The sequence below is a fragment of the Rhodanobacter sp. IGA1.0 genome (assembly GCF_040208325.1).
Classification (GTDB): domain Bacteria; phylum Pseudomonadota; class Gammaproteobacteria; order Xanthomonadales; family Rhodanobacteraceae; genus Rhodanobacter; species Rhodanobacter spathiphylli.
Genome location: NZ_CP157948.1, coordinates 3,627,432 through 3,685,102 on the forward strand (window position 1 = coordinate 3,627,432; position 57,671 = coordinate 3,685,102).

A 57,671-nucleotide genomic window follows, 5' to 3' on the forward strand; every position below is an offset into this window, starting at 1 on the left:
TCCTCACCGGCACCGACGATTCGGCCGCCGTGACGGTTCAGAAGGTGACAGAGCGCAAGGCCGCCAAGGCCGCGAAGATAGAGCTGGTCGATGAACTGCTTGCGCAACTCGATGCTGAGCTCGGCGAGGAGCCTCCGGACAAAAAGGAGACTGACGAACAGCTAAAGCGTCTCGATCAGAATGCAGATGGCTTGCTCGCTCGATTGCAGAACGCGCAAAACGAGCTAGACGGGCTCGTGATTAAGCGACGCGCCATGATTGATCACTGCCGAGAGCTGAGGGAACGCGCCGGCGAGCTGGAACTGACATTGCAACGCTTCGCCAAGCTACATGCGGTCTATAGTTCTGACTTGGATCGTCTGCACTCCATCGAGGAGAGCGGGTACGTGCTGGTGGCCATGGCCGGACGGGACTGTTCGGTATGTGGCGCTCCGCCTGGCGCCCAGAAACACAATCACGCGGCGGACGAAATCTCGATGGCGCACACGGCCGCTGCCGCCGAAGCCCGAAAAATCGAGCGCGAGCAGCGAGAGCTGGCGCACGTGGTCGTCTCGCTTGAGGCCGAGTTCGTCGGCCTGAGCAGGACCATCGACAAGCTCACGGCCGATACTGAGAAGCTTGACGGTGCCATCCAACGACTGCGTCCCCAAGAGGCGTCGCTTCGAGAGAGCTACGAGTTCTATAACTCGAAGCGCATCGAAATCCTGAAGGTGCTGGACCTCTATCAGCGACGCGAGAAGTTAGCCGCGCGACGGACGGAGATCGGTGCTGTTTCCACGAAGCGCGAGGGCGAGCCAGCACCTGTGGGCCCGGACTCAACGACCATATTCAACTTCGGCGAGACGGTGAAGGCGGTGTTGAAGGCCTGGAAGTTTCCCGACGCCGACAAGGTTCAGTTCGATGGGATGGCCAACGACATCACCGTTGCCGGAAAATCCCGAGCGGCCAACGGCAAGGGGGTTCGCGCGGTGCTCCACGCGGCCTTTAATGTCGCGGTAGTAGTCCACTGCATCGAGAGCAACCTACCGCATCCAGGGTTCCTCGTGCTCGACACGCCGCTCCTCACATATCGCGAGCCGCTGACCTCAAGACATGGCGACTTGTCGGAGGACGAGGCCGTGCTCAAAGCGACCACACTCGCAGAGCACTTCTATAAGCACCTCGCGAGCCTCAAGAGCTACGTGCAGGTCATCGTCATCGAGAACTCGGATCCACCTTCAACCATCGAAGGGGTGGCCCGGATCGAGACGTTCACTGGCAGTCAGGGCAATGGGCGGGCTGGGTTGCTCGCAAGGCCCGCCTGACCCTCGCGCCAGACGGCACCGCCGAGCGCCACATTCCATGCAGGCGGCCTGATCATTGGCTTTCGGTTCGGGTGGTCGACCTCATTCGCGTCCGCATCGAAATTCTTGAGTCGATGCGAGTCTTCATAGAAAACCACGCTCCGCCATGCTGACGCACTCACTGCCCACCACAATGTGATCCAGGATACGAACGCCAATGAGTCTCAGCGCTTCACGAAGCTCATTGGTAAGCGCGCGGTCAGCAGCACTGGGCTCCGCCAAGCCGCTCGGATGGTTGTGTGCAAGGATCGCCGCACTGGCATTGATAGCCAGCGCTGCTCGGACCACCTCCCGGGGATGGACGCTCGCGCCATCGACAGTACCTGTGAAGAGCTTTTGGCAGTCGAGGATGCGGTGCCTGTTGTCCAGCCAGAGGACGTGGAACTCCTCGTGTAGAAGCGCACCCAGACGCATACGAAGGAAGTCGTTGGCATCGGTCGGACTGCCAATGCTGCCTTGGCGCTCAAGCTTGCCTCTCAGGATGCCTTCGGCCGCGGCGAGTACGTCCTGCTCCGTCGTTTCGCCAGTGAGTTTGTAGCGTGTGTAGGTCAAAGATTGCGCGATATGCATGACGAACTCCTTTTGGGCGACACAAACGCATAGAGCCCGGCTTCATAGCCGGGCTCTATGCGTGATGGCGAGGAAAGATTAGGAAACGAACGGAGCCAAATAGGGACAGTAACGACGTGGATGTCGGCAGCCGCGGCTTGACTGCGACTTCGCGGGACGACGAAGGCGGCGTTGCAACAGGCGCATGATGCGAGTCACTTAGGGGTCGCCCTCATTTTCGAGGGCCTCCCCGCCGCAGTCGCTACCAGCAAACAAAAGGCTGGCACGCAATCGATAGCGAAGCTTGCGGCACCAGCTCATGCGCGAGAGCTCTACCGCTCTCCGTGGGGTGATATAGATCTGAAGGTATTTCCGATCGACAATTTGGATGCATACGTCGACCAGGATGGTGACAACGCGGAACTTCACCGATTCCTAGACCGTCCAGCGTCAACACGCTCGCCAAGGACCCGCCCGGAAGCACTTACAATCTCTCACTTGACGGTCTCTTGCCCGTTTCGTCCGCGCCCACCAGCTATGGACGGGAATCCACAAGTTGCAGGATTCTAATTTGATCGAACCCACATCTTGTCGGTTACCCTTGTTAAGACAACCGGATTAACCGCCAAGCTGATATGAGCCCCGAAGGGCCTGATTGATGCGACTGACTTCGCAGGGGAAGTGATGCATAAGTATCCTGAAGGATTGTTGGATTGGTCTGGAGACAGGGCTGGCGGCGTAAAGAAGCTCTTCTATAAGGGGAGTGGCCGCCCTTCCGGCGACGTGATCACGACAAGGTTGCTCAAGCGACTGTCCGACTGGGCCCAGAACATAGCGAGTGGCAAGGAAGGCACGCCCAGAGCGGTGCTGCTGATCGGTGGGCCCGGCAATGGCAAGACCGAGGCTATCGAGTACACGATTCAAGAGCTTGATGCCGCGATGCAACTAGGCGGGGCACTGCGCGAGGAATTCGCAGCGCAGTATTCCGGGGGAGGCGACCTTACCCGGCGGCTCGTCCAAACTAACAGGACCCAGTTCCCGAAATGTAGCCGAATCTCGGCGATCGCCCTCGTCCAAGATGGCTCCGAGGGTGAACAAGGAGATAGCGCCACTCCTGCGGAGCACGTGTGTAACGACATGCGCATGCTTTTGGAGGGGCACGAGGGATATGTCTACATGGCCTGCGTCAATCGTGGGGTTCTGGATGATGCTTTGATCTTGTCCACTGAGCGGGGCGACTCCAAGGTGGTGGGATTGATCAAGCAGGTAGTCCAATCCGCTTCATTGGTAGCCAAGGGGATAGCTTGTTGGCCTCTTGATGGTTACCCGACCTTCGGGGTCTGGCCAATGGATGTGGAGTCGCTGGTCGAGGAGACAAACAGCGTTGCATCGGCCGCGCGACAAGTGCTCAATGTGGCTACGAGGGAGGAAATGTGGCCTGAATTCGCGAGCTGCGAGGCCGGCGACCATTGCCCGTTCTGCATTAACAGGAAATTACTCGCCGGTGAGCCCCATCGATCGTCGTACATCCAGATACTGCGCTGGTTCGAGATTGCCAGCGGTAAGCGGTGGAACTTCCGCGACCTCTTTTCGCTGACGGCCTTCTTACTAGCCGGCACGACTGAATCGGCTGGCGTTGGCACTTACCATCCCTGCCGGTGGTCAGCATCGTTGCTGTCCCCCAAAGAGCGGGACCCAGTGAAAGCTGAGGCGAAGAGAGTGCGAGGCCTATTCAAGCTAGTTGCGGCCCAATACCAGCATGCATTGTTTGGAGCCTGGCCAGTGGAGAAAGCCTCAGCGCTCAAGCGCGACATCAAAGAGTTGAAGGTGGATACGCAACCGGCGCTGGTTGCGCTGCAGCAGTTCCTCGCGTTGGACAAAAGAAAGGAATCAACATCTACATTGCGCACGCAGTTGGCAGGCATGGGTAGCTATCTTGACCCTGCCTTTGCGAGCCCCGCACTGGAAGTAGCCGTTAGCGCCAACACCACCATCAGGTTCGAGGATCTAGACCGACGCTTCAGCCTTTCAATTCAGGAAGCGCGGAGGTTCCTCCAGAAGTACCAATGCCTGTCGTCGATCGAGATTGATCTCCTTAAAGCGCTAGAAGTTGCCGACGTGATGCTCTCAGACGAGTCCACCCGACGCCGCAAGCCTGCGGTGGCCGAAAGGATTCAGGCGTTCGTTAGGCTTATTGCATGTCGCATCGCCCGTCGATCCATCGGAGTCAGGTGTGGAATTACCAAGGACTCGGATGTTCTGGCTGAATTCAACCAAGTCCTCAATGGCAACGCGTCCGCCTTGCAAGTGGCAACCCAGCAAGTTGAAGGGTTGCTCAACAGCAAGGATCGTCGTTTTGTCGTTAGCCTGAACACGACGTTTGGCGAGCCGCTACCTCCCCCAGAACGCAGAGTGATACTGACAACTGACATACAAAGGGTTCGCCCCATGCCTCAATTACTGGATGACAGCAGGCCAAGGTTCCCTGTTCGTTTTCTAAGCGTAGGGTCTGGTGCCGCCGCACAACCAGTCGCCCTGACCTACGAATTATTCAAGGCCACAACGTCATTGCGGAAAGGAATGGTTCCTGCGTCGTTACCTCGATCCGTCGTCGCACTCCTAGATACCACCCGCGCAAAACTGGCTGGATCGGTAGTGCGCGATGAGGAGACACTCGAAGGAAGCAAGATCCACCTCGGTATACGGGATGACGTGATTGTGCGTAATTTCGGGACTTTCCTGATTCGCAAGGAGCAGGTCTGATGTCAGAACAAGATTTCCTCAAGGAGCCATGGGGGCAGGGTAAATCGCATCAAGCGTTCGAAAAGTCCATGTTCAATATCCGGCCGGCCCCGGAGTTCTCGACCGGTGAAGTAGTGTTGTCCTCGCTCTATCGAGCATCGGGCTTCAGGGATGTTTCTGAGAAACAAGTAAAGGGACTTGGTGACGAACTTAGCAAGGCTGCGGACAAAGCAAAAAGGAAGGACGCAAAAGCCGGCGCGATCCAACCGGATACCTGGCGGACGGTTCTGGATCGCCTCGTCCAAAGCCCCAAGGTTTCGCAGCAATCCTCGAAGCGGTTTATGTCGCTGTCCCCGGTAGTGCCGGATACAGCGCTTTATTCGGGCGCGGCTAGATTGAGCGGCAACCCTTGGAATCCAGGCCAGCTCGTGAAGCGGATCGTGCAGATGGGGGCGTCTTCCGATGAGGCTGCCACGAATGCGTGGCAACACCTGCATGAGGCACTGAATGTCGGCACCACCGATGATGTATGGGCGCGCTGGCTTCAAGAAGAATTTGAGCTACGCCGGAAGGCTGGAGTGGAATGGCAGCCCACAATGTTGCCTGCGCTTGGCGGATTCCCAGCAGTCGACCGATCGCGATTTCAATACCCTGCAAAGCAGTTCGTCGCCGATCTGGACGGAATCATCCAAGCCAAGCCGGCAATGACCCGACGCCAATGGATCAGCTTGCTGGAAGCGGTGCTACGGCTCGGCACCGTGAGCCATGTGCTTTGGCTGTGCGATGTAAACGACAGGATATGGAAGATTGCCCGTGCAGTGCTGGAAAGCGATGACGCCAAGGTGCCAGGTTCCGAGGACCAGGTTGTATTCCAAGTGCTTTCGGTGAAGAAAAGGATGCTTTCCTTTGGCCACCCAGCGATTCCCATGCTTCGGGATTACACATCCAAATATCTTTCCGCGCGACTCGGCTTGAATCGGGTGCTTTGGGCTTTGGACGAGATGAAGGTCCCGGTAGTCAATTTGGATTCCATAGCGGGAATTCGTGCTTTTCTAACGACCGTTAAGGCTCGGCGGAAGGGACTGGTGGATGCAGGGGTTGTCGAGTCACTCAACGAACTGTCTGACCGTGAGACCCGCACCATAACCTGCAAGAAGGGGATTGGTGCCAATTTGATGGAGTTCGCCCAATACACACTCGGGCAGCGCCAGACGATGGACGAAACCCTGCGGGGATACGATCAGGGATATTTCCTCAGGAAGCGCGGCGCGGCGCGAAATGCTGCATGGGTGCTTGCGCTCGGACCTGCATCAGTTCTCGCCATGACCCATTGTTGTCTACATGAGGTCAAGGGTCCTCGCTCGGTACAGCGGCTTGCCAAGCATCTAGGGTCGTATGGGATCGAATTCGACCTTCATGGCTTAAACGATAGCGACCTTGGCCGCCAATTGCGCATGCTTGGCTTAGTGCTAGATAGCCCGGACGCCGAGAGTGGGATGCTGCTTGTCCCTCCTTTTGCAAACTGAAAGTGGTGGTCTCTTGAGCAAACTCGCACATGCAATGGCAACTTGGGTCAAGGATCGGATGGCAACGGAGATTTTGTCGCTCTCCGATGGAAGTCGCGAATGCCGGGCCGTGTTCTGCGCCCCGCCGGCAGTCATGCTCAAGGAAGTGTTCGAGTTACTTGCCGGCGATGGTCACCTGCTTGAGGCCATGACGGCCGATGACACGAGAATTTCCTACCCCGTGGTGCTTCAAGTCGACGATGTCCCGGACGGCGCCCTCTTAGCTGGGGCTGGTCAGTCGGGCCTTTGTTCATTCCACGGCTTGGCGAGTATACGAAATGCCCCTGGCTGCGGAACCTTCCTCACGCTGATTGCACCCGATGGGCAAGTAAGCGACACGCATGAGTCCACCCGCAAGGCATTTGGTGTCGCTGCTATAGCCCATAAGGGCGGCACCCCTATTTCCACTTGGTGGAATGACCCATTTGTGCAGGAGATGGTGGAAAAGGGCCTGGGGGATGGGGATTCCATGCAATTGGAGCAGGCGACGCGATTGGTCCACGAGGCCGTCGTCGCAGCGGATGCCGCCAGCCAGCATGAAGTAAGCAGGAGCGGGGCATGGAAGGTGATCGAGGGACTGTGGGAGTTGCGTGATTCAGGCATGGCCTTGGATGCGCGCATCAGTCTTGCCGCAGGGTTTCCTCTTTCCGAGGATGGGCAGGTGGACGCAGATCGCAAGTCATCCGTGCTTGACGCGCTGGTCGACAAGTTCGAAAGCGTGAATCTGGGAACTGGCATTGAGCAGTTGAAGGCTCGCGCAAGGGATGAAGCGGAGTCGGAAAGTCTGGATGCATTCCTAGCGCACATTCGCCGCAGGTGCGAAGTGGTCACGGCCCTGAAGCGCTCAATGCCTTACTTCTACGCGCCGGATGACATCGAGCCCCCACCTGCATGGTGGATGGCGCTAACGTTGCAGCGATGGGAGTCGCTACTGGAGGAGGATGCGCCCAACGCCGAAATTGAGGTTTCGTGCGCGAACCCGCTAGCCATCCCAATGAAGGGCTTTGCACCTGTGGTAAGGGATGTAGCCCGCATTCGGATACACGTACGGTTGCCCGAGGGTGCAGAAGTGCCTCAGGTCCGTGTGACACGCGAAGGTCCGGGGGGCGTAGGCAACAGGAGGGAATGGATCCTATCCGGCAAAGGCGAATTGGAACTAGAGGATGACTCGATCCCCCAGCACAAATCGCCGGTGAAATATGCCGTAGAGGCCATCGGTCTCGACACAAGGAAGGCCACGCTCAAACTGATCTCACTCGCTACGTGGGAACCTGGCCTGATCGTTTTCTCAAGGACGGCCACGAAAGGAAAAGTTCCGAAGCTCGCCGCCGGAAAGCCCATTGAGACAACCTTGGAAATGTCTGGGACAGGGCGCCACTATCTGGACATCTATGCCCGGCCGGACGTGGAAATAACTTCCGCAGAGGCTCTAGGTAGTAGTCAGGATGAAGACATTGAGTCGGTCCGGATCGGCCGCGTGTCCGAACATGAGTACGGCCTGGAGGTAGAAGCGGGCGGGGAAAGGTTCTACGAATTCGATGTAGTCAACACAAGTACTTCCAAGAAGGAGAAATTCCGGATTTACCTGTTGGCGAACGAATCGGCGGCCGAGGAATGCACCAGTTACTTCGAGTTCCACTTGGCACGAAATTCCCGGCGTGAGAGCGGGCGATTGCCCAGGGCAGTGCATGCAAACAGCCAAGCGCGAAGCGCTCAGCTACAGGGGTGGATGCTCGACGAGTCATGCGTAGCGCGCTCGTACTATCCCTTCGTGCTGGCCGCAGACTATGCATCTGAATGGCGGCGACGCGAGTGGTCCTCGCCAGAAGACACCATCTTCTCTGCGGCTAGGTTCTTGAACGATCCCCGGCCTGCCCCCGCTGATATGCAGCCGCCGGCGGCGTTTGCTAGGGCAAGGCAGGCAATTGCAGCCAAAGTTCGTGGCGTGGAAGGGAGTGACTTGGTCGAATCCGCCAATCTCGGCGAATTGTTGGTGACGGACAAGGAGTTCGAGTCGGCGGTTGACGCCTATATTCGGTCGTACCTGGATTGGCTGTCTTCATCCCCGGCGGAAGCATGCTGGTGCGATATCGGCTTGGTCATTGAGCTGGAGAGCGACGGCGAGACCCTCGCGCAGGTGCCGAACGCGATCATAGTTTCACCGCTCCACCCCATCCGATTTGCCTGGCAGTGCCTCGCGCAACGCGCAATGTATCTTGCATCCAGAAAGTTACCATGCCCGGCGGCGAGCATCATGGACCCTGATTGCGTGCCGGATACCATTGTTCTGCCATTACGAGATGCCACCGGTGGCACGAACGATGTCACGTATTTTTCCGTGGAATGCAGTTCTGATTATTGGGGCATCCTTTGGAATACCAGCCGTCTGGATAAATTGGCGAAGCTCGGGGCATCGGCCCCGCTTGACCGCGAAATGGGTCTTCTGGTGGGCGGCATTTCCAGTGGCTTCAGCGTCTCCCAGGTCCATCGCGCAATGGACGATGTCTGCGAGATGCTAGTGGCGAAACCTGTCATTGGGGTGCTAGTTTCCAGTGCGGCTGGGCAGAATAACGCCTGCAACGAAGGCATCCTGTCCTGGGGACGAAAGCATTTCTCCGGAGATGGGAGTGACCTTCAAAATGCACTACGCATTGGTGCCAGCGAGGTCCATATATTCGACGAGCGTGGCGAGGATGTGCGCCCGGATGATGCGGAAATCTCGAACCTTGCTGAAGATACCTCCAATGCCGTCCAGTGGTACTCGGCTCCCGAGTCCACCGATTCACACGACCTCGCCATCATTGCCCAGTTGGAGACGTCTAATGCAGCAGCGCTGCCAACGAAGTTGACCTCCCCCCTCGGGGTGGGGGGATTGGTACGGGCCAGAATTCGAGAACAGCAAAGGACTGGAGGTGGCCAGTTCCTGTGCGAGTCGCGGATTGCTGGCCCCGCGCGCGTTTCCGGTGATGGCATTGCCGACAATACTGCCAAGGCAATAGCTAGGCTTGAAGGCTGGGCATCCAGTCCGATGGGGTATGTCTTCGCCCCAAGCATCAATGCGGTCAAGAAGGCGCTGGACAAGGCTGAATTTGCGGCCGTTTCATCGTCTGCGGTGGATCCGGCCTGTTTTCTCGGCAACTGGCTTGAAGGCACTTATTTGTGGGACTACGAGCTGCCCTCGTATTCGGGTAGGTCCGGCGATAGCAATGGGTACTACCTTCTCTCTCGCATCAAACCGCTTGACCTTGAAACGATGAAGATCGTCCTTCAACGACTGCCAGACTGCAGCGCCCTCCCGCAGGAAGAATTGTCCGCCATCGTCCAGGAAGTGGCGCGACGCGGCATACCAACCGTGCGCGGCTTGTCCGCTGGAAATTCGGGCGCCGCGGGTGACCTTGGGTTGTTCGTTGCCACGCGCCTACTTCAAGATAGCTTCAGGGGATCCGGCGCGAATGATGGCCTGCTGCAACCTTGGGTGGAGAATGCAGGTGAACATCTAATTACCTTAGTCATTCCCGTTGACCCGTTCCAACGATACCTAGAGGATCTGGGCAAGGCTATCAAGAAGCCCACCATGCATCGCCCGGACCTAGTCGTGGTTGGATTGTTGATCACTGATTCATCGGTCAGGTGCAAATTGACCCCGATCGAGGTGAAGAATCGCAGCGGCAATACACAAATGACATCTGCGTTGCGCTTAGATGCCTTGTCACAGGCAAAATCCCTCTCCGCACTGTTGCAGACGCTACGCCAGACATATACCGACGATCAAGAGATGTTGCTCTGGCGGTTGGCATACCAGAACCTGCTTAATTCGATGATTGGCTATGGCTTTCGCGTCTACAGCCAGCATCTGGCCGAAGGTGGCCGTGCCGCCGTATGGTCAGGCCTGCAATCAAAGGTCATGGAGGCAGTCCTTTCCTCCGAAATGGTTCTAGAAGTGGATGAGGCCGGGCGGCTTATCGTGATCGATGGGTCCGCCGTTAGCGGCCCTCGTGACACGGACAGTGATGGTTTCCGGGAGACCATTGAGCTTTCGCAGGCCGATGCGAGCTTGATCGTCCAAGGGAAGACCGGTGCTCTTTACAAATCGATGAAGGAAAGTTTGGCTGACTGGGCTCTACTCCCCTCGACAAAAGCCGTGGAAGTCGTAGCACCGATAGACGTAGCACCGATAGAAACCATATTCACCGATGCAACGAAAGCTTCAGCTGCTACGACTACGGCTACGACGGCTACGGGGCAAGAGGGACCCATGGGAGAACCACGGGCAGCAGTCGTTTCCGCGGTGGGAACCGTGAAGCTGGTACAGGACGATAAGGATGTTGTCCCAGTAATGCCATCGGAAGCTCCGGCCACTGAAGATGGCTCCGCACAGACAGGATTGGATCTAAGGGTCGGGGAAGCACTGGATGGTTTTCAGGCTCACATCCGTCACCTGAACCTTGGTCATACCGCCCTCAACCAGATGAACATGGGCGTGGTTGGCGACCTTGGCACCGGCAAGACGCAACTTCTTAAGTCTCTTGTGTTCCAGATCGCAAGTGGCGAAGCAGGGAACAGGGGCATCAAACCCAATGTCCTCATCTTCGACTACAAAAAAGACTACAGCACCGAGGATTTCGTTCAGGCCACTGGCGCGCGCGTCATCAGGCCACAACAACTGCCGTTGAACTTGTTCGACCTCTCTGCCTCCTCGCAAGCCATCACCCCTTGGCTGGAACGCTACCGCTTCTTTGCCGACGTATTGGACAAGATCTACCCCGGCATCGGGCCAGTGCAGCGTGATAGGTTGAAGAACGCCATCAAGGATGCTTACAAGGGATACGCCGACGGAGCCTATCCGACTATCCATGATGTCCACCGGAATTACGTGGCCGCATTGAAAGGCGGGGCCGACTCCCTTTCCGGCATCCTTGGCGACATCGTCGACATGGACCTGTTCGCCGAGGATCAGGCTTCGATCGTGGGGCCTGACGAGTTCCTGAAGGGCGTGGTTGTCATTGCCTTGAATGACCTTGGCCAGGATGACCGGACGAAGAGCATGCTCGTAGCGATCATGCTCAACGTGTTCTACGAGCGCATGCTCAGGATCCCAAAGCGCCCATTCCTGGGAAAGAACGGTGATATGCGCGTCGTGGATTCAATGTTGCTCGTGGACGAGGCAGACAACATCATGCAATACGAGTTTGATGTACTGCGCAAGGTATTGCTGCAAGGCCGTGAATTCGGCGTGGGTGTAATCCTTGCCTCCCAATACTTGAGTCACTTCAAGGCCGGAGCCACGGATTACCGCGAGATGCTTCTGACGTGGTCCCTGCACAAGGTGCCGAACATTTCCGCAAAGGACCTAGGTCCTTTGGGCTTGAACGACCCCTCTGCCTTGCAACAGGTTGCGGAGCGCATAAAGACCCTAGGCTTGCACGAGTGCTTCTACAAGACGCATGACGTGGCTGGGGAGTTCATCAAGGGATCACCGTTCTACCGACGGGGCGAGTGGACTTGAACCTCAAGCGCAGACGGATGACGCTTGAGTTCTAGCCACGTCAAAAAACGACGGTTAGTTGCCAAATAAACCGAGAAGCCAGGTGATATGGGATGAGTCGCTCGTTTGGATTGGTGGACTACAAAGTTCAGGAGGCCGAGTATTTTCTCCTGATGATGGATCGCGAAGGCCGCAAGAACTTTTTCGGCGTTCAATTCTGTGCATCAGCCTTCGTATCAGCTGCGCGCAGCGTCACCTTCGCTATGCAGTCGTCACTGGCCGGAACCCCCGCATTTGATGTTTGGTATAAGCCAAGGCAAGCGATGCTGCGAGCAGATCCTCTTGCGAGGTTCTTTCACGACTTCCGCACCCTCACTCAGCACATTGGCGAAAACATGGTGGGCGGTGGATCACATGGGAAGGAAGGAACACGTTATTGGTTCACTCCGCATCCGGAGTTGTTGTCCGTTCCGGAGCAGGATGTACTTACAGCTAGCAAGGCATATTTTGTTCAAATTCTGCAACTCGTATATGACTGCTATATGGAGCTAGGGCCACTCATTGACGGGCAGCAGCACTTCACGGACAGACATTACGCTTCGCTCGGAAAGACCATAGAGGATGCTGAGCAAGCTATGGGCTGGCCAAAGGGCTTCACAGATATTGGCGATCCGGACGCGCTTCCATATCGTTGGGAGCTGATACGAAAGCACGCGGATGGATGCAACATTGAGGCGCAGTTTGAAGAGTGGCTAGGAAGGTATTTACCGCGACCTGAGCCTCTTCCTCCATATCAGTCGCGAGCTAGCTAGCTACGCTCCGGCCTGTGCTTAGACTTATGCTTGTACATGTCGAAAGCCGGCCATCCATATGGCCGTAGCTCTCCCACCAGCAAGAACCAATCGGCTTAGGCAGTTAATTTCCGCCTGATAACTTGCCACGAAGTATGCCTGCCAGATGTTCCCCAATAGCCTTGGCCATCGGCACGGCGACCGCATTTCCGATTTGCGTGTACTTCGGGAGCTCACGAAGATGGATTCCTTCTAGCGGATTGCCTGCACGGCGGACACCACCAGTAGTACGTTTCCCCTTGAACTGGTACCAATCCGGGAAGCCTTGCAGGCGCGCCCATTCGCGGACACTGAGCGTACGGGGTTGCTCGAAGTGCACGTAGTCGTCCGGCAGGGACGTGGCGGTAATCGATGGCCCGGACGGTCCCCACTCCCTAGGAAGTACGCGCTGCGCGAATTTCTTCGTCGCCTCGACCTCACCCCCATTGATCATGGCGCCGAACTTCTTGATGATGTCAGGATGATGCTTGCTGTATTCGTGCTCGGTGATGGGATCACCTTTGCTGGCGACCTTGGCACCATCGGCAGATGTCCTGAAGTGCCGTTGCACCTCGCACGTGGCCCTGGAGGGATACCCCAACGTCACGCCACCGTTCTGATATAGCGGATCGACGAGGTCACCAAGGAGATCAATGATGCTCGGGGCCGAATCTAGCTGGCCCTTGGGCAAGAAGTCACTGGAGATGCCAGTCCCGTCGATGGCCTCGACTTCATCCTTGTGGGTTATGGATCCGGCGATGTCCCGCCGAATTCCGACCAGCACGATGCGCGGCCTGTTCTGCGCCACCCCATAATTCTTGGCGTAGACCAATTCGGCGGCCAGCTTGTATTCGCCAATGCCTGCGAATGACTCCTTGACAGCCTTCCATATCTCTCCACTCCTGCCATCCTCTGTCCAACGGCCTGTCAGCAATCCTCGGACGTTCTCGAACACAAAGGCCCGGGGACGAAGTTGCCCGATGATCCGTGCCATGTCCTTGTATAGGTGGTTTGAAGGCAGGAGCTTCTTGTCCACGGCATAGGAGCGCCGATGTCCAATTCCGGAAAAGCCCTGGCAGGGTGGCCCACCGACGATGAGGTCGATCTCGCCATGGTGGATGCCGAACTCAGATTTGAAACTTCCCTCAAGTTTCTGAACGTGGTCCTTCTTGGCGATTCGCCGCGCGTCGGATGAGCTGAATGGATTCAACCAGGTCTCCTTGTTCAGGTCACGCGCAAACCACTCATGTCGGTCCATGCGGTTGGAGATGTATGTCCCCCGCGCGTCCTTATTGAGCTCGTTGACGTAGATCGGTGTGAAGCCTGCCTGCTCGAGGCCCAGCCCAAAACCACCACATCCCGCGAACAAATCGACTACGCTTAAAAAGTTCTTCTGCAAGCGAAGGATCCCAAAACTTTTTATTTTGCCACACTTGTCGGCATGGCTCGGATCTTCGATGCCAGCCGCGTGAGGGCCTTGTCCCGCTTCACCTTCGTCGACAGCTGACACTCCCAGATATGGATGACCCGCCAACCACCCCTTCTAAGCGCGCGCCGGTTACGCCGGTCACGATCCTGGTTGGTGGAGATCTTGTCCTTCCAAAACGAGGTGTTAGTGGCCGGCACCCTTCCCCCCTGACAGGAATGGCCATGCCAGAAACAGCCATCCACGAAGACAGTTGTGCCGTATTTTGGCAGGACTAGGTCCGGCCGACCAGGCAGCTCCTTCACATGCAATCGATAACGAAAGCCCTGCTGGTGGAGGAACTTGCGTACCAGCAATTCGGGCTTGGTGTTCTGGCCACGGATCCGCGACATTCGTTCGCTTCGTTCCGCAGCAGTCAGGAAGTCGGCCATCAAGCTGTTTCTCCGCTAATCCACCATCATTTGCTGGGACGTCATTTGTGCGGCGGAGTTACTGCATTCATCAAGCCATGTTGCCGATCGGCAACATGATCCCAGTAGCTCTCAGTCCATCCAGATAGTCTGCCCATTCCTGCATGATTTTGCGGCGCTCTGGTAGGTGTTGCGCCTTGTTGTACACCCCCGACACGCCCGGCTCTTTATGGGATAGCTGACGCTCCAATGCCTCCGGGTTCCATCCGAGCTCACCCAACAGCGTGCGTGCCATATGGCGAAAGCCATGGCCGGTAATGATGCCCTTGTAGCCGATGCGGGCTAGGGCGGCGTTCACTGCGCCGTCGGACATATGGCGGCTGACACTGCGCGCTCCTGGGAACAGGTAGCGCCCGCGCCCGGTGAGCTGATGCAGCTCGCGCAGGATCGCCACCGCCTGCCGCGATAACGGCACGATGTGTGGCTGCGTGTTGGGGTTTTCCTTTTCGGCCTTACGAAGCTTGCGAATGCTCGGTGGCACGGTATAGGCGGGGTTTTCGCCATCCAGATCGAATTGCACCCACTCCGCCTGACGGATCTCGCCCGGTCGGCAGAACCACAGCGGGGCCAGCTTCAACGCGCAGTCCACGACAAAGGTTCCGGTGAACCCGTCCATAGCGCGCAGCAGCTCACCCACCTGCGCCGGATCGATGATGGTCGGGTAATTCTTAGGCTGGCGCGCCGGCAACGTATCGCGCAAATCGGCAGCCGGATCGCGGGATGCACGTTCGGTCGCGACGGCATATCGGAACACGCGGCTCAGCTGATGCCGCAGTCGATGCGCCTGTTCGATATGACCACGCTTGACGACATGAGCTAGCAGCGGACGAATCTCCGCGACGCCGATGTCTGCTACGGGCTGATGGCCAATCCAGGGAAAGGCGTGGTTCTCCAGCCGGTCGTGCTCCTTGGCGTACTGGCCCGGTGTCCACTCGCGCTGCTTCAACGCCAACCATTCCCGTGCCACCACTTCAAAACTGTTCGCCGCGCGATTCAGCCCGGCGGCTTTAACGGCCTTGCGCTGCGCACCGGGATCTACCCCTGCAGCTATCAGCTTGCGGGCCTCCTCGCGCTTTTCACGGGCATCCTTCAGGCCAGTGTCTGGGTAGGTGCCCATGCTCAAGGTCTTGCGCCGGCCATCAAACCGGTAGTCAAACCGCCACCAGCGCGAACCGTTCGGATTCAAGAGCAGGTACATGCCGCCTCCATCGGTCATCTTGACCGGCTTGGCGCCAGGCTTGGCGTTGCGTATGGCGGTGTCGGAAAGCGGCATGTTGGCGGCCCTTTGGCGGTAGTTTTTTTGACGGTAGCAAACTCCCGTCAAATCTACCGCCTCGCGACGGTAGATCGCATAGGACGGGATGCTACACCGCTGGACACTAAAAAGGCCGGAACCGTTGCCGCAGCTAGGTTTACCGGCCTTTCTTGGATGTCTCTGGACTACTTCTTGGTGGCTATGGGTGGACTCGAACCACCGACCCCAGCATTATGAGTGCTGTGCTCTAACCAGCTGAGCTACATAGCCTTGAGGAATTCCGCCGGGCTGGATCTGAACGATCACGGGCGGGGCGCGGAAGTGTAGTGGGCCGGCGGCGAAGGTTCAAGCCTGCGGCTTGCCGCTGCTTTGCGGGCTGTGGTTGAATCGGCTTCAGGAACTCGGCGTGGCGTGCAGGAAGACTGCGTCGTTCGGCTCCAGGAGGCGACATGATTGATGTAGATGGCTACCGTCCGAATGTCGGCATCGTACTGTTGAATGCAGACGGGCAGTTGTTCTGGGCGCGCCGGGTCAATCGTGACGGCTGGCAGTTTCCCCAAGGCGGCATGCGCTCGGACGAGACGCCGCTGGAGGCGATGTACCGCGAACTCGAAGAGGAAACCGGGCTGGCGGCGCATCACGTGGAGGTGATCACCGCCACCCACGGCTGGCTGAAGTATCGCCTGCCGAGTCGCTACGTGCGGCACCACCAGCGGCCGACCTGCATCGGCCAGAAGCAGGTGTGGTTCCTTCTGAAGCTGGTCGGCGGCGAAGAAGCGTTGAAGCTGGATGCCTGCGAAAAGCCGGAGTTCGACATCTGGCGCTGGGTGGATTTCTGGTATCCCGCGGCGCACGTGGTGAACTTCAAGCGCGATGTGTACGCGCGAGCATTGCGGCATTTCGCGCCGCTGGTGGAGGACTTGTTCAGCGTGCAACTGGGCACCCTGCCCCCACGCGACGAGCCCGACGCGCCCTCCAGGCCGCAGGGCGGCCGCGCCGTGGCCTGAACCGCGTGACTGAACGCCCGGCTTGCTGCCAGGCAACCGGTGACCGCCACTTGTTGACAATCGTTCGCATTCGCGTTCTCATACGCGTCATGTATATCTGCATGTGCAACGCCGTCACCGATCACGATATCCGCCGCGAGGCGGCTGCCGGCGTACAAACGTTCGCCGAGTTGCAGGCGCGTACCGGCTGCTCGGACTGCTGCGGCTGCTGCGATGCCGAGGCACGTGCCACGTTCGACCAGGCGCGCTCGCAGGTGATCTGCCAGTTGCCGCTCGTCACGGCCTGATTCCCCTCCGTTTCATGCGCAACCCGGCCGGAGTTTGCTCCGCATGCCGGGCAAAGGCGTTCCATTCTCATTCCGTCGCCGCCGGCACGGAGTTTGTATAGTGGGGATTGATTTTCACGAGGAGGGGAAGCCATGAAAGGTGATGCAAAGGTCATCGAATTCCTCAACAAGGTGCTCTACAACGAGCTGACCGCGATCAACCAGTACTTCCTGCATTACCGCATGCTCAAGGACTGGGGTTACAGCGAGCTCGCTGCGCATGAATACAAGGAGTCGATCGAGGAGATGAAGCACGCCGATCACCTGATCGAGCGCATCCTGTTCCTCGATGGTCTGCCTAACCTGCAACACCTGGGCAAGCTGCGCATCGGCGAGAACGCGATCGAGTCGATGCAGGGCGACCTGGACCTGGAACTGGCGGCAGTGAAGGACTTGCGCGAGGCCATCGCCTACAGCGAAGGCATCGCCGACTACATCAGCCGCGACTTGTTCAAGGACATCCTGCACGACGAGGAAGAACACATCGACTGGCTGGAGACCCAATTCAGCCTGATCAGGGACATCGGCGCGGAACGCTATCTGCAGAACAAGATGGGCAGCTGAGGTTCGTCACGGCGAACGAGCCGCCGCCCGATTCGTGCAGCCGTTCCTTGACGCTTTCATCACGCCGGGGCTATACCTTCGGTTTTCCCCGGAACAGCCGCATGGGTTCACGACCGCCACCACGTTTCGTCGTGCGCCGCCACGACGATACCGGCCATCGCCGACGCTGGTGGTGGCTGGGTCTGGGCTGGTTGGCCAGCCTGTTGGTGGTCGGCCTTGTCGTTGCCGCATTCGGCCGGCACGCCAACGCACCGACTGTGGTGGACAACCGGCAACAACGTGCCCTGCTCGGCCAGATCGACGATCTGAAGCAGCAGTTGGCCAACCTGCAACGCTCGGCCCAGGTCAACGAAGTGGCCACGCGTTCGCTGCGGGGCACGCTGGCCCAGCGCGAAGAAGAACTCAACGGCCTGCGCGCCGACCTCGGCTTCTACTCGCGACTGGTCGGCGGCGATGCCCAGCGGCAGGGACTGAAGCTGCAGGAAGTGAAGCTGCAGCCGATCGTCGGTTCACGCGGCTGGAACCTCAGCCTCAGCCTGACCCAGAATGCCAAGCGCGGCGACGAGGTTTCCGGCAACGCCCTGGTCAGCGTGGAAGGCCTGCGTGGTGACAAGGTGACACGGCTGGACTGGAGCGCTCTGGGCGACGCCGCACAAAAGGACGGCATGCCGTTCCGCTTCACCTATTTTCAGCAATTGCACGGCACGATCGTGTTGCCGGCGGATTTCCGCCCGACACGACTGCGCATCAGCGTGAAGCCTGCCGACGGAGAGACGGTGAACCGCGCCGTTGCCTGGGGCGACGCGCTGAGTGGCAACATCACGACCGCACAAGGGGATCACGATGCTCAACCGTAGACGCAGCGACCGCAACGATCGCAACAGCAGCAACAACGAGACCAGCCTGATTGCGCGTGGCACGTCGATCCGCGGCGACGTGCGCTTCAGTGGCGCACTGCACCTGGACGGGCGCATCGAAGGCAGCGTGGTCGGCGATGGCGAGGACGCCATGTTCACCCTCAGCGAGCACGGCCAGGTGCATGGCGAAATCCACGTGCCGCAGGCGGTGATCAACGGCCACGTGACCGGGGACGTGAACGTCAGCGTGCGGCTGGAACTGGCGCCGCAGGCGCGTATCGATGGCGACCTGCGTTACCACACCCTGGAGATGGCCGCCGGCGCCCAGGTCAACGGACGCATCACGCGCCAGGCCGAGGAAGCCCAGCGCAACCTGCCCGCGCCGGCCCAAGATGCCGGCGTGGACGAGGCAGTGCCCGCCTGACGCGCTATGCTTGCGCAGACCCCGCCACGCCCCCACTTCGAAAGCCATGGAAACCATCGTCTCGATCCCCGACTACCAGAGCAGCGGCACGCCACTGATCTTCACCGCAGCGGCCGCACACAAGGTGCATGAACTGATTGCCGAAGAGGGCAATCCTGCGCTGAAGCTGCGCGTCTACATCTCCGGTGGCGGCTGCTCGGGTTTTCAGTACGGTTTCACCTTCGACGAAGCCCAGGCCGAAGACGATCTGGCGGTAGAGCGCGACGGTGTCACCCTGCTGTGCGATCCGCTGTCGCTGCAGTATCTGGGTGGCGCGCAGATCGACTACGCCGAGAACCTCAGCGGCGCGCAGTTCGTGATCAGCAATCCGAACGCGAAGACCACCTGCGGCTGCGGCTCCTCCTTCTCCGCCTGAGGAGTCACCCATGGATCGGGCCTGGCTTGCCCCCACCAACACCTTCGCCGGGCTCAGCCTGGTGCTCGACCGGGTCGCCGAGTCGCGCGACGAATCGGCGTGGATCGTCGAAAACGCCCGCTCGCCTTCGGCGCGTTACCTGCTGCTGGACGCCGCGGGCGAAGCCTTCCTGCGCCGCGATGGCGACCGCTTGCGCTGGCTCGATGCGGACGAACGCGAGCGGTGGCTGGCAGACACGCGGGCCAGCCTGCTCGGCATGGCGTATGAGCGCCCGCATTTCCTGCTGGTGGCGGACGATCCCGGGCGCATCGAAGAACTGGAGCACGCCCTGGACGCGCGTCGCGCAAGCCTGCGCAGCGCCGGCTTGCGGCTTGATGCCGACGAAGCGGGCCTGTTTGCCTACGCCAAGGGCCTGTCGCACTGGCAGCGCGAGACGCGATTCTGTACCTACTGCGGCGCGGCACTGCTGCTGGTGGCCGCCGGGCACCGTGCGCAATGCACCAATACCGAGTGTGCGCGCCTGCATTTTCCGCGCACCGATGCGGCCGTGATCATGCTGGTCGAGCACGAGGGTGCCTGCCTGCTCGGACGCCAGGCTGGCTGGCCGCCCGGTCGTTACTCCACGCTGGCTGGCTTCGTCGAACCGGGTGAGGCGCTGGAGGATGCGGTTCGCCGCGAAGTCGCCGAGGAAGCCGGCGTGATCGTCGACGAGGTGCGCTACCACTCCTCGCAACCGTGGCCGATGCCTGCCTCGTTGATGGTCGGCTTCATCGCCACGGCGCGTTCACGACACATTGCCCGGCGCGATCACGAACTGGAAGACGCCCGCTGGTTCACGCCGCAACAGATCGTCGACGGCATTTCCGACGGCAGCTTTGTCCCGTCCACGCGGCTGTCGGTGTCCTATCAGTTGCTGACGTACTGGCTGCAATCTCGATCCGGACTCGATCTGGCCGCGCTGGTGGAGGCGGCCGCGGCACCTTGAGCCCCCGCCGAGAACTTGGTGACGCGCAGGCGGTCTGATTCGTCGCAGCTCATCACGGAATCGGACATGGCGCATGGAAGCACCCCTCTGCAGGCGCGGAAGACGTCCGTTCTTCGACCTGGCTGGCGGGCGGCGTTCCGGCGCGGAGGCATTCTCGGCCTGGTGATCTCGCTGCATCTTGGCCTGCTGGCGTTGTTGTTCGGGCCGGTCGCGCCGCGCCCGCCCCGCTCACACGCGCAACCCGCAAGCCATGATGCGCTGCGAATCCGGCTGGTGACACGGATGCGCCAACCATCCTCCGCACGTCCGATGCCGGGACGCTCGCGCCAGGCGCGACCGGTCTCGCGACCGCTCGCGGTGGCCCCGACCAGCCCGGTTCGGGCGGCGGACCCGGCTCCAGCGGTTGTGCTGACCGAGCCGTCGCCGGTTGCGGAGGACTACCACTCGCCGATCCTGGAGGGCCATGCAGGCATGGGGTCAGCGCCAACCAGGGTGCGCCTTCCCGGAACGGACATCGCACGCATTCGCGGCCTTTCCCTCGACGACAAGCCAAGCCTGCAGCAGGTGGTGCACAGGATGGCCGGAGCCAGCCGCTGCAAGTACGTCCGCATGAAGATGGAGCACAGCGCCAATCAGTTCATCACCGGCCAGTTGATGGACCGCGCGCTGGAGGCTGATGGTTGTGGCCCGCAGGTTCCGCATGCGGCCGGCGACCACACCGTCGAAGCGATCTCGCACCAGGCCATTTTCGGCGATTGAACGCACGACGAGGCACCGAGGCGCCCGGGCGGTCGCATACAATGGCCCCAGTCCCTGCGAAGTTGCTTCCCCATGGCCATTCGTCTGCTTGTCGTCCTGCTCGCCCTTGGCCTGCTGCACCTCGCGCCGCAACTGGCGCGCTGGCGTGGTGACGGCTGGTTTCGCCGCTGGGTAGCCCAGCTGGGTGATACCAGCGGCGCGGCCCGGGTGGCGGTGATCCTGCTGCTGCCCACGGCGCTGTGCGTGCTGGTCGTATGGATGCTGGGATGGTCGCCGCTGGGCGAACTGTTGCGCCTGCTGTTCGCGCTGGCAGCGCTGCTGTATTGCTTCGGTCCGCGCGAATTCGAGGCGGATCTGGAGGCGATCCTGCGCGCCCCGGACGACGCCAGCCGCGAGGCAGCGGCGCAGGCCCTGGCCGACGATGGCAACCCGGTCGCCTGGAACGCTCCCGCGCTCGGCGAGGCCGTGGCCTACGCCGCATTGCGTCGGCGTTTCGCGGTGCTGCTCTGGTTCTTCCTGCTCGGGCCCGTGGGCGCCCTGCTCTACCGGCTGGGGCAGACGCTGGGCCGCGACGACTCGCTGCACCTCGACCCGCCCACCCGGCACATCGCCGGCCATGTCGCCAATGTGCTGGACTGGCTGCCAGCCCAGCTGCTGACTTTCACCCTGGCCGTGGTCGGCCATTGGGATGCCGTGATCGACGCATGGCGTCGCTGGCACAGCCGCTCGGCGCCAACCAGCTGGTACAGCAGCGGCCCCGGCTTTCTGGGCGCTGCTGCCAAGGCCGACGTGGTCATCGACATCGAGGCGGGTGACGGTTACGCCGAGGAACACAGCGATCCGCTTGGCGAGCTGCGGCGATTGCGCGGAGCGCTGTTGCGGGCGTTGCTGGCGTGGTTGAGCGTGGTGGCGCTGGTGGTGATCGGCAGCTGGCTGGGCTGACCGACTCGATCAGGCCAGGTCGCCGCGCAACTCGCGAACCCGCGCCTCCAGTGCCGCGGCGCCGGCGTTCTCCGGCTGCCGTGGCGCATCAACCACCAGTTCCACCCGTGCGCGGAAACGGCGAGGCAGGCGGGAACGGCCCAGCATCGAGTCACGCCGGCTCCATACGCTGCCCCACAGGCCGCGCAGGGCCATCGGCACCACCGGCACGGGCCGCCTGGCGAGAATCTTCTCCACGCCCGCCCGGAACGGCGCGATGGCGCCATCGCCGGTGAGTCCACCCTCGGGGAAGATGCAGACCACCTCGCCATTGGCCAGCGCGACGTCGATCGCATCGTAGGCCTCTTGCAGCACGGCGGGGTCTTCCCGGTGACCGGCGATCGGGATCGCCTTCGCCGTACGGAACACGAAGCTGAGCACGGGGATCCGGAAGATCTTGTAATACATCACGAAACGCATGGGACGGCGCAGGTTGGCCATCAGCAGCAGCGGATCCATGAAGCTGACGTGGTTGCACACCAGCAGGACGGGACCCTCTTCGGGAATCCTTTCGCTGCCGTCCACGCGCACGCGGTACAAGGTGTTCACCAGCACCCAGGTGATGAAGCGCATCACGAACTCGGGCACCAGGGTGAAGATGTACCAGGCCACCAGCACGTTGAGCAGCGAGGCCGCCAGGAAGATCTGCGACGCGCCAAAGCCCAGCATGCCCAGGCCGAGTCCGAAGCCCGACGCCAGCACGATCAGCAGGGCGTTGAGGATGTTGGTGCCGGCGATGATCCGCGACAGCTTCTCGCGCGGCGCGCGCGCCTGCACGTAGGCAAACAGCGGCACCACGTAGAACCCCGCGAACGCGCCGATCAGGGTGAGGTCCAGCGCGATCCGCCAGCTTCCGGCCGAATGCAGGAAGCCCAGCCAGTCCAGTCCGCGCACCGCGGCCATGCCATGACGCGCGAGGTACAGGTCCACGCCAAACGCGGTCAGCCCGAACGCGCCCAGCGGAACCAGGCCGATTTCCACACGGCGACCCGACATGCGCTCGCACAGCAGCGCCCCCGCACCGGTGCCGATTGAGAACAGGGTCAGTACCAGCGTATTGACCGAGCCATCGCCACCCAGCGTCTCGCGCGTATAGATCGGCAACTGCGCGATCAGGACCGTGCCGAAAAACCAGAACCAGGAAATGCCAAGTATTGCGTTGAACACCGGGCGGTCGGCCCGGGTTATCGCCAGTACGCGGGCTGTTTCGCTGAACATGTTCCAGTTGAACTTCAGCTCCGGCGCGGTCGCCGGTGCCGGCGGAATCCTGCGGCAGACAAGGTAGCCGGCCACGGCCACCGCGATGGTGGCGCCCGAGGCCAGCAAGGGACCGACACCGGCCACCAGCATCAGCGAGTTTCCGGCGATCATGCCCACCAGCATCGCCATCTGCGTGCCCATCTCGACCAGGCCGTTGCCACCGACCAGCTCGTCACGCTTCAGCGCCTGGGGAAGGATCGCGTACTTGATCGGCCCGAACATGGTCGAGTGCATGCCCATCATGAACAGCACCACCAGCAGCAACGAAGTGTGGTGCGTGTAGAAGCCATAGGCGGCCAGCCCCATCGCGCCGATCTCGAACAGCTTCACGTAGCGGATGATCCGCGTCTTCTCGTACTTCTCGGCCAGCTGCCCGGCGGTGGCGGAGAACAGGAAGAACGGAATGATGAACAGCGCCGGCGCAAGATTCGTATAGATTGAGGCGACGTGTTCGCTCAGGCCCATCTGGTAGGCCACCAGCATCACCAGCGCATTGCGAAACGCATTGTCGTTGAAGGCACCCAGCGCCTGGGTCCAGAAGAACGGCGCGAAACGGCGCTTGCCCAGCAATGCGAATTGGCTCATGCGGTTGTCCTTGGATGCATCGTTTCGTCGCAACTGTCGAGCAGCGACGCCCTCTCCTGCGCATTATTGCCGCTGACTCCAGCCATTGCGACGGCAGCCACCCATCGCTCGGCATAGCTGCCAGACATGAAAAGGCCGCCGGGGTAACCCGGCGGCCTTTTGTGCAACTACCACAAGTGTATTACTTCAGATCATCAGAAGTCGTACGACGCACCGAAGCGGAAGTAACGACCCGTCTGCATGCTGTACGGGCGACCGAAGCTCGCACTGGTCGAGATCGGATAGGTCTGGGTGATCTTCTGGCTGTCGAACACGTTGTTGACCATCGCGTTGAACGCCAGCTTCTTGCCCGCCCACTCCGGCCGGTATTCCGCGCTCAGGCTGAGCGTGTAGGTCCACGGGTTGCGCGTATCACCCGGCGACGACGGCACGCCGTTGCAGAAGTGATAGTACGGACCATAACCCAGACCCGGATTGGTCTGGGCGGCACCATAGCGGCCCAGGCAGGTCTTCGGCGAGCCGGACAGGATTGCCAGGTTGCCCGACAGCATCCACTCCGGTGCAATCTGGTACGAGCCGTATGCCTTGATCTGGTGACGGCGGTCGTTGGCCAGTGCGCCGTTCGCGTAGTCCATCGTCGCCGCGTAGTCCCAGTCCACCGTTGCCGAAACGTCGCTCTGACCAATGTCCGTGCGCACCTGGCCTTCGCTGTTGCCGTAGCTGCGCGAGAACAGGTAGTCGACCTTGCCGTACCACTTGCCGTCGAACGGATGTTCCAGATACAGATCCAGGCCGTAGTACTTGCGCTTCATCGTGGTGTTGAAGTGGAAGTCGTTCTTCCAGTCCATCTGCACGGTGTAGTAGCCGCCACCCAGCTTCGGGATGTTGAAGTAGGAGGTGCTGCCCGGGTTGATCAGGATGCTCGCCGGCACGCGGGTGGCGTCGTAGCTGTTCGGGTCGATGCCCATCGCGTTCATCTTGGCGATGATCGAGATGTTGTCGCCGATGTCGTCAATCGCGTTGCGCAGGTTGCGGTAGGTCGCCTTGGCGCCATAGACCCAGGAGTCGCCCAGCTTCTTGTCGAAGCCGAAGATGTACTCGTCCTGATATTCCGACTTCAGGTTGGTCGACGCCGAGGTCTTCGGATCGCGGGCCTGGCCGTACTCGCCGTTGGCCGATACCGGGGCACCAGCGCCCAGATAGGTATCGATCGGGGTCAGGCCGGTCGGAATGCCGTTGGCGTCGATGCCGGTGTAGGTGTAGTACTGGCGGGTGTACAGCGAGGTACCGGCCGAGCGCAGCGCCACGCTGGTGGGCAACGCGAGGTAGTAGCGGCCGGCGTTGCCGTAGACCTTGAAGCTGGAATCACCGTTCACGTCCCAGCTAAAGCCCACGCGCGGCGCCCACTGCGGGCTGGTCAGGCGCAGATACGGTTCGCCCACGGCGTTGTAGTTGGTGAACTGGTCATTGCGCAGACCGAGCTTGACCAACCAGCGATCGTTCACCTGCCAGCTGTCCTCGACGTACTGCGCGCGCTGTGCCACGCGAACCGAAGCGTTGTCGTGGTACAGGTACTTGGCGACGTAATAGCCGTCTTCGCCACCTGCGTAGCCGCCTGCACCCGCCACCCACGGCGAGTTATGCCAGTCGGCACCCGGCTGAGCGGTGCCCGGACCGCCCACGATATAGGCATTCGGATCGGTGTCGTCCACCGGCGGGTTGTACTCCCAGGCGTAGCCGAGGCCGCCGTCGGGGAACTTGGTGCCGCCATCGACGTTCTTCTGATCCTGGTTGTCGATACCGGCGGTCAGCGTGTGGTCACCAAGCTTGTAGCTCAGGTCGATGCGCAGGTTCGTGTTGGTCGAGCGATGGCCAGGCAGGGCGATCGTCGATACCGTCTGGCTGTTGGTGATCGTATTGCCGCCGTTGTACAGTGGGTTCTGATCCTGAGCGCCGAACAGGTACGGATAGGTCGGATCGTAGTCGGCGACACTGCTGTACCAGGTGCCCTTCATCTTGCCGTACAGGGCTGTCACGGTCAGGTCATCGGTGATGTAGCTGGTGAACTTGGCCGAATAGACATCCGCACCGTTCTTGGTGTGGGTGTCGTTGCTGTTGAAACCGCCTTCCTTCAGGGTGTCGTAGTCGAAGTCGTTGAAGACGCCCTGGTAGGACGACTTGTTCGACGCACCGGTCAGCTCGAGGATGTTGCTGTCGGTGATGTTCCAGTCCAGCTTGCCGTACCACTTCGGGTTGTCATAGCGGTAGTGGTCGACGAACGGCGCCACGTTCGAACCGGTCGACTCGCCCTGCTGGCGCTCGGCTTCGACAGCCGCGAAGATGAACAACTTGTCCTTGATCAGCGGGCCGCCGACATAGGCGTCCACCGTGGTGGTCCAGGACTTGTTGTTCTTGCGGTACTGGCGCATGGCGCCCCGCGAGCCGTCCTTGTTGACGTAGTACCAGTTGTCCGGATCGGAACGCAGATCCTTCGGGGTCCACTGGATCTGGCCACCGAAGTGCCACTCGTTGGTGCCGCGCTTGCCGACCTGGCTGATCACGCCGCCGTCGGAACGACCGTAAGCGGCGCCGTAGCCGCCGCTCATGATTTCCTGCTGGTCAATGGCGCCATACGGCAGGGTGATGCCGCCGAAGCCGCTGAGCGGATCGGTGGTGTTGAAGCCGTTGATGTAATACGCGTTCTCGGTCACCGAGGAGCCACCGAACGAGACCACCGAGCCACCGGTCAGATTGGTGAACAGGCCGCTACCCTGGACCACGCCAGGAGCCAGCAAGGCGATGGCCTCGGCGCTGCGCGCCAACGGCAGACGGGCCAGCTGATCGGCGGTGATGACCGTGCGGGAGTCGACGCCGCTGACGTCGATGCTGGGCAGGGCGTTGGCCTGCACCGTCACCGCCGACAGGGTCTGGGCATTCTGCCCACCGAACGACACTTCGGTACCCGAGCCCACACGCAAGGTGACGTTGGAGCGCGAGTCGACGGTCTGGCCGTCATGCTGCAGCGTGACCGTGTAGTTGCCCAGCGGCAGGGAATCCACCGCATAACGACCCGTCGAGTCGACAGTGGCCTGGCGGGTGACGCCAGACGAGCTCTTGACCAGTACCGTTTCGCCGCTTCCCGCCTGAACCTGACCGAAGATGCTGCCGGTGGTCGACTGCGCCACCGCTCCGGTACCGATCAAGCACAGACCGAGACCGATCGCCAGTGAAGTATGACGCAACTGGCGCGCCGTGAAATTTTTACGCGAATTCATAAGTGGCAACTCCCCAAGTTCAGCCCGAAGCTTTCGGGCACATGAAACTTTAATTGTGTTCAAATATCCAACGGCCACAGCCCAAGCAAGGTGCTTAGCCCGGTCCATCCGCATGATTTAACGCACGTTCCTGCGCAACCTCTAGCGCAAGTTACTGCGACGTTAATTCAAGAAATCACGGAGGTCAACACTTCCGTAACTTTTTCTGGAGGCTTCATTACTTGACTTCTGTCATAAACTTACGCTAGTGCCAATTTCCCCTCGATATAGAACGGTATTCTTGATGGACACGCAACTCAGTACCCAGCGGCAAGCCACGGAAACATTCGCTGAACGCATCAAATTGCTGATCCAGCGCGTGGGAAGTGCTACGGAAATCGCCCGCATGTGTGGCTTCTCCGAGGGCGTGGTTCGCAGTTGGCGAGATGGCAACACCGACCCGTCGCGCGCGCGTTGCGTAACGCTGGCCAAGACGCTGGGAATCTCGCTGGTCTGGCTTGTGGCCGGCGAAGGTACGTTGCAGGTCGACCCCACCTATATGGGCAGCGACGAACAGTACAGCTCGGAAGACGCCGCACCCAACCGCTCTCACGCCAAGGTGAACCCTGCTCAAGGCCAGGCAGCCACGCCGGCGACCGTTGATGCGCGGCGGCTGGATACTGCCGTTCGCATCCTGCAGTCAGAGCTGAGTTTGGCAGGCAACCAACTTTCGCTGTCCGAGAACACAGATTTGTTGAGCCAGCTCTATGAGATGCTCGGACCCGGCGGTTCCCACGTGGATCCCCTCGCCATGGTGACGTTCAACGAGCAGCTCGCCGAACGGATCCGTAAAGACCGCAGTCCGGCCTGATCCCGCTTCAATCATGGCCAGGGCAGGAGTTCTCCTGCCCTAGAGCAGCGCGATGTCGGCGATCGCGCCGAACTGCGTCTTCAGCTGGTTGAGCAGCGCGAGGCGGTTGGCGCGCACGGCCGGGTCGTCGGCATTCACCAGCACGCTCTCGAAGAATGCATCGACGGGCGCCTGCAGTTGGGACAGGCGCGCCAGAACAGCCGCATAGTCTCCGGCGTCCAGCGCGGCAGCGCTGTCGTGCTGTGCCGAGGCCAGGGCATCGGCCAGCTCGCGTTCCGCGTCGGTTTCGAAGCGGGCTGGATCCACGACCCGCCCGATCGGCGGTGCCCCCGTCTCTTCGGCCTGCTTGCGCAGGATATTGCCGACGCGCTTGTTGGCGGCAGCCAGACTCATTGCCTCGGCGCGGCGACCGAACTCGGCAACGGCACGCAGGCGTCGATCGAAATCGGCCAGGCTGGCGGGCTGCACCGCCAGCACCGCTTCGAACTGGTTGTGGTCGAAGCCCTGCTCGGCGTAATAGCCACGCAGCCGGTCGAGCACGAAGTCGTACAGTTCATCGAGCAGGATGGCGCGCCGCTGGGCGGCGTTGAGCGCCGGTGGCTTGCCATCCTTGCCGGGCTTGAGTCCTGCGGCGAGAGCTGCATCCGGTATCAGTTCCAGAGCCTCGATGAAGCTTCCGCGCAAATCCAGTTCCAGGCCACCTTCGATCAGGGTGCGCGCGAGCCCCAGCGCGGCGCGGCGCAGGGCGAAGGGATCCTTGTTGCCGCCGGGCTTCATGCCGACGGCAAAGATGCCCGCCAGGGTATCGAACCGTTCGGCCACCGCCAGCACCTGGCCCAGCTTGTCCGCGGCAATGCGATCACCGCCGAAGCGTGGCTGGTAATAGCTGTCCAGCGCCTCGGCCACGACCGCCGGTTCGCCGTCGTGGCTGGCGTAGTAACGCCCCATCACACCCTGCAATTCGGGGAACTCGCCGACCATGCGGGTCAGCAGGTCGCACTTGGCCAGGCTGGCCGCCCGCGTGGCCGCGCCGGCGTCGACACCGGTCCGGTTGGCGATGATCCGCGCCAGCTCCGCCACGCGCACGCTCTTGTCCCACAGGCTGCCCAGCGCCTGCTGGTAAGTGACTCCCTTGAGCTGCTCCTGGTATCCGGCCAGCGGGGTCTTGAGATCCTCGTCCCAGAAGAACTTGGCATCGGCGAAGCGGGGCCGGATCACGCGCTCGTAACCCTTGCGGATCTCGGAAGGGTTCGTGCTTTCGACGTTGGCGATGCCGATGAAGTGCTCGGTGAGGCTGCCGCCGGCGTCGAACACCGGAACGAACTTCTGGTTCGCCACCATGGTGGTGGCCAACGCCTCGGGCGGTACGGCAAGGAAGTCGCGTTCGAAGGTGCAGGCGATCGCCACCGGCCATTCGGTGAGGTTGGCCAGTTCGTCCAGCAGGGCGTCATCCAGTCGAGGCACGCCGCCGGTGGCACCCGCCACCTTTTCGATCTGGTCCTGGATGCGCTGGCGCCGTTCGCGAGGATCGGCCAGCACGTTGCAGGCACGCATGGCATCGAGCCAGCCGTCGGCATCGGCCACGTGCACCGGCTGCGGATGCATGAAGCGATGGCCGCGTGACTTGCGTCCGCTGCGCAGCCCTAGAACTTCGCCATCGACGATCTCGGCGCCGTGCAGGATCACCAGCCAATGGGCCGGCCGCACGAAACTGTAGTCGTGGTCGGCCCAGCGCATCGGGCGCGGGATCGGCAACGCCTTCAGCGCTTCGTCGACGATTTCCGGAAGCAATGCCGCCACCGGCTGCCCCGGCTTCACGCTGCGCCAGACGAACCAGCTGCCCTTGTCGGTTTCAAGTTTTTCCAGAGCGCCCACATCGACGCCGCATGACTGCGCAAACCCCAGCAGGGCCTTCGAGGGCTGGCCTTCGGCATCCAGCGCGGCGCTCAGCGCGGGACCCCGGCGCTCGATCGTCTGCTCCGGCTGGGCCACTACCACGGCGGGAACATGGACGGCCAAACGACGTGGCGAGGCATAGCCTTGCGCCTGGTCGAGCGCGGCGCCGATGTTGCGCCTGGCCAGCCCGTCGCAAATTCCGCGCAGGAACGCGGCAGACAATTCGTCGAGCGCCTTCGGTGGCAATTCTTCCGTACCCAGCTCGATCAGCAGTGACTTGGCGGCGCTCATGCAGCCTGCTCCTTGTGGCCCGCAGTGGGAGCCTGTTTCAGGCCCGGGAAACCGAGTTTTTCGCGCTGTGCCACATAGGTTTCGGCGACGCTGCGCGACAACGTGCGTACACGCAGGATGTACCGCTGGCGCTCGGTGACGCTGATCGCACGGCGCGCATCGAGAAGATTGAAGGTATGGCTGGCCTTCATCACCTGCTCGTAGGCCGGCAAGGGCAGGTTGGCGCCGATCAGCTGGTTGGCGGTGGCCTCGCAGACATCGAACCAGCGCAACAACTCGGGCACGTTGGCGTGTTCGAAGTTGTAGGTGCTCTGCTCGACCTCGTTCTGGTGAAACACGTCGCCGTAGGTCACCGTGCCGCGCGGCCCATCGGTCCAGATCAGGTCGTAGACGTTGTCCACGTTCTGCAGATACATGGCCAGCCGTTCCAGGCCGTAGGTGATCTCGCCGGTCACCGGGCGGCATTCCAGGCCGCCAGCCTGCTGGAAGTAGGTGAACTGGGTCACTTCCATGCCGTTCAACCAGACTTCCCAGCCGAGTCCCCAGGCGCCGAGCGTGGGCGACTCCCAGTTGTCCTCGACGAAGCGCAGGTCATGCACCAGCGGATCCAGCCCCAGCTCCCTGAGCGAGCCGATGTACAACTCCAGGATGTTCTCGGGATTGGGCTTCATCACCACCTGATACTGGTAGTAATGCTGCAGGCGGTTGGGATTCTGGCCGTAGCGACCATCGGTGGGACGACGCGACGGCTGCACATAGGCGGCTGCCCAGGGTTCCGGACCCAATGCCCGGAGGAAGGTGGCGGGATGGAAGGTGCCGGCGCCGACCTCGGTATCGAGCGGCTGCAACAGCACACAACCCTGCGCCGCCCAGTAGCGGTTGAGGGTCTGGATCACATCCTGGAAGGTGCGTGCGGACATGGCTTTCCGTGACCTGGATTAAAGCGCGTTAGTATAGCCGCAGCTTGCTTTCGCACTGGGCTGCGCCCGGAAATGCACGGGGGATACCACCGGATGGCCGCTTCACCGCAAATCGCTTCACTGCTTGGCCGCCGGGGTCGATTGGAGCTGGACGAACTGCTGGCGGCCCTGGTCGTGGATGGCTATCTGCTTGCCGACGACGCCAAGCAGGTCCGCATCGGCAACCGGGCCGGTCGCAGCACGGTGGAGTTGCATCCGCTGGTGGTGATCGCCAACGCCAAACTGGTCAACCAGCGCGATCCGGGCCGTCCGCTGAGCCTGGAAGGCCTGACAGAATGGCTGGCCGGCCACGCCGGACTGCCGTATCTGAAGATCGACCCGATGAAGATCAATGTCGCGGCGGCGACCCAGGTGGTCAGCCAGGCCTATGCCAAGCGGCACCGCATCCTGCCGATCGCGGCCGCACCGGGAGAAGTGACGTTCGCCACGTGCGAACCGTTCGAGTCCGGCTGGGCGCCGGATCTCAGCCAGATGCTGCGCCGGGACATCCGGCGGGTGGTGGCCAGTCCCATCGACATCAATCGCTACCTGCAGGAGTTCTACGGCGTCCAGCGCTCGATCCAGCTGGCGCAGGACGCCAAGAACGGCAGCGACGCCTCGTCGGCCATCCTCAACTTCGAACAACTGGTCGAGCTGGGCAAGAGCGGTGAAGTCGGTGCGGACGATCGCCACGTGGTGCATATCGTCGACTGGCTGCTGCAGTACGCGTTCGAGCAGCGGGCCTCCGACATCCACCTGGAGCCACGCCGCGAAACGGGTCATATCCGCTTCCGCATCGACGGCATCATGCAGAAGGTTTTCGAGCTGCCCTCGCCGGTGATGACCGCGGTCACCGCCCGCATCAAGATCCTGGCGCGCATGGACGTCGCCGAGAAGCGTCGCCCGCAGGACGGCCGCATCAAGACACGGTCTTCCTCCGGGCGCGAGGTCGAATTGCGCATCTCCAACATGCCCACCGCATTCGGCGAGAAGGTGGTGATGCGCATCTTCGATCCCGACCTGGTAGTGAAGGACTTCGCGCAACTGGGCTTCTCGCCTGGCGAGGGTGCGAACTGGCGCAGCATGGTCGAGCGTCCGCACGGCATCGTGCTGGTCACCGGTCCGACCGGCTCGGGCAAGACCACCACGCTGTATTCCACGCTGAAGCATCTGGCCACGCCCGAGCTCAACGTATGCACCGTGGAAGATCCGATCGAGATGGTCTCGCCGGAGTTCAACCAGATGCAGGTACACGCGGCGATCGACCTGGATTTCGCGGCCGGCGTCCGGACACTGCTGCGACAGGACCCGGACATCATCATGATCGGCGAGATCCGCGACCTGGAGACTGCCCAGATGGCCGTGCAGGCCTCGCTCACCGGGCACCTGGTGCTGTCCACGCTGCATACCAACGATGCGCCGAGCGCAGTCACCCGCCTGCTCGACCTGGGCGTTCCCCACTATCTGATCCAGTCGACCCTTACCGGCGTGGTGGCGCAGCGACTGGTACGCACCCTCTGCCCGCATTGCAAGCGGGCCAGCGTGCAGGAGCCCCACGCCTGGAACGTGCTCGTCCATGGCTGGGATTTGCCGCTTCCGGCGCAGGTGTTCCAGCCCGTCGGGTGTCTGGAATGTCGCAATACCGGCTTCCTCGGTCGCACCGGCATCTACGAGATGCTGAAACTGTCGCCCCGCCTGCGCGGGATGGTTTCGGCCCACTTCGACCTGAGCGGATTCGGCCAGGCCGCACTGTCCGAGGGGATGCGCCCCTTGCGCATCTCCGCCGCGGACCAGGTGGCTGCGGGCCTGACCACCGTGCAGGAAATTCTCACCGTGCTGCCGCCGATCGACGCCCTCGAAGACGGACGGCCCTGACTGCAACCCGAACTCAGCCCTGCATGAAACCCGTCCTGATCATCCGCACCGGCCGCGCCCCGGACCCCATTCGTGCCCGCCACGGCGACTTTCCCCACTGGTTCCGGCTGAGCGCCGGCCTGCAGCCACGGCGGCTGCAAGTTGTCGATGTCGCCAATGGCGAAGCCCTGCCGCCACCGAAAGAAATCGCTGGGGCCATCATCACGGGTTCGGCAGCCATGGTCACCGAACGGGCGCACTGGAGCGAGCTCACCGCGGGATGGATCCGCGATGCCATGGATGTCAGCCTGCCGCTGTTCGGCGTGTGCTATGGCCATCAGTTGATGGCCCATGCCCTGGGCGGCACGGTGGGTTACCTTCCAGGCGGGCGCGAAATAGGCACCCAGCTCATCGAACTCACCGACGCCGGCAAGCGCGACTCTCTGGCTCTTGGCCTTCCGCCGCACTTTCGGGCGCATACCACGCACGAACAAAGCGTGCTTGAAGCACCGGCGGAGGCTGCCGTGCTGGCCCGCTCGGCCAGGGACCCTCATCAGTGGCTGCGTTACGGCCCGCACGCGCTGAGTGTGCAGTTCCATCCGGAATTCAATGCCGAGGTGATGCGCGCCTATATCCGGCGCAAGCACTCCGACATGCATCGCGAAGGCAGCGATCCGAAACGCGTATTCGGCGAAGTCGGCGCCACGCCACTCGCTCGACGCGTGTTGCGCCGATTCGCCAACGCCCATCTGCAGGACGACGGCGCGTCCTGAAACATCAGCCTCGCAGGCGACGCGCTATGCCTTCGCGGGCGAACAGGGCGAACATCACGCCGAACAAGAACCCGCCGATATGCGCCCACCACACGTAGGCGCCGTAGCTGGGCCCGGCATAGCTGAACAGCAGTTGCAGCAACACCCAGATGCCGATCAGGAGAAAGGCCGGGACCCGGACAAATTCCAGATAGAGACCCAGTGGCAACACCAGGCCCAGTCGTGCCCGCGGGAACAGGGCTACATAGGTGCCCACCACAGCCGAGACAGCCCCGCTGCAGCCGATGATCGGCAGCCTCACCCCCGCGAGCGACAGTGCGCCAATCAGGTTCGCCACGATGCCGCCCACCACGAACAGAAGCAGAAAGCGAAGCGAGCCCAAAGCACGCTCTCCGGGCAATCCGAAGATCACCAGGAAGAGCAGGTTGCTCAGCAAGTGCAGCCACGTGACGTGAATGAACAGCGCGGTGAACAGCCGCAACAGGGCCGGATCGGTCAACTGCGGCAGCAGCGCCTCATGGGGATCGAAGATGTTCGCCGGGATCGTGCCCCATTCCAGCAACAGGGAGATCCGCTGCGCCGGTGGCGTCAGCGCCAGAACCACAAAGCACAAGACGCAGAACGACACCACCAGCAGGGTGGCCCAATGCCAACGGGGACGGCGCCGGGTTTCCACGTGAATGAACAAGAGCCGCTCCTGGCGTGAGGCGCTGACTGAAGGAGGTTCATCATAGGCGATGGATTGGCCCGGCAACGGTGATCCACACGGAAGAACAATCCATCAAACGCCACAAAGACGAAGGCCTCCCCGATTGGGAGGCCTTGGAACAAAAAACCCTTGGCGGTGACCTGTTGCGGGCTGCGACCGGCGGTCGCCACCGCGACCGCGCCAAAGAAAAACCCCCACCGTTTCCGGTGAGGGTGTTTCAGGATAAAGCCCCTGGCGGTGACCTACTCTTGCATGGCAAAGCCACACTACCATCGGCGCATGCGCGTTTCACTTCTGAGTTCGGGATGGGATCAGGTGGGACCACGCCGCTATGGCCGCCAGGGAAGGGGTGGGAGCAGCGCTGTTGCGCCGGCTCCACATCTTCTTGAAAGGCCCGGTCAATACAGCTGACCAGACATTTCCGTGAGTGGAAACTCACGTTATAAATCGTAAACGAGTGACAAGCGTCGAGGTGAAATTCGAATCAGACAAGCTTCGGGAACGAACGAAGCGTCTTGGGGTTATATGGTCAAGCCTCACGGCTCATTAGTATCAGTTAGCTCAATGCATTGCTGCACTTCCACACCTGACCTATCAACCACCTAGTCTTGATGGTGCCTTAAGGAGAGTCAAGCTCTCGGGAGATCTCATCTTGGGGCGTGCTTCCCGCTTAGATGCTTTCAGCGGTTATCACTTCCGTTCGTAGCTACCGGGCAATGCCATGGGCATGACAACCCGAACACCAGCGGAACGTCCACTCCGGTCCTCTCGTACTAGGAGCAGCCCCCCTCAAATCTCCAACGCCCACGACAGATAGGGACCGAACTGTCTCACGACGTTCTGAACCCAGCTCGCGTACCACTTTAAATGGCGAACAGCCATACCCTTGGGACCGGCTACAGCCCCAGGATGTGATGAGCCGACATCGAGGTGCCAAACACCGCCGTCGATATGAACTCTTGGGCGGTATCAGCCTGTTATCCCCGGAGTACCTTTTATCCGTTGAGCGATGGCCCTTCCATACAGAACCACCGGATCACTATGACCTACTTTCGTACCTGCTTGATCCGTCGATCTCGCAGTCAAGCACGCTTATGCCATTGCACACAGTGCGCGATGTCCGACCGCGCTGAGCGTACCTTCGTGCTCCTCCGTTACTCTTTGGGAGGAGACCGCCCCAGTCAAACTACCCACCATACACGGTCCCTGACCCGGATTACGGGCCGAGGTTAGAACGTCAAGCACTTCAGGGTGGTATTTCAAGGATGGCTCCATGCAAACTGGCGTCTGCACTTCAAAGCCTCCCACCTATCCTACACAGAAGAACTCAACGTTCAGTGTAAAGCTATAGTAAAGGTTCACGGGGTCTTTCCGTCTTGCCGCGGGAACGCTGCATCTTCACAGCGAATTCAATTTCACTGAGTCTCGGGTGGAGACAGCGCCGCTGTCGTTACGCCATTCGTGCAGGTCGGAACTTACCCGACAAGGAATTTCGCTACCTTAGGACCGTTATAGTTACGGCCGCCGTTTACTGGGGCTTCGATCAAGAGCTTCGCCTTGCGGCTGACCCCATCAATTAACCTTCCAGCACCGGGCAGGCGTCACACCCTATACGTCCACTTTCGTGTTTGCAGAGTGCTGTGTTTTTGATAAACAGTCGCAGCGGCCAGGTTACTGCGACCCTTCAACGCTCAGTCACGCATGTGACCACGTCGAAGGGCGCACCTTCTCCCGAAGTTACGGTGCCATTTTGCCTAGTTCCTTCACCCGAGTTCTCTCAAGCGCCTTGGGATTCTCACCCTGCCTACCAGTGTCGGTTTACGGTACGGTTTTTCTTAAGCTGAAGCTTAGTGGCTTTTCCTGGAAGCGTGGTATCAGTCACTTCGCCCAAAAGGGCTCGTCTCGGTGCTCGGCATAAAGGGTCCCGGATTTGCCTAAGACCCATGCCTACCGCCTTTCCCCGGGACAACCAACGCCCGGTAGACCTAACCTTCTCCGTCCCCACATCGCACTTAAGAAAAGTGCAGGAATATTAACCTGCTTCCCATCGACTACGCATTTCTGCCTCGCCTTAGGGGCCGACTCACCCTGCGCCGATGAACGTTGCGCGAGGAAACCTTGGGCTTTCGGCGTGGGGGCTTTTCACCCCCATTATCGTTACTCATGTCAGCATTCGCACTTCCGATACCTCCAGCATGCTTTACAACACACCTTCACAGGCTTACGGAACGCTCCTCTACCGCGTACACATAAATGTGCACACCCCGAGCTTCGGTGCATGGCTTAGCCCCGTTAAATCTTCCGCGCAGACCGACTCGACCAGTGAGCTATTACGCTTTCTTTAAAGGATGGCTGCTTCTAAGCCAACCTCCTGGCTGTCTATGCCTTTCCACATCGTTTTCCACTTAGCCATGACTTTGGGACCTTAGCTGCGGGTCTGGGTTGTTTCCCTTTTCACGACGGACGTTAGCACCCGCCGTGTGTCTCCCGGATAGTCTGTCCTGGTATTCGGAGTTTGCCATGGTTTGGTAAGTCGCGATGACCCCCTAGCCATAACAGTGCTCTACCCCCAGGAAGATTCGTCCGAGGCGCTACCTAAATAGCTTTCGAGGAGAACCAGCTATCTCCGAGTTTGTTTAGCCTTTCACTCCTATCCTCAGCTCATCCCCATCTATTGCAACAGATGTGGGTTCGGTCCTCCAGTGCGTGTTACCGCACCTTCAACCTGGCCAAGGATAGATCACTCGGTTTCGGGTCTACTGCCTGAGACTATGCGCCCTATTCAGACTCGATTTCTCTTCGCCTCCCCTATACGGTTAAGCTTGCCACAGACAGTAAGTCGCTGACCCATTATACAAAAGGTACGCAGTCACCCTTGCGGGCTTCCACTGCTTGTACGTATACGGTTTCAGGGTCTATTTCACTCCCCTCTCCGGGGTTCTTTTCGCCTTTCCCTCACGGTACTAGTTCGCTATCGGTCAGTCAGTAGTATTTAGCCTTGGAGGATGGTCCCCCCATGTTCAGACAAGGTTTCACGTGCCCCGCCTTACTCAATTTCACACAAAGTGCCCTTTCGTCGACTGGGCTATCACCATCTATGGCCGGGCTTTCCATCCCGTTTGACTAGAACACAATGTGCTTTTGGGCTAGTCCCCGTTCGCTCGTCGCTACTCAGGGAATCTCGGTTGATTTCTTTTCCTCCGGGTACTTAGATATTTCAGTTCCCCGGGTTCGCCTTGCATGGCTATGTATTCACCATGCAATACCGCTTGCGCGGTGGGTTTCCCCATTCGGACATTGCCGGATCAAAGCTTGTTGCCAGCTCCCCGACACTTTTCGCAGGCTGCCACGTCCTTCATCGCCTCTGACTGCCAAGGCATCCACCGTATACGCTTAGTCGCTTGACCATATAACCCCAAGTCGCCTCGGGGCATGCACCCTCATCAGGTGCAGCCAAGTTACTTCGTTTTCGTGCCTTAACACTTGCCTCGGTTCGGTTTCGAACCAAGACGCTTGTCACTCGTTTACTTGTTTTCAAAGAACATCACGCCGGCCTCAATGCCGGATGATTTCAACAAATCTTGTGTGTGCTGATACTTCACGCGTCGGATCGAACCTTGGTGGAGCCTGTCGGGATCGAACCGACGACCCCCTGCTTGCAAAGCAGGTGCTCTCCCAGCTGAGCTAAGGCCCCAAGGAAACCTTGGCATAATGGTGGGTCTGGGTGGACTCGAACCACCGGCCTCACCCTTATCAGGGGTGCGCTCTAACCACCTGAGCTACAGACCCAGAGATCGAACCCCAGAACCTGAACCAGACGACCTGGAACCTAGGTTGAACGATTGCGTGAAGTACAGGTGTCTTGTGTGGACGTCTTGCGTGAAGACTCACGCCGTCATTTCTTGAAAGGAGGTGATCCAGCCGCACCTTCCGATACGGCTACCTTGTTACGACTTCACCCCAGTCATGGACCACTCCGTGGGCGTCGTCCCCCTTGCGGTTAGACTAACGCCTTCTGGAGCAACCCACTCCCATGGTGTGACGGGCGGTGTGTACAAGGCCCGGGAACGTATTCACCGCGGCATAGCTGATCCGCGATTACTAGCGATTCCGACTTCACGGAGTCGAGTTGCAGACTCCGATCCGGACTGGGATCGGCTTTCTGGGATTGGCTCCACCTCGCGGTATTGCAACCCTCTGTACCGACCATTGTAGTACGTGTGTAGCCCTGGCCGTAAGGGCCATGATGACTTGACGTCATCCCCACCTTCCTCCGGTTTGTCACCGGCAGTCTCCTTAGAGTTCCCACCATTACGTGCTGGCAACTAAGGACAAGGGTTGCGCTCGTTGCGGGACTTAACCCAACATCTCACGACACGAGCTGACGACAGCCATGCAGCACCTGTGTTCCGATTCCCGAAGGCACTCCTCGATCTCTCAAGGATTCCGGACATGTCAAGGCCAGGTAAGGTTCTTCGCGTTGCATCGAATTAAACCACATACTCCACCGCTTGTGCGGGCCCCCGTCAATTCCTTTGAGTTTCAGTCTTGCGACCGTACTCCCCAGGCGGCGAACTTAACGCGTTAGCTTCGACACTGATCTCCGAGTTGAGACCAACATCCAGTTCGCATCGTTTAGGGCGTGGACTACCAGGGTATCTAATCCTGTTTGCTCCCCACGCTTTCGTGCTTCAGCGTCAGTGTTGTCCCAGATGGCCGCCTTCGCCACTGATGTTCCTCCCGATCTCTACGCATTTCACCGCTACACCGGGAATTCCACCATCCTCTGACACACTCTAGCTCGCCAGTATCCATCGCCATTCCCAGGTTGAGCCCGGGGATTTCACGACAGACTTAACGAACCGCCTACGCACCCTTTACGCCCAGTAATTCCGATTAACGCTTGCACCCTTCGTATTACCGCGGCTGCTGGCACGAAGTTAGCCGGTGCTTATTCCTCAGGTACCGTCAGCCCCATAGGGTATTAACCCGTGGTATTTCGTTCCTGATAAAAGTGCTTTACAACCCGAGGGCCTTCTTCACACACGCGGCATTGCTGGATCAGGCTTGCGCCCATTGTCCAATATTCCCCACTGCTGCCTCCCGTAGGAGTCTGGGCCGTGTCTCAGTCCCAGTGTGGCTGATCATCCTCTCAGACCAGCTAGCGATCGTCGCCTTGGTAGGCCATTACCCTACCAACTAGCTAATCGCACATCGGTCCGTCCAACCGCGCAAGGCCCGAAGGTCCCCTGCTTTCTCCCGTAGGACGTATGCGGTATTAGCGTAAGTTTCCCTACGTTATCCCCCACGTCTGGGTAGGTCCCGATGCATTACTCACCCGTCCGCCACTCGCCACCCACAGAGCAAGCTCTGCTGTGCTGCCGTTCGACTTGCATGTGTTAGGCATGCCGCCAGCGTTCAATCTGAGCCAGGATCAAACTCTTCACTTAAGTTTTCGACCATGTCATCACCTTGCAGCGATGGATGATCTATCTTTCTGAAGCGTTGTTCCCAACCAATCAAAACTCATTACTGACTTTTTACTTGGTGGGACGCTTGCATTGCTTGGACAGGTCGTGACCCATTCAACACAAGACGTCCACACAATTCACCTGCGCACACTGTCAAAGATCGTTCGCTTGCATCCCGTTTCCGGTTTGCGCCCCAAGACGTTTCGTCCTAGGTGAGCCGCCCATTCTACATCGCTTTTCCTCTCCGTCAACACCCTCGTGAAGGCTTTTTTCGAGGTCCCGGCGGTCCGTCTTGCGACGTTGGGCGACTGCGGGCTGCGAATAATACGATGTGTTTTCGGTTTGGCAAGCGCTTCTTCAGAGAAACCTTGCGGATGTTGCGCAAACCGCTGAGCCGACGCGAAATTTAATTTTCGCGTCCACCGAACGCAGCGCTGGAACGACGCCCCGGTCAGCCCTGCACCAACCGCACGCGGGCGAAATTGCGCTTGCCAACCTGCAGTACGCCTTCGAAGCCTGCATGGAAGACCCGCTGCGCATCCTCGACCACCTCGGCATCGATCCGCACCGCACGCTCTTTCAGTTTCCGGTTCGCTTCGGAGTTGCTCGCCGTCAGCCCGGCCGCGGTGAGCAGAGCCGCCAGGCGAAGGCCCTCACCGGGCACGCCGATATCCGTCTGCGGCAACAACGATGTGTCGCCCTCACCACGTACCACCGCATGCCAGCCCGCGATCGCCAGTTCGGCAGCTGCCGCGTCGTGGAAGCGCGTGGCCAGCTCGCGGGCCAGACGCAGCTTGGCATCACGTGGATTCAGGGCGCCGCTGGCGATGTCCCGCTTCATCTGGGAAAGCTCGTCCAGCGACACCTCGAAGCTGAGCAGCTCGAACCAGCGCCACATCAACTCGTCGCCGATCTTCATGGTCTTGGTGACGATGTCGATGGCCGGCTCGTTGATGCCGATGTAGTTGCCCAGCGACTTGGACATCTTGTTGACGCCGTCCAGCCCCTCCAGCAAGGGCATGGTCAGCACGACCTGCGGCGGCTGGCCGTGGTGCTCCTGCAGCGCGCGCCCCATCAGCAGATTGAACTTCTGGTCGGTGCCGCCGAGCTCGACGTCGCACTTCAGCGCCACCGAGTCGTAGCCCTGCACCAGCGGATACAGGAACTCGTGGATCGCGATCGGCTGCTGCGCCGCGTAACGCTTGGTGAAGTCGTCGCGCTCGAGCATGCGCGCCACGGTGTGCTGCGCCGCCAGTCGGATCATGTCGGCCGCGCTCATCTTGCCGAACCACTCGGAATTGAAGCGCAGCTCGGTCTTCTCTCGGTCGAGCACCTTGTAGACCTGCTCCGCATACGTCTCGGCGTTGGCCAGCACGTCTTCCCGCGTCAGCGGCTTGCGGGTGACGTTCTTGCCGGTCGGATCGCCGATCATGCCGGTGAAGTCGCCGATCAGGAAAATCACCTGGTGTCCCAGATCCTGGAACTGGCGCATCTTGTTCAGCAATACGGTGTGGCCAAGATGCAGGTCCGGCGCCGTCGGATCGAAACCCGCCTTGATCCGCAATGGACGACCGGTCTTCAGGCGCTCGGCCAGGTCTTCCCGCTTGATGATGTCGTCGGCGCCACGGGCAATGGTGGCCAGCGCCTGCTCGAGCTCGCTCATGTGTTTCTTTCTCTGCTGGTGAAAAGTGGGTCGCGGCAAGCAGTGTGACCGTGCCGTCAACGTTAATTGTGTGTTAACAAGGAATGTGTTGCAAACCCTTGATGGGAAAGGCATTGACGCCCTTTACACATGCCCGTTATGGTACGCGCAGTTTGTACTTTGTAACGTGGGCGATACAGCATGGCAGAAGAAAAGCAGGGGACGCGGCAAAACCGCAAGCAGGCGATCTGCCGCAAGGCACAGCGCCGACACTCCAACTTTTACGAACGCTGTGCACATTGGTCGTTCAATCGTTCCGGCGAGATCGAACCGATCCGCTGGCATCGCGAACGCTTGGTACTGGCTGGTACCGCCTTGCTGATTACCGCCCTGTCCGGCTTCATCATGCCCGCATGGGCCAGTGCGATGCGGCCGGCGCCGACACCGGAAGTCCACGCATTGCTTCCGCTTGCGCTGCCCAAGGCGTTGCCGTCCAGCATCACCAGCCCGACCGTGGACGACTGGCAGGTAGTGCGGGTGCAGCCCGGCCAGACGCTCTCCGACATTTTCAACGCACGCGGCCTTGGCATGGCGGATCTGCAACGCGTCATGGACGCTGCCGGTTCGGCGAAGTCCGCCTTGCACAGCATCCGCCCGGGGCAGGAGTTCGACTTCCTGCTCGGCAGCGACGGCAGCCTGAGGGGTTTTCGTTTCGACCAGGATCAGGCGAGCCGAGCCATCGTTCGACTCGATGGCGCACAGCCGACGCTGGCGATCCAGCAGCGTGACATGGACCTGCGCGAACAGGTCGCCCATGGCGTCATCCGCAGCAGCCTGTATGCCGCCGGCGATCAGGCAGGCATGGACGCGGCCATGGTGGGCAAGCTTGCCGACCTGTTCAAGTACGACATCGACTTCGTGCAGGACATCCGCGTCGGCGACAGCTTCACGGTGATCTACGACGACATCTACCGCGATGGCGTGCGTTACGGCCAGGGCAACATCATCGCCGCCGAGTTCATCAACCAGGACAAGCGCTATACCGCGTACCGCTTCAAGAAGGCGGACGGCAGCTACGGCTGGTACAGCGAGGACGGCCGGCCGATCCAGAAATCGTTCCTGCGCATCCCGGTCGACTTCACCCGGATCTCCTCGAAATTCACCGCGGCGCGGCTGCACCCGATCCTCGGTCGCATGCGCGCACACAAGGGCGTCGATTACGCCGCCCCGAGCGGCACGCCGATCCACGCGGCCGGCGATGGCGTCATCAAGTATCACGGCTGGGAACGCGGTTACGGCAACTTCGTGGTGATCCAGCACGACAAGACCATCAGTACCGCGTACGGCCACATGTCGCGTTTCGTGAAGGGCCAGCACGTCGGTGAACGCGTGCGCCAAGGCGAGGTGATCGGCTACGTGGGCATGACGGGGCTGGCCACCGGCCCGCACCTGCATTACGAGTTCCGCGTCAATGGCCAGCAGCGCAATCCGCAGACGGTCACCCTGCCGAAGCCCGAGCCGTTGCCCGCCACACAAATGGCGCGATTCAAGGCTGAAGTGGTCAAGCCGCAGCTGGCGCGCCTCACCGAACTGGACTCGCGCATCAGGCTGGCTCGCGCCAGCACGCCTGCCAACCACGACAACTGAGCAATCCCACTCGTGGATGACGATGCGTCGGCGACTTATCTCGGGCTGATTTCCGGCACCAGCGCAGACAGCATCGACAGCGTGCTGGTCAGCTTTCCCCGTGGCATGCCGCAATTGCTGGCCAGTCACTCGCACCCCTGGCCCGGCGCGCTGCGCGAGCGCATGCTAGCCCTGGCGCAAGGCGAGAGCGCGCCGGATCTGGACACTCTGGGGCGACTGGACGTGGAGATCGCCCACGGCTTCGCCGAAGCGGCGCTGGAACTGCTCGAGCGCAGCGGCACGCCGGCGTCGGCTGTCCGCGCGATCGGCTCCCACGGCCAGACCTTGCGTCATCGGCCCGGCGGCGACTATCCATTCACGCTGCAACTGGGCGACCCCAGCGTCATCGCCGAGCGCTGCCGTATCGATGTGGTGGCGGACTTCCGTCGCGCCGACATCGCCGCTGGCGGGCAGGGCGCACCGCTGCTGCCTGCCGTGCACGCGATGCTGCTGGCCCGACCGGGGCACACGCGAGTCGTGTTGAATCTGGGCGGCATCGCCAACATCACCGTGCTCGGCGCCGATGGCAGCGTGCTCGGCTTCGACACCGGCCCGGCCAATGGCCTGCTCGACGCATGGTGCCTGCGCCAGCGCGGCGAGTCGTTCGATCGGGATGGCAGGTATGCGGCCAGCGGGCAAGCCGACGAAGCCCTGCTCGCGCAGTTGCTGGACGACCCCTACTTTGCGCTGATGCCGCCCAAGAGCACCGGCCGCGAATACTTCCACCTGGACTGGCTCGCAACCCATTTGCGGCTGGCGGCGGTGCAACCGACCGACGTGCAGGCCACCTTGCTGGAACTGACCGCGCGCAGTGTCGTCGCAGCGATCACGCAACACGCGCCGGATGCCCGCGAAGTCCTGGCCTGCGGCGGCGGCGTCCACAACGGCGCACTGATGCGGCGGCTGGCGGAACTGCTGGCGCCCCGGGCGCTTCTCGGCACCTCGCGTTACGGCGTCGACCCCGACTTCCTCGAAGCGACAGCCTTCGCCTGGCTGGCGCGCCAGCGGCTGCTGGGATTGCCGGGCAACCTTCCGTCGGTCACCGGCGCACGCGGTCCCCGTGTGCTGGGCGCCATCTATTCCGCGCCGGCGGCCGGTTCGTCGTAACGAATCCGCTCCGGAGCCAGCTGCGTCGGCCGGGTATGCGCCAGCGCGCGCAGGGCTTCCTGGAACACACCCTGTTCGGCATCTTCCCAGTGCCCGTCGAGGCTGCCGAAGGCGTCGGGGTCGCGCTGGCTTTCGCTGAAATGGTGAGCCACCGAAATGCCAAGTCCGCTACGCAATGCCTGCAGCATCACGTCATTGATGGAGCAGCGGCGATGTTTGGCCAACGCCCTGATGCGCTCGGTGAGCAGGCTGTCGACGTGTTGCAAGATCATGTCCGGCACAAGCGTCACTCCATGTTACACATGCCCCTGTACCCCGATGTTTGCATAGCCATCAACGGGCAGGGCGCCGGAAGCACGAATCCGTGGACTGCTTCGCAGTCCGCTTGTGCGCGTTGTCAATTAAGGGCCCGCGGAGCGGGCTGCGTCCTCAGCTGCCCGATTCGTTCGCCAGCCGTTCGCGCTCGGCGCCGCGAAAGTATCGCCACAGCCACGCGAACAACATCATCGAAGGCAGCACGGCCAGCACGGTGATCACGAAGTAGCCACCGTATCCGGTGGCCGTCGCGATGCCGCCGGCGAAAAATCCGAGCAGCTTGCCTGGCAGATTCACCAGCGAACTGAGCAGCGCGTACTGGGTCGCGGTGTGCTGCCGGTTGACCAGGGACGAGAGGAACGCCACGGTCGGTGGCCCCAGCATGCCCAGGGTGAGGTTCTCGCCGGAAATCACCAGGGTCAGCACCAGCAGGTTGCCGGGGTGGGCGATCAACAGCAGGTACAACAGGTTGCTGCAGCCGCACAGCACGATGGTGACGCCCAGCGGCCGCCAGGCGCCCCAGCGGGCTACTGCGGCACCACCGAGGAACACGCCGACAATGCCGATCCAGATGCCGTAGATCTTCGTGATCGTGCCGATCTCGGTCTTGGAGAAACCCATGTCGCGATAGAACGGACTCATGATGCCGCCGATGGTCGCCTGCTCCGGCATCTTGAACAGCAGCAGGAACAGCAGCGTCACCAAGGCAAGCACCCAGCCGTAGCGACGGAAGAAATCGGCGAATGGATCAATCACGCTTTCGCGCATGGCGTCGCGCCAGCGCGCGGCGCGCACCCGCAGCACCTCGGGCTCGCGCGCCATCAGGGTTGTCGCCACGGGCACGGCCATCGCCAGCGCCATCAGCGCATAGACCGTCCGCCATGGCAGGTGGTCGGCCAGGATCAGCGCCACCGCACCGGCCAGCAGCAGGCCGATCCGGTAGCCCAGCGAGTAGGTGGCCACCAGCGCGCCCTGCGCCTCGATCGGTGCGATCTCGATCCGGTAGGCATCGACAGCGATGTCCTGGGTCGCACCGAAGAACGCCACCACCAGCGTGGCGACCACGAACAGGGGCAGTTGCGCCGGCGTCAGCAGCGCCATGGCGAGCAGCCCGATCACCACGCCCAGCTGCGCAAACAGCAGCCAGCCGCGGCGCTGTCCGAGCCGGGCGAAGCCGGGAATGCGGCCATGGTCCAGCAAGGGCGCCCAGACGAACTTGAACGCGTAGGTCATGCCGGCGCTGGCTATCATCGTGATGTCCGCCAGCTTGATGCCGTTTTCCTTCAGCCAGTACGCCAGCGTGCCGGCCACCAGCAGAAACGGCAGGCCCGAGGAGAAGCCGAGCAGGAACATCGTCCACGCCGCCGGCTGGGCAAACGCCCGCCAGACCGACGGCTTCGCCGGCTTGGGCGCGCCCGACTCAGTCGGCATAGTCGACGATGTACGGGGCGTGGTCGGAGAAGCGCTGGCCGCGGTAGATCGAGCACGCCTGCATGCGCTCGCGCAGCGACGGCGTGCAGACCTGGTAGTCGATCCGCCACCCCACGTTGTTGGCCCGCGCCTGGCCACGGTTCGACCACCAGGTGTATTCGACCGCCTCGGGCTTGATCGCGCGGAAACTGTCGACCCAGCCGCGCTGCTGGAACAGCAGGTCCAGCCATGCGCGCTCCTGCGGCAGGCAGCCGGAGTTCTTCTGGTTGGATGCCCAGTTCTTGATGTCGTTCTTCGTGTGCACGATGTTCCAGTCGCCGCAGATCACGTAGTCGCGGCCGCTCTTCAGCCACTGGTCGAAGATCGGCGTGATCCACTCCATCGCCTTGAACTTGAACTGCTGGCGCTCGTCGCCGGAGGAGCCTGACGGAAAATACAGCGACACCACGCTGAGGTTGCCGAAGCGCGCCTCGATGTAGCGGCCCTCGTTGTCGAACTCGTCCCAGCCCAGCTCGGTCAGTACCTGGTCGGGCTCGCGTTTCGCGTAGATCGCCACGCCGCTGTACCCCTTCTTGCTGCTGGCGTCGCGGTAGAAGCAGTGATGGCCGTCGGGACGGAACATCGGGTCGCTCAGCTGGTCCTCCTGCGCCTTGGTCTCCTGCAGGCAGACCACGTCCGCGTCCTGCGTGCGCAGCCAGTCGAAGACGCCCTTGCTGGCGGCCGAGCGGATGCCGTTGGCATTGAGGCTGATGATGCGCATGGATGCTCCCGAAGCGGATGGACCATCATAACAAGCCTGTCTCCCGGACCCGCCATCGGCATCGCCGGGACGCCGGCTGTACCATGGCGCCCGCCCAGCGTTCCCCGGCCCGTGGAACACGCTGCATCGAAACCGAACCGCGCGAGACGACCATGCACGATTACCAACGCGACTTCATCGAACTGGCCCTGCAGCGCGAGGTGCTGCGTTTTGGCGAGTTCACCCTGAAGTCCGGACGCCAGAGCCCGTACTTCTTCAACATGGGCCGTATTGATTCCGGTGCCGCGCTGGCCCAGCTCGGCCGTGCCTATGCTGCCGCGCTGATGAACGCCGAGCTGCCGGTGGACATGCTGTTCGGTCCGGCCTACAAGGGCATCGCGCTGGCCGCCGCCACTGCCATCGCGCTGGCCGAGCAGCATCAACGCGACCTGCCCTGGGCTTACAACCGCAAGGAAGCGAAGGAGCACGGCGAGGGCGGCGTACTGGTCGGCGCGCCGCTCCAGGGTCGCGTGCTGATCGTCGACGACGTGATGACCGCCGGCACCGCGGTGCGTGAATCGCTGGCGCTGATCCGCGCCCACGGCGCCACGCCCGCCGGCGTGCTGATCGCGCTGGACCGGCAGGAACGCGGCCTGGGCCGGCGCTCGGCCGCCCAGGAGGTGGCTGCCGACCACGGCATCCCGGTCATCGCGATCACCAGCCTCGACGACGTGCTGGCCTATGCCGGCGAGCGCCCGCAACTGAGCGCCGAACACGCCCGACTGCTGGCTTATCGGCAGCAGTACGGGGTTCAGCCATGAGTTCGGCCCCGGCCCATAGACTGCGACGACACCGGTCACAGTAGCCTCGATTGCCCCTGCATCCCGCCGGGCAGCAGCTAGCCAGTGTGACCGGCGCGGCTATACTGGCCGACAAGAGGGAAATCCATGCGTAGACCATTGCTCATCATTGCTGCCATCGTGCTGTGCGCGGGCGCTTCGGCGTACGCGCAGAACACCGGCGTTCGCTACAAATGGCACGACGGTCAGGGCCTGGTGCATTTCAGCGACAGCCTCACCACCGAGGCGATGAAGTACGGCTACGAGCTGGTCAACGATCGTGGCCTGGTGGTGCAACGCGTGTCGCGCCAGCTGAACGCCCAGGAGCGGGCGGCCGCCAACAAGCTGGCTGCCGAACAGGCCGCGAAGGATCGCGCCATCCAGGAGCGCGCGGACGCCGACGCGCAGATGCTGTCCGCCTATCCCGACGAAGAGTCCTACCAGATCTCGCTGCAGCAGGCGCTGGACACCTTCGACCAGCAGATCAACACGACGCGGATCAACCTGCGCAGCCAGGAGAAGGCGCTGACCGACCTGCTGGGCCGCGCCGCCGATATCGAGAACGGCAAGGAGGCCGTGCCGAAGGCCCTGGTCGACAACATCGCCAGACAGCGCAACGTGGTGGCCTCGCTGCGCGGCACCCTGCAACGCCAGCAGGCGGCGCGGGCTCAATCCGTGCAGCAGCAGGCCCAGCTGATGGCGCACTACCGCGAGGTCAAGGCGGTCCAGGACAAGCAGCGCTCGGACGACTAGCAGGCTCCGGTGCGGGCCGCGTGTTCCGCAGCTCGACGTCGCGGCGACGCCCTGCCTACGGGAACGGCAACTTCAGTTTGAAGTCCACTGCCAGCAACTGCTTGCGGAACACCTGCTGGATGCGGGCCAACGCCGCCGCATTGTCCGCCTCGAAGCGCAGCACCAGCGCGGGCGTGGTGTTCGACGCACGCACCAGACCCCAGCCGTCGGGCCAGTCGGCCCGCACGCCGTCGATGGTGATCAGGGTGGCGTCCTCGAACGTCGCCTGCTGACGCAGCCTGTCCATGAACCGGTAGTGCTCGCCTTCGGCCAGCTCGATCTTCAGTTCCGGCGTGGAAACGCTCTTGGGCAAGGTCGCGAAGATCTCGGCCGGGCTGCGCCCCTGCAGGTCGCCGGCCAGGATCTCCAGCAGCCGCGCGGCGGCGTAGATGCCATCGTCGAAGCCGTACCAGCGCTCCTTGAAGAAGAAGTGCCCGCTCATCTCGCCAGCCAGCTCCGCCCCGGTCTCGCGCATCTTCGCCTTGATCAGCGAATGGCCGGTACGCCACATCAGCGGACTGCCGCCGGCGTCCAGCACCTGGCCCTTCAGGTGACTGGTGCACTTCACGTCGTAGATGACGGTGGCGCCGGGCTGGCGCGACAGCACGTCGCGCGCGAACAGCATCAGCAGGCGATCCGGATAGATGATCTCGCCGGACTGGGTGACCACGCCGAGGCGGTCGCCGTCGCCGTCGAACGCCACGCCCAGATCGGCGCCGGTCTGCCTGACGGCGAGTATCAGGTCTTCCAGGTTGGCCGGGTCGGACGGATCCGGATGATGGTTCGGGAAGCTGCCGTCGACGTCGCAGTACAGTGGCACCACCTCGCAGCCCACGCCTTCCAGCACCTGCGGCGCGATCGCCCCCGGGATGCCGTTGCCGCAGTCGACGACGATCTTCAGGCGGCGCTCGGCCAGCACGTCCGAAACGATCTTCTCGATGTAGTCCGGCGCCACGTCGACCTGGCGCAGCCCGCCGGAGCCGCCACCGGTCAGCGCGCCGCTGGCGATGCGCTGGTACAGGTCCTGGATCGCACCTTCGGACAGGGTCTCGCCACCGATCACGATCTTGAAGCCGTTGTAGTCCGGCGGGTTGTGGCTGCCGGTGACGGCTACGCCGCAGCCGGTATTGAAACGGTAGGCCGCGTAATACACCACCGGCGTGGGCACCGCGCCGATGTCGATCACGTCGATGCCGGCGTCACGCAGGCCCTCGGCCAGTGCGGCGGCGAGCTGCGGACCGGACAGCCGGCCATCGCGGCCGACCACGATCTCGCGCAAGCCCTTCTCGCCCATCAGCGTGCCGATCGACTGGCCGAGCAGGCGCGCCACGTCCGCGTTCAGGGTCTTGCCGACCACGCCCCGGATGTCATACGCACGGAAGATGGCAGGGTCCACGCTGGTCGGCGCGGGCACCGGGGCGACCGCTGGCGGCGGCGACGGGGCTGGCGGCGAGGTGCGGGGCTGCCTCGCCGCCTCCGCGGTCGCGGGAGCGGGCGGCGCCAGCGGCAGTTCGTCTTCCTCCGGTTCGACCGGCACCTGCTGGCGACGCAGACGCAACCAGCTCAGGTAGGCGCCGCCACCAAGCCCTAGCAGGGCCAGCAACGCGCTCAGGATCACCGAGCGCGGCAACACGATGAACGCCCGGGGAAGACCGACGCCCACGCTGAAGGCGCTGCCGGCGACCGGCTTGCCGGCGGCCTCGATCTCGGCCGAGTTCGACCCGTTGGAAAACAGCTGGATGTAGCCGCTGTCGTCACCCTGGCGCAGCTCCAGCCGGCCACCGGCCGGCGAGATGGCGTCGAAGCGCTGCTTCATCGGGGCGAACGGCAGTTCGACCCAGGCCCACGCCTGGGTCTGTTGCGGCAGGCCCAGCGGAATCACCAGGCTCAGCCGCCGGTCCCCGCTGCCGTAGGAAACACTCTGTGCCGGCGGCACCCCGTCGGCACTCTGCGCCGCCATCAGCTGGGCGGCCTTGGCATAACCGAATTCTCGGTAGTTGGCGCGCAGCACTTCGGCCAGGTCACCGCTGTACAACTCGAGCTTCCTGGCCTGGGGCAACTGCTGGCGCAGCGCGGCAGCGGATTGCGCCGGGTCGCTCATCAGGGTGGCCGGGTCCACCCCGGCCAGCACCTTCTCGATCGAGCGGCGCTGGTTGACGATTTCCTCGGACATCGCCCTGACCGCCTGGTCCTGGGCCTGGTGCACCCGATCGATTGCATCGCCCTCGTCGGCGATCAGCCAGGTCTGCCAGACGCAGAACAGGCCCACCAGCAGCAGCACGGTGGCGCCGACGAGCGGCAACAGGGTCGACCAGTCGACCCTGAGGTTGCTCAAGCGCTCTCTTGCGATGTTCAACGCCATTTCCGCCCCCGCGGCTGAAGCTGCAAGCCGGTTCGGTGCACTCCGAACCGGCTCGTCGATCTATCGGATACCGGTCGAGCCGAAGCCGCCCTCGCCACGCTGGCTCGCTGCGAACTCGGTGACCACATGCAGTCGCGCCTGCGCCACCGGCACCAGCAGCAACTGCGCGATGCGGTCGCCCACGGCGATGGTGTAGGACTCGCGCCCGCGATTCCAGCACGAAATCATCAACGGCCCCTGGTAGTCGGCGTCGATCACCCCGACCAGGTTGCCCATCACTAGGCCATGCTTGTGACCCAGTCCCGAGCGCGGCACGATCAGCGCGCACCAGCCGGGGTCATCGATATGGATCGCGATGCCGCTGGGCACCAGTGCACTCTCGCCCGGCGCCAGGGTCAGCGGCTGTTCCAGTGCGGCGCGCAGATCCATGCCCGCGCTGCCTGCGGTCGCCGCCTGCGGCAGCGGAATGCTGTCGCCAAGGCGTGGATCGAGGATCTTCATCGCCACATCGATGTTCATGCCCGGGTGGCCCGGTAACGTTCCGCCACCCGGGCAATCAGCTGGCGCGCCAGCTCCGTCTTCGCCACCCGCGCCAGCTCGACCGAGCCGTCAGCCCAGTAGAGCGTCAACGCATTGTCGGCCGCCTCGAAACCGAGGCCACCGCCCACCTGATTCGCCGCAATCATGTCCAGCCCCTTGTGGCGCAGCTTGCCCTGCGCATACGTGGCCACATCATGCGTCTCCGCGGCAAATCCGACCAGGAACGGGTGCGCGGTTTGCGCCGAAAGGCTGGCCAGGATGTCCGGATTCTCATCGAGATGCAGGACCAGCTCGCCGCCATCGCGCTTCTTGAGCTTCTGCGCCGACACTTCCTGCGGACGGTAATCGCCCACCGCGGCCGCACCGATATAGACGTCCGCATGGGTCGCCGCCTCGAGCACCGCCGCATGCATCTGCGCCGCACTGCGCACATCCACCCGCCGATGCAGGCCCGCCGGCGTGGCCAGGCCGACCGGCCCGGCCACCAGGGTCACCTCGGCGCCCGCCGCGACGGCGGCGGCAGCCACGGCAAAGCCCATCTGGCCCGAACTGCGATTGCCGATGAAACGCACCGGATCGATGTCTTCATAGGTCGGTCCGGCGCTTACCACCACCTTGAGGCCGGCCAGGCAGCGATCGCCGAACGAGGCGAGCAGGGCATCGCGCAGCTCGTGCGGTTCCAGCATGCGTCCGCTGCCGACGTCGCCGCAGGCCTGGTCACCCACCGCCGGCCCCAGCACGCGGGCACCGTGTTGGCGCAAGGTCGCCATGTTTGCCTGCACCGCCGGGTGCGCCCACATCTGCTGATTCATCGCCGGCGCCAGGTACAGCGGCGCGGCACTGGCCAGGCACAGCGTGGTCAACAGGTCATCGGCCATGCCATGGGCCAGCCGGGCCAGCAGGTCGGCGCTGGCCGGCGCCACCAGGATGCGTTCGGCCCAGCGCGCCAGTTCGATGTGGCCCATCGCCGCCTCGGCCTGGGCGTCCCACAGACTCACCCGCACCGGCTGTCCCGACAGTGCCTGGAAGGTGGTCGGACTGATGAAATGCGTGGCGCCCTCGGTCATCACCACGCGCACTTCGGCGTCGAGGTCGCGCAGCCGGCGAACCAGCTCGCAGGACTTGTAGGCGGCGATGCCGCCGGACACTCCCAGCAGGATGCGGCGTTGGGCAAGACTCATATGTAAGGCGGGCCTGACAGTCGGGCAGTGGCCTAGCTTACCGGATTCATCCCCGCCCACCGCTGCCTGCTGCAGGCGTGCTCCGGCAACGTCTGTGCATGAGCATTCGCGACTGGCCCGAGGGCGAACGTCCCCGTGAAAAACTGCTGGCGCGCGGCAGCTCCGCGCTGTCCGATGCCGAGCTGCTGGCGGTGTTGCTGGGCAGCGGCAGCCGCGGCAAGGATGCGCTGGCGCTGGGCCGCGAGCTGCTTGCCAACGCGGGCAGCCTGGGCGCGTTGCTGGCTCGCCCGGAACAGCAGATCCGGGTCGGCGGACTGGGCCCTGCCAAGCGTTCGCGCATCGCCGCGGCGCTGGAACTGGCCCGGCGCAGCCTGGCCGAACAACTGCAGGACAAGCCCAGCCTGGGCAATCCGCGCGACAGCGGCGATTTCCTGCGCGCGCGCCTGCGCCATCTGCCTTACGAGGTGTTCGGCTGCCTCTATCTGGACAACCGCCACCGCGTACTCGCCTTCGAGGAGCTGTTCCGGGGCACGGTCGACGGTGCCAGCGTGCACCCGCGCGAGGTCGTGCGCGCCTGCCTCCAGCACAACGCCTGCGCCGTGATCTTTGCGCACAACCATCCTTCCGGCGTGGCCGAACCCAGCGCCGCCGATCGCGCCATCACCCATGAATTGCGCAGCGCGCTGCAACTCGTCGGCGTGCGGGTGCTCGATCACCTTGTGATCGGCAGCGGCGAGCCGGTATCGATGGCCGCCCGCGGCCTGATCTGAATCGGCCACCACGCCGGCCACTCGCCGCAAAAAAAAACGGCGTGGCAAGGCGCACGCCGTGGGGCCGATTGGAGAGGAGAGAGCGGCGTCTCCGTTTGCCAGGATCTGGAGGGGAGGTCATCTCGTGGCCTGGCCAGTGTCGCATCGCCGCATGACAGGCCGATGACGATTCCCTGCCGCGAAGGCAGCGGCAAGTGGCCGAAACTTATGCACAAAACGGTGATACCGACGCTTGCCGGGCAGGCTCACCAATCCACCTCAATTTCTTTAGTCAAACTATTGAAATAAATACATAAATTCTTGCGAAGCCCGAATCGGGCAGCGCTTCGCGCGGACTGCGGGTCGCGCCACCCGGCTTTCCCCACAGACTTATCCACAAGCCGGTTCGCGGCGCCGCAGCAAGACGGGATCGACCGCCAGGGCCGCCATCGGCGCCCGTACGGGCGCGTTTCGCCGCCGTGGCGGTCTGTTAGGATTGGCGGTTCCATCACGAAACCGACCCCACCCGTGAAAGAACAGCTGCGCGAACTGGTGCTGCAGGCGATCACCTCCCTGCAAGCCGATGCCATCCTGCCCGCCGACCTCGAATTGCCGGGCTTCGTGATCGAACGCGCACGCAGTCGCGAACACGGCGATTTCGCCTGCAACGCAGCCATGCTGCTGGCCAGGGCCGCACGCGCCAAGCCGCGCGAGCTGGCCGAGAAACTCGTGGCCGCACTGCCGGCCAACACGCTGGTGGCGAAAGTCGAGATCGCCGGCCCGGGCTTCATCAATTTCTTCGTGGCTGCCGGCGCCTACCACGCCGAAGTGCGTCGGATCATGGCCGAAGGCGATGCCTACGGCCGCAACACCAGCGGTGCCGGCAGGACCGTGGGCGTGGAATTCGTCTCGGCCAACCCGACCGGCCCGCTGCACGTGGGCCACGGCCGCAATGCCGCGATCGGCGATTGCCTGAGCCGCCTGCTCGATGCCAGCGGCTGGGACGTGAAGCGCGAGTTCTACTACAACGATGCGGGCGTGCAGATCGCCAACCTGGCGATCTCGGTGCAGGCGCGCGCGCGCGGCATCACGCCGGAAGACAGCAACTGGCCCGAGAATGGCTATCGCGGCGACTACATCGCCGAGGTGGCGCGCGCCTATCTCGATCGCGAATCGGTGGTGGCCGACGGCGAAACCGTGGTCGGCGCGGGTGACGTGGACGACCTCGACGCGATCCGCCGCTTCGCGGTGGCCAGCCTGCGTCACGAGCAGGATCTGGACCTGCAGGCGTTCGCCGTAAGCTTCGATACGTACTTCCTGGAGTCGTCGCTGTACAGCGACGGCAAGGTCGAGGAGACCGTGCGCGAACTGGTCGCCCACGGCCATACCTACGAGGAAGGCGGTGCATTGTGGTTGCGCACCACCGAGTTCGGTGACGACAAGGACCGCGTGATGCGCAAGTCCGACGGCACTTATACCTATTTCCTGCCCGACGTGGCCTACCACCTGTCGAAGTGGCAACGTGGCTACGGCAAGGCCATCACCGTGCTGGGCTCGGACCACCACGGCTCGCTGGCGCGGGTGAAGGCCGGCCTGCAGGCGCTCGATTGCGGCATCCCGAAGGGCTACCCCGACTACATGCTGTACCAGATGGTGACGGTGATGAAGGGTGGCGAGGAGGTGAAGATCTCCAAGCGCGCCGGCAGCTACGTCACCCTGCGCGACCTGATCGACGAGGTCGGCCGCGACGCCACGCGCTACTTCCTGATCTCGCGCAAGAGCGACTCGCAGCTGGTGTTCGACATCGACCTGGCCCGCTCGCAGTCCAACGACAATCCGGTGTACTACATCCAGTACGCGCACGCCCGCGTCTGCAGCGTGCTGCGCCAGGCGCCGGAGAAGGGCTTCACGGTGAACGTCGCCGACGGCCTGGCCCACCTCGACCGACTGGACAACGAGCACGAGCAGATCCTGCTGACCGAGCTGTCGAAGTACCCGGAAGTGGTCGAGGCCGCTGCGGCGAACCTGGAGCCGCATCTGGTCGCCGCATGGTTGCGTGAACTGGCCAACGCGTTTCATACCTACTACAACTCGTACCAGTTCCTGGTCGAGGACGCAGACCTGCGCAACGCGCGTCTGGCGCTGGTGGTGGCGACGCGGCAAGTATTGAAGAATGGTCTGGATTTGCTGGGCCTCGGCGCCCCGGAGAAGATGTAATGGCAGCACGCAAGGGCAAGGGCCGACAGGCCGTGCGCAATGGCAGCAGTGGCTTCCCGGGATGGGGCTACGCCGTCATCGGCCTGCTGGCCGGGGTGATCCTGATGGCGGTGATGATGCGCGGCAGCCTGCTGACCAGCCTGCGCAAGGCCGACGGTCCGCAGGCGAATCCGCAGGCGACCGCCGAGCGCGGCAGCGCGCCGGGCGTGCTCGAGTCCGGCGCCAGCGACACCGCGCCGAAGAAGCCGCAGTTCGACTTCTACTCGGTGCTGTCGGAAAAGGAAGTACGCATCCCCGACGCCGAGATCAGCGCGCAGGCGCGTGTCGAGCAGCAGCAGAAGCAGGCGGCCCAGCTGCAGGCGCAGCAGGCGGCGCAGGCCGCGGCGCAGGCGAATGCACCCCAGGCGGTCACCCAGAACGTCACCGCGGCGCCGGCCAGTGCCGTGGCGCAGCCCGGTGCCGGCAGCGGTTACCTGCTGCAGGTGGGCGCCTTCCCGAACGCCTCCGATGCGGAAACGCTGAAGGCGAAGCTGGCCTTGCAGGGCTTCGTGGCCAACGTGCAGTCGGTCAGCATCGGCGGGCAGACCTATCACCGGGTCCGGCTGGGGCCGTTCCGTTCGGCCACCGACCTGGAATCGACCAAGCAGCGCCTGGCCGGCGCCGGCATCAACGCGATCGCGCTGAAAGAAGGTCGCTGAGCACTTCCTGGAAACACTGCGCATGACAAGCAAGACCGCATGGATCACCGGCGCCAGCTCCGGCTTTGGCGCCGCCGCCGTGGAACGCTTCGTGGCCGGCGGCTGGCGGGTGATCGCCAGCGGCCGCCGCGCCGAGCGCCTGCAGCAGCTGGTGGATCGGCACGGCGCCGACAAGGTGCACGCGGCGGCTTTCGACATGCGCGACGAGAGCGCGATGCGCGCGGCGTACGCGGCGCTGCCGCCGGCCTTCGCGGCCATCGATCTGCTGCTCAACAACGCGGGTCTGGCGCTGGGTACTTCCCCGGCGCAGCAGGCGGACCTGGCGCAGTGGAAGCAGATGATCGACACCAACGTCACCGCGCTGGTGACGATGACCCACCTGCTGCTGCCGCAGCTGATCGAACGCCGCGGCGCGATCGTCAACATCAGCTCGATCGCTGGCAGCTACGCCTACCGCGGCGGCAACGTGTACGGCGCCAGCAAGGCCTTCGTCACCCAGTTCTCGCAGAACCTGCGCTGCGACCTGCACGGCACCGGCGTGCGGGTCAGCTCGATCGAGCCGGGCATGGCCGAAACCGAATTCACCGTGGTTCGCACCGGCGGCGACCAGGCCGCCTCGGACCAGCTCTACGCCGGCGCCCATCCGATCACCGCCGGCGACATCGCCGACACCATCTGGTGGATCGCCAACATGCCGCCGCACCTCAACGTCAACCGCGTCGAGGTGATGCCGGTCAGCCAGTCGGCAGCGGGCTTGCAGGTCGCGCGCGACGCGTAGAAACCGCGCCGCCGAGTCTGGCCTGGCGAGCGGTGCCCGCCCTGCGCTCTTGCGAGTTCCGCCCTCCAACAGACGAACGTCTGTTCCCCGGCCGTTACTGCATGAACCAGCCGTGGCTGACCACGATCGACTGCCCGGTCAGGGCGGCGGACGGGAAGGTGGCCAGGTACAGCGCGGTCTGGGCGATGTCTTCGAGCGTGGTGAAGGTGGCATCGACGGTGTTTTTCAACATCACGTTCCTGATCACCTCGTCCTCGCTGATGCCCAGCTCCTGCGCCTGCTCGGGAATCTGCCGCTCGACCAGCGGCGTGCGCACGAAACCGGGGCAGATCACGTGCGAGCGCACGTTGTGCGGCGCGCCTTCTTTCGCCAGCGTGCGGGCCAGGCCGAGCAGGCCGTGCTTGGCGGTGACGTAGGGCGCCTTCAGCATCGAGGCCTCGTGCGAATGCACCGAGCCCATGTAGATCACGATGCCGCCGCGGCTTTGACCGGTGCCGTCGTCCTGGTACATGTGCTTCAGCGCGGCCTTGGTGGTGAGGAAACCGCCGTCCAGGTGGATCGCCAGCATCTTCTTCCAGTCGGCAAAGGCCAGCTGGTCGATCGGGTTGATGATCTGCACGCCGGCGTTGGAGATCAGGATGTCCAGACGGCCAAACTCGGCGACCACCCGGTCGGTGCCGGCGTTGACC

Annotated in this window: 42 protein-coding genes, 3 tRNA genes and 3 rRNA genes (2 of these 48 cut by a window edge); 25 read left to right on the forward strand and 23 right to left on the reverse strand. The window is 62.4% G+C overall.

Annotated elements, in window-relative coordinates; all coding sequences use genetic code 11:
- Positions 1-1,304, forward strand: partial view of a hypothetical protein gene (locus ABNK63_RS16295; RefSeq protein WP_350016220.1) — the 3' portion only. The gene continues 559 nt to the left of window position 1, outside the view; 1,304 of the gene's 1,863 nt are visible here — the last part of the coding sequence; the start codon falls outside the window, past its left edge; it ends in the stop codon at positions 1,302-1,304.
- 123 nt (positions 1,305-1,427) lie between these two features.
- On the opposite strand, the gene radC (ABNK63_RS16300) is transcribed toward ABNK63_RS16295, so the two are convergent.
- Positions 1,428-1,913: a DNA repair protein RadC gene (gene radC, locus ABNK63_RS16300; RefSeq protein ID WP_350016221.1), complete on the reverse strand. Its 486-nt coding sequence runs from the start codon at positions 1,911-1,913 to the stop codon at positions 1,428-1,430.
- A gap of 663 nt (positions 1,914-2,576) precedes the next feature.
- Between radC (ABNK63_RS16300) and ABNK63_RS16305 the strand changes: the two genes are divergently transcribed.
- The 4 genes from ABNK63_RS16305 (at position 2,577) to ABNK63_RS16320 (ending at position 12,496) form a co-directional block, all read left to right on the forward strand.
- Positions 2,577-4,655: a hypothetical protein gene (locus ABNK63_RS16305; protein WP_350016222.1), complete on the forward strand. Its 2,079-nt coding sequence runs from the start codon at positions 2,577-2,579 to the stop codon at positions 4,653-4,655.
- Complete coding sequence (locus ABNK63_RS16310; protein ID WP_350016223.1) at positions 4,655-6,160, forward strand: hypothetical protein; 1,506 nt, start codon at positions 4,655-4,657, stop codon at positions 6,158-6,160. The genes ABNK63_RS16305 and ABNK63_RS16310 overlap by 1 nt, the downstream gene beginning before the upstream one ends.
- Positions 6,161-6,173: 13 nt before the next feature.
- Complete coding sequence (locus ABNK63_RS16315; RefSeq protein ID WP_350016224.1) at positions 6,174-11,705, forward strand: hypothetical protein; 5,532 nt, start codon at positions 6,174-6,176, stop codon at positions 11,703-11,705.
- Between the two features lie 92 nt (positions 11,706-11,797).
- Positions 11,798-12,496 carry a hypothetical protein gene (locus ABNK63_RS16320; protein ID WP_350016225.1) on the forward strand — a complete coding sequence of 233 codons (699 nt, stop codon included), beginning with the start codon at positions 11,798-11,800 and terminating at the stop codon, positions 12,494-12,496.
- 103 nt (positions 12,497-12,599) lie between these two features.
- Here the strand turns inward: ABNK63_RS16320 and ABNK63_RS16325 are convergent, their stop codons facing one another.
- From ABNK63_RS16325 to ABNK63_RS16340, 4 genes are all read right to left on the reverse strand, one after another.
- A complete protein-coding gene (locus ABNK63_RS16325) occupies positions 12,600-13,913 on the reverse strand; it encodes a DNA cytosine methyltransferase (RefSeq protein ID WP_350016226.1) in 1,314 nt (437 codons plus the stop codon).
- Between the two features lie 20 nt (positions 13,914-13,933).
- Positions 13,934-14,371 (reverse strand): very short patch repair endonuclease, encoded by a 438-nt coding sequence (locus tag ABNK63_RS16330; RefSeq protein ID WP_350016227.1) that lies wholly within the window; start codon positions 14,369-14,371, stop codon positions 13,934-13,936.
- Positions 14,372-14,441: 70 nt separating this feature from the next.
- On the reverse strand, positions 14,442-15,683 hold the full coding sequence (locus ABNK63_RS16335) for an integrase arm-type DNA-binding domain-containing protein (RefSeq protein WP_350016228.1): 1,242 nt from the start codon (positions 15,681-15,683) through the stop codon (positions 14,442-14,444).
- Positions 15,684-15,858: 175 nt separating this feature from the next.
- Positions 15,859-15,935, reverse strand: a tRNA-Met gene (locus ABNK63_RS16340).
- 179 nt (positions 15,936-16,114) lie between these two features.
- Here ABNK63_RS16340 and ABNK63_RS16345 point away from each other — a divergent pair.
- From ABNK63_RS16345 to ampE, 9 genes are all read left to right on the forward strand, one after another.
- The gene (locus ABNK63_RS16345) at positions 16,115-16,672 is read left to right on the forward strand and encodes an RNA pyrophosphohydrolase (protein ID WP_007806954.1); all 558 of its coding nucleotides are present in this window, start codon (positions 16,115-16,117) and stop codon (positions 16,670-16,672) included.
- Between the two features lie 89 nt (positions 16,673-16,761).
- Positions 16,762-16,959, forward strand: coding sequence for a (2Fe-2S)-binding protein (locus ABNK63_RS16350; protein WP_040673053.1), 198 nt, complete (start codon positions 16,762-16,764; stop codon positions 16,957-16,959).
- Positions 16,960-17,091: 132 nt separating this feature from the next.
- A complete protein-coding gene (gene bfr, locus ABNK63_RS16355) occupies positions 17,092-17,562 on the forward strand; it encodes a bacterioferritin (protein ID WP_350016229.1) in 471 nt (156 codons plus the stop codon).
- 101 nt (positions 17,563-17,663) lie between these two features.
- Positions 17,664-18,419, forward strand: coding sequence for a DUF6776 family protein (locus tag ABNK63_RS16360; protein WP_007806948.1), 756 nt, complete (start codon positions 17,664-17,666; stop codon positions 18,417-18,419).
- Positions 18,406-18,843, forward strand: a complete 438-nt coding sequence (locus ABNK63_RS16365) for a polymer-forming cytoskeletal protein (protein WP_007806946.1) — start codon at positions 18,406-18,408, stop codon at positions 18,841-18,843. Before ABNK63_RS16360 ends, ABNK63_RS16365 begins: the two co-directional genes overlap by 14 nt.
- A 46-nt stretch (positions 18,844-18,889) precedes the next feature.
- On the forward strand, positions 18,890-19,258 hold the full coding sequence (erpA, locus tag ABNK63_RS16370) for an iron-sulfur cluster insertion protein ErpA (RefSeq protein ID WP_007806944.1): 369 nt from the start codon (positions 18,890-18,892) through the stop codon (positions 19,256-19,258).
- A gap of 10 nt (positions 19,259-19,268) precedes the next feature.
- Positions 19,269-20,243, forward strand: coding sequence for an NAD(+) diphosphatase (gene nudC / locus ABNK63_RS16375; RefSeq protein WP_350016230.1), 975 nt, complete (start codon positions 19,269-19,271; stop codon positions 20,241-20,243).
- 66 nt (positions 20,244-20,309) lie between these two features.
- On the forward strand, positions 20,310-21,002 hold the full coding sequence (locus ABNK63_RS16380; protein ID WP_350016231.1) for a hypothetical protein: 693 nt from the start codon (positions 20,310-20,312) through the stop codon (positions 21,000-21,002).
- A 72-nt stretch (positions 21,003-21,074) separates the two neighbouring features.
- Positions 21,075-21,944 carry a regulatory signaling modulator protein AmpE gene (gene ampE / locus ABNK63_RS16385; RefSeq protein WP_350016232.1) on the forward strand — a complete coding sequence of 290 codons (870 nt, stop codon included), beginning with the start codon at positions 21,075-21,077 and terminating at the stop codon, positions 21,942-21,944.
- Between the two features lie 9 nt (positions 21,945-21,953).
- Here the strand turns inward: ampE and ABNK63_RS16390 are convergent, their stop codons facing one another.
- Both ABNK63_RS16390 and ABNK63_RS16395 read right to left on the reverse strand, forming a co-directional pair.
- Positions 21,954-23,828, reverse strand: a complete 1,875-nt coding sequence (locus ABNK63_RS16390; RefSeq protein ID WP_350016233.1) for an MFS transporter — start codon at positions 23,826-23,828, stop codon at positions 21,954-21,956.
- 194 nt (positions 23,829-24,022) lie between these two features.
- The gene (locus ABNK63_RS16395) at positions 24,023-27,103 is read right to left on the reverse strand and encodes a TonB-dependent receptor (RefSeq protein ID WP_350016234.1); all 3,081 of its coding nucleotides are present in this window, start codon (positions 27,101-27,103) and stop codon (positions 24,023-24,025) included.
- Positions 27,104-27,386: 283 nt separating this feature from the next.
- Between ABNK63_RS16395 and ABNK63_RS16400 the strand changes: the two genes are divergently transcribed.
- Complete coding sequence (locus ABNK63_RS16400) at positions 27,387-27,953, forward strand: helix-turn-helix transcriptional regulator (protein WP_007810229.1); 567 nt, start codon at positions 27,387-27,389, stop codon at positions 27,951-27,953.
- Between the two features lie 39 nt (positions 27,954-27,992).
- On the opposite strand, the gene glyS is transcribed toward ABNK63_RS16400, so the two are convergent.
- Positions 27,993-30,140 (reverse strand): glycine--tRNA ligase subunit beta, encoded by a 2,148-nt coding sequence (gene glyS / locus ABNK63_RS16405; protein ID WP_350016235.1) that lies wholly within the window; start codon positions 30,138-30,140, stop codon positions 27,993-27,995.
- Entirely contained in the window at positions 30,137-31,060 is a 924-nt protein-coding gene (gene glyQ, locus ABNK63_RS16410; protein ID WP_350016236.1) for a glycine--tRNA ligase subunit alpha, read from the reverse strand. Before glyQ ends, glyS begins: the two co-directional genes overlap by 4 nt.
- Before the next feature lie 93 nt (positions 31,061-31,153).
- Here glyQ and ABNK63_RS16415 point away from each other — a divergent pair, with 93 nt between their 5' ends.
- Both ABNK63_RS16415 and ABNK63_RS16420 read left to right on the forward strand, forming a co-directional pair.
- Positions 31,154-32,974, forward strand: coding sequence for a GspE/PulE family protein (locus ABNK63_RS16415; protein ID WP_350016237.1), 1,821 nt, complete (start codon positions 31,154-31,156; stop codon positions 32,972-32,974).
- Between the two features lie 23 nt (positions 32,975-32,997).
- Entirely contained in the window at positions 32,998-33,726 is a 729-nt protein-coding gene (locus ABNK63_RS16420) for a glutamine amidotransferase (RefSeq protein WP_007810224.1), read from the forward strand.
- Positions 33,727-33,730: 4 nt separating this feature from the next.
- On the opposite strand, the gene ABNK63_RS16425 is transcribed toward ABNK63_RS16420, so the two are convergent.
- The 7 genes from ABNK63_RS16425 to tyrS form a co-directional block, all read right to left on the reverse strand.
- A complete protein-coding gene (locus ABNK63_RS16425) occupies positions 33,731-34,414 on the reverse strand; it encodes a rhomboid family intramembrane serine protease (RefSeq protein WP_007810223.1) in 684 nt (227 codons plus the stop codon).
- A 250-nt stretch (positions 34,415-34,664) separates the two neighbouring features.
- Positions 34,665-34,778: ribosomal RNA gene (rrf, locus tag ABNK63_RS16430) — 5S ribosomal RNA — on the reverse strand.
- Between the two features lie 182 nt (positions 34,779-34,960).
- A 23S ribosomal RNA gene (locus tag ABNK63_RS16435) occupies positions 34,961-37,842 on the reverse strand.
- Positions 37,843-38,053: 211 nt separating this feature from the next.
- A tRNA-Ala gene (locus ABNK63_RS16440) sits at positions 38,054-38,129 on the reverse strand.
- Positions 38,130-38,147: 18 nt separating this feature from the next.
- Positions 38,148-38,224: transfer RNA gene (locus ABNK63_RS16445), tRNA-Ile, on the reverse strand.
- Positions 38,225-38,340: 116 nt separating this feature from the next.
- Positions 38,341-39,885 (reverse strand): 16S ribosomal RNA (locus tag ABNK63_RS16450).
- The 16S, 23S and 5S rRNA genes sit together here with 2 tRNA genes alongside, the layout of an rRNA operon.
- A gap of 472 nt (positions 39,886-40,357) precedes the next feature.
- Positions 40,358-41,569: a tyrosine--tRNA ligase gene (gene tyrS / locus ABNK63_RS16455; RefSeq protein ID WP_007810503.1), complete on the reverse strand. Its 1,212-nt coding sequence runs from the start codon at positions 41,567-41,569 to the stop codon at positions 40,358-40,360.
- A 180-nt stretch (positions 41,570-41,749) separates the two neighbouring features.
- Between tyrS and ABNK63_RS16460 the strand changes: the two genes are divergently transcribed.
- Together ABNK63_RS16460 and ABNK63_RS16465 are read left to right on the forward strand one after the other, a co-directional pair.
- Positions 41,750-43,195: a peptidoglycan DD-metalloendopeptidase family protein gene (locus ABNK63_RS16460; RefSeq protein WP_350016238.1), complete on the forward strand. Its 1,446-nt coding sequence runs from the start codon at positions 41,750-41,752 to the stop codon at positions 43,193-43,195.
- Positions 43,196-43,207: 12 nt separating this feature from the next.
- Complete coding sequence (locus ABNK63_RS16465; RefSeq protein WP_350016239.1) at positions 43,208-44,341, forward strand: anhydro-N-acetylmuramic acid kinase; 1,134 nt, start codon at positions 43,208-43,210, stop codon at positions 44,339-44,341.
- Here the strand turns inward: ABNK63_RS16465 and ABNK63_RS16470 are convergent.
- From ABNK63_RS16470 to ABNK63_RS16480, 3 genes are all read right to left on the reverse strand, one after another.
- A complete protein-coding gene (locus tag ABNK63_RS16470; RefSeq protein WP_007810509.1) occupies positions 44,311-44,613 on the reverse strand; it encodes a hypothetical protein in 303 nt (100 codons plus the stop codon). The genes ABNK63_RS16465 and ABNK63_RS16470 overlap by 31 nt on opposite strands.
- Positions 44,614-44,770: 157 nt before the next feature.
- On the reverse strand, positions 44,771-46,009 hold the full coding sequence (locus ABNK63_RS16475; RefSeq protein WP_350017233.1) for an MFS transporter: 1,239 nt from the start codon (positions 46,007-46,009) through the stop codon (positions 44,771-44,773).
- A gap of 67 nt (positions 46,010-46,076) precedes the next feature.
- Entirely contained in the window at positions 46,077-46,847 is a 771-nt protein-coding gene (locus ABNK63_RS16480; RefSeq protein WP_350016240.1) for an exodeoxyribonuclease III, read from the reverse strand.
- A 152-nt stretch (positions 46,848-46,999) separates the two neighbouring features.
- Between ABNK63_RS16480 and pyrE the strand changes: the two genes are divergently transcribed.
- Both pyrE and ABNK63_RS16490 read left to right on the forward strand, forming a co-directional pair.
- Positions 47,000-47,647 (forward strand): orotate phosphoribosyltransferase, encoded by a 648-nt coding sequence (gene pyrE / locus ABNK63_RS16485; RefSeq protein WP_007810513.1) that lies wholly within the window; start codon positions 47,000-47,002, stop codon positions 47,645-47,647.
- Between the two features lie 126 nt (positions 47,648-47,773).
- Positions 47,774-48,418, forward strand: coding sequence for a DUF4124 domain-containing protein (locus ABNK63_RS16490; protein WP_040673643.1), 645 nt, complete (start codon positions 47,774-47,776; stop codon positions 48,416-48,418).
- 55 nt (positions 48,419-48,473) lie between these two features.
- On the opposite strand, the gene ABNK63_RS16495 is transcribed toward ABNK63_RS16490, so the two are convergent.
- From ABNK63_RS16495 to coaBC, 3 genes are read right to left on the reverse strand one after another with little or no spacing between them, the layout of a single operon-like run.
- Positions 48,474-50,819, reverse strand: coding sequence for a phosphomannomutase/phosphoglucomutase (locus ABNK63_RS16495; protein ID WP_350016241.1), 2,346 nt, complete (start codon positions 50,817-50,819; stop codon positions 48,474-48,476).
- Between the two features lie 60 nt (positions 50,820-50,879).
- Positions 50,880-51,338 (reverse strand): dUTP diphosphatase, encoded by a 459-nt coding sequence (dut, locus tag ABNK63_RS16500; protein WP_056715797.1) that lies wholly within the window; start codon positions 51,336-51,338, stop codon positions 50,880-50,882.
- Entirely contained in the window at positions 51,335-52,540 is a 1,206-nt protein-coding gene (coaBC, locus tag ABNK63_RS16505) for a bifunctional phosphopantothenoylcysteine decarboxylase/phosphopantothenate--cysteine ligase CoaBC (RefSeq protein WP_350016242.1), read from the reverse strand. The genes dut and coaBC overlap by 4 nt, the downstream gene beginning before the upstream one ends.
- 98 nt (positions 52,541-52,638) lie before the next feature.
- Here coaBC and radC (ABNK63_RS16510) point away from each other — a divergent pair, with 98 nt between their 5' ends.
- From radC (ABNK63_RS16510) to ABNK63_RS16525, 4 genes are all read left to right on the forward strand, one after another.
- Positions 52,639-53,310 carry a DNA repair protein RadC gene (gene radC / locus ABNK63_RS16510; RefSeq protein WP_350016243.1) on the forward strand — a complete coding sequence of 224 codons (672 nt, stop codon included), beginning with the start codon at positions 52,639-52,641 and terminating at the stop codon, positions 53,308-53,310.
- Between the two features lie 507 nt (positions 53,311-53,817).
- Positions 53,818-55,506: an arginine--tRNA ligase gene (gene argS / locus ABNK63_RS16515; protein WP_350016244.1), complete on the forward strand. Its 1,689-nt coding sequence runs from the start codon at positions 53,818-53,820 to the stop codon at positions 55,504-55,506.
- Positions 55,506-56,204, forward strand: coding sequence for an SPOR domain-containing protein (locus ABNK63_RS16520; RefSeq protein WP_007810527.1), 699 nt, complete (start codon positions 55,506-55,508; stop codon positions 56,202-56,204). Before argS ends, ABNK63_RS16520 begins: the two co-directional genes overlap by 1 nt.
- Before the next feature lie 22 nt (positions 56,205-56,226).
- On the forward strand, positions 56,227-56,982 hold the full coding sequence (locus ABNK63_RS16525) for an SDR family NAD(P)-dependent oxidoreductase (protein ID WP_350016245.1): 756 nt from the start codon (positions 56,227-56,229) through the stop codon (positions 56,980-56,982).
- 94 nt (positions 56,983-57,076) lie between these two features.
- Here the strand turns inward: ABNK63_RS16525 and ABNK63_RS16530 are convergent, their stop codons facing one another.
- Positions 57,077-57,671: the 3' portion of a 3-hydroxybutyrate dehydrogenase gene (locus ABNK63_RS16530; protein WP_007810530.1), read on the reverse strand. Its footprint extends 206 nt past the window's final position; only the last 595 of its 801 coding nucleotides appear in the window; its start codon lies beyond the right edge, outside the window; its stop codon occupies positions 57,077-57,079.

Coding starts and splice junctions, on each gene's coding strand:
- ABNK63_RS16350 (WP_040673053.1), top strand. CDS start 16,762: ATGTATATCTGCATGTGCAACGCCGTCACCGATCACGATATCCGCCGC.
- ABNK63_RS16345 (WP_007806954.1), top strand. CDS start 16,115: ATGATTGATGTAGATGGCTACCGTCCGAATGTCGGCATCGTACTGTTG.
- ABNK63_RS16365 (WP_007806946.1), top strand. CDS start 18,406: ATGCTCAACCGTAGACGCAGCGACCGCAACGATCGCAACAGCAGCAAC.
- ABNK63_RS16490 (WP_040673643.1), top strand. CDS start 47,774: ATGCGTAGACCATTGCTCATCATTGCTGCCATCGTGCTGTGCGCGGGC.
- tyrS (WP_007810503.1), bottom strand. CDS start 41,569: ATGAGCGAGCTCGAGCAGGCGCTGGCCACCATTGCCCGTGGCGCCGAC.
- coaBC (WP_350016242.1), bottom strand. CDS start 52,540: ATGAGTCTTGCCCAACGCCGCATCCTGCTGGGAGTGTCCGGCGGCATC.
- ABNK63_RS16395 (WP_350016234.1), bottom strand. CDS start 27,103: ATGAATTCGCGTAAAAATTTCACGGCGCGCCAGTTGCGTCATACTTCA.
- dut (WP_056715797.1), bottom strand. CDS start 51,338: ATGAACATCGATGTGGCGATGAAGATCCTCGATCCACGCCTTGGCGAC.
- ABNK63_RS16305 (WP_350016222.1), top strand. CDS start 2,577: ATGCATAAGTATCCTGAAGGATTGTTGGATTGGTCTGGAGACAGGGCT.
- ABNK63_RS16335 (WP_350016228.1), bottom strand. CDS start 15,683: ATGCCGCTTTCCGACACCGCCATACGCAACGCCAAGCCTGGCGCCAAG.
- ABNK63_RS16360 (WP_007806948.1), top strand. CDS start 17,664: ATGGGTTCACGACCGCCACCACGTTTCGTCGTGCGCCGCCACGACGAT.
- ABNK63_RS16380 (WP_350016231.1), top strand. CDS start 20,310: ATGGCGCATGGAAGCACCCCTCTGCAGGCGCGGAAGACGTCCGTTCTT.
- nudC (WP_350016230.1), top strand. CDS start 19,269: ATGGATCGGGCCTGGCTTGCCCCCACCAACACCTTCGCCGGGCTCAGC.
- radC (WP_350016221.1), bottom strand. CDS start 1,913: ATGCATATCGCGCAATCTTTGACCTACACACGCTACAAACTCACTGGC.
- ABNK63_RS16415 (WP_350016237.1), top strand. CDS start 31,154: ATGGCCGCTTCACCGCAAATCGCTTCACTGCTTGGCCGCCGGGGTCGA.
- ABNK63_RS16475 (WP_350017233.1), bottom strand. CDS start 46,009: ATGTTCCTGCTCGGCTTCTCCTCGGGCCTGCCGTTTCTGCTGGTGGCC.
- ABNK63_RS16495 (WP_350016241.1), bottom strand. CDS start 50,819: ATGGCGTTGAACATCGCAAGAGAGCGCTTGAGCAACCTCAGGGTCGAC.
- glyS (WP_350016235.1), bottom strand. CDS start 30,140: ATGAGCGCCGCCAAGTCACTGCTGATCGAGCTGGGTACGGAAGAATTG.
- ABNK63_RS16400 (WP_007810229.1), top strand. CDS start 27,387: ATGGACACGCAACTCAGTACCCAGCGGCAAGCCACGGAAACATTCGCT.
- ABNK63_RS16520 (WP_007810527.1), top strand. CDS start 55,506: ATGGCAGCACGCAAGGGCAAGGGCCGACAGGCCGTGCGCAATGGCAGC.
- pyrE (WP_007810513.1), top strand. CDS start 47,000: ATGCACGATTACCAACGCGACTTCATCGAACTGGCCCTGCAGCGCGAG.
- ABNK63_RS16525 (WP_350016245.1), top strand. CDS start 56,227: ATGACAAGCAAGACCGCATGGATCACCGGCGCCAGCTCCGGCTTTGGC.
- ABNK63_RS16420 (WP_007810224.1), top strand. CDS start 32,998: ATGAAACCCGTCCTGATCATCCGCACCGGCCGCGCCCCGGACCCCATT.
- ABNK63_RS16480 (WP_350016240.1), bottom strand. CDS start 46,847: ATGCGCATCATCAGCCTCAATGCCAACGGCATCCGCTCGGCCGCCAGC.
- ampE (WP_350016232.1), top strand. CDS start 21,075: ATGGCCATTCGTCTGCTTGTCGTCCTGCTCGCCCTTGGCCTGCTGCAC.
- ABNK63_RS16390 (WP_350016233.1), bottom strand. CDS start 23,828: ATGAGCCAATTCGCATTGCTGGGCAAGCGCCGTTTCGCGCCGTTCTTC.
- erpA (WP_007806944.1), top strand. CDS start 18,890: ATGGAAACCATCGTCTCGATCCCCGACTACCAGAGCAGCGGCACGCCA.
- bfr (WP_350016229.1), top strand. CDS start 17,092: ATGAAAGGTGATGCAAAGGTCATCGAATTCCTCAACAAGGTGCTCTAC.
- glyQ (WP_350016236.1), bottom strand. CDS start 31,060: ATGTCCGCACGCACCTTCCAGGATGTGATCCAGACCCTCAACCGCTAC.
- ABNK63_RS16460 (WP_350016238.1), top strand. CDS start 41,750: ATGGCAGAAGAAAAGCAGGGGACGCGGCAAAACCGCAAGCAGGCGATC.
- ABNK63_RS16310 (WP_350016223.1), top strand. CDS start 4,655: ATGTCAGAACAAGATTTCCTCAAGGAGCCATGGGGGCAGGGTAAATCG.
- ABNK63_RS16320 (WP_350016225.1), top strand. CDS start 11,798: ATGAGTCGCTCGTTTGGATTGGTGGACTACAAAGTTCAGGAGGCCGAG.
- ABNK63_RS16470 (WP_007810509.1), bottom strand. CDS start 44,613: ATGATCTTGCAACACGTCGACAGCCTGCTCACCGAGCGCATCAGGGCG.
- ABNK63_RS16330 (WP_350016227.1), bottom strand. CDS start 14,371: ATGGCCGACTTCCTGACTGCTGCGGAACGAAGCGAACGAATGTCGCGG.
- radC (WP_350016243.1), top strand. CDS start 52,639: ATGAGCATTCGCGACTGGCCCGAGGGCGAACGTCCCCGTGAAAAACTG.